This window comes from Pedococcus sp. (assembly GCF_036000045.1).
In the GTDB taxonomy this organism is placed as follows: domain Bacteria; phylum Actinomycetota; class Actinomycetes; order Actinomycetales; family Dermatophilaceae; genus Pedococcus.
In genome coordinates this window covers 1-56,645 of record NZ_DASYGF010000029.1, presented here as the reverse complement: position 1 = coordinate 56,645, position 56,645 = coordinate 1, and the positions used below count along the sequence as shown (strand labels likewise).

Below are 56,645 nucleotides of genomic sequence, written 5' to 3'. Positions count from 1 at the left end.
CTCCGGACGGCGACGAGCCGCCTCCAGGCCTCAGGAGTCGGGTCACGCAGTGCCTTCCTCACCTCGCCCACGTTCGGCGGGATCAGCTGGCTGGCGCACTCGACTCTCCAGTCAGGGCTCTGGGTCGACAGCCAGGAACGGTACGACACCCTCCTGACGACCCACCGGCTGACGCTGAGCGGGGCGTTCCGGCGGGCCGGGTGGCGCACGGTCGACGCCGTGCCCTCCGACCAGGACGACTGGCCGCAGGGTGAGGCGTTCTACGGCTTCGACCACCTCTACGGTGCCGGCAACCTCGGGTATGCCGGCCCCCGGTTCGGCTACTCGACGATGCCCGACCAGTACGTGCTGGCGGCCCTGCAGCGCCTGGAGCTCACCCCCGGTCCGCGCCGCCCGGTCATGGCGGAGCTCGATCTCACCTCAAGCCACTCGCCCTGGGCGCCGTTGCCCTCGCTGGTCCGCTGGGCGAGCGTCGGCGACGGCTCGGTCTTCGACCCCATGCCGGCCCTGGGTGACACGGCCGCGCACGTGTGGGCCGACCAGCAGCGGATCGCCGCGGCATACGGTCAGTCCGTCGAGTACTCGGTCGGCGCGGTGACGTCGTTCCTGCAGACGACGACGGACCCGAACCTGGTCGTGCTCATGCTCGGCGACCACCAGCCGTCCGATGCCGTCTCCGGAGCCCACGCAGGCCGCGACGTGCCGGTGACCATCCTGGCCAAGGACCCTCGCGTCCTGTCGCGAGTCGCCGGGTGGGGCTGGCAGCCGGGCCTGCTGCCGACCGCCGGCGCGCCGGTGTGGCGGATGGACGCCTTCCGGGACCAGTTCCTCAGCGCGTTCAGCCGCTGAGGCTCGACCCAGGCTCAGCCGGCGCGCCTGCGGCCTCGGCGGGTTCGTAGGTAGTCGCTGACGACGTACTCGCCCAACCGGTCCACGGTGGGTGTGAAGACCCGGCCGCCGGCCCGGCGGGCGACCGCGTCCACGAAGCGGGCGAGGCCGGGGTCGTCGCCGAGCATGAACACGTTGAGGGCCGCGCCGGCTCGGCGCAGCTCGTCGACCTGAGCCACCGTGGCGCGTAGGGTCGCCTGGGTCGTGGGCCACTGGAAGTGGGGTATGCCGTCCTCCCCGAGGTGGGCCGTCGGCTCGCCGTCGGTCACCACCAGCACGACCGGCTGGGCCTGGGGATGCCGGCGCAGATGCCGGGACGCCAGCATCAGGGCGTGCTGGAGGTTGGTGCCCTGCACCCATTCCGGCTCCGCCTCGGCCAGCTGCACCGGTGTGAGACGGCGTGCCGCGATGTTGAAGCCGATGATCTCGAGGGCGTCCTGCCGGAACCGTGTCTGCACCAGGTGTGAGAGGGCCAGAGCAGTCTGTTTCATCGGCCCCCAGCGACCCTCGTTGACCATGGAGAACGACATGTCGACGCACAGCGCGACGGCCGCTGTCGTGCGCCGCTCCGTCTCCACCACCTCGAAGTCGCCCACCTCGAGCCTGACGCCTGAGTCGCGAGTCTCCCTGCGGCGCAAGGCGTTCGACACCGTGCGCACGACATCGATCGGCTGTTCGTCACCGAACTCCCAGGCTCGGGTCAGGCCGGTGGGCTCGTCGGCGTGGCCGGTGCGATGGTCGTCGTGGTCGCCGCGGCCGTCTGCCGTCAGCCCGTCGAACACCCGCTTGAGAGCGGTCTCGCCGAGTCGCCGTACTGCCCTCGGCGTGAGGCGCAGGCCGTCGTCGCCCTGGCTCAGGTAGCCCTGCCGCTCGAGCTCGCGCTCCAGCTGGCGCAGTGCCTCGAAGTCGCGGGCCGCGTCGCCACCGAGGTGCTGCTCGAGGCGCTCCACGTCCACGTCGTCGAGGCTAGACCCGGCGTACGACTGGGCGAGCTGCTGGCCCAGGGCCTCGAGGTCCGCGAGGTCGGCCACCGCCTCGACGGCCGCGCTGTAGCCGAGCGGCACCCCGCCCTGTCCCATCCGGACCGGGCCGCCCCGGTCCAGGCCGGGGCGCAGCGCGCGCAGGTTGTCGGACAGCTGGGCCATCTCGGAGGCCAGGTCGGCGTCCGCCAGAGCGTCGCTCATCAGCTGGGCGAGCTGCTCGCGCTGCTCCGGGCTGAGCGAGGCCATCATCCGGGCCGCGGCGGCCTGCCTGCGGGCGAGTGCGTCGATGAGCTCGTCGACTGTCTCCGGGGACTCGGGGACCATTGGGCCGTGCTTGTCCATGAAGTCGCGGAACTGGTCGGTGGTGTCCTCGCCGCGAGCGTGAGCGGCGAGGAGGCGGTTGAGGTCGGCCAGCATGTCGCGAACCGCCGCCATGGTCTCGGGGTCCTGGCCGGACAGCGCCTGCGCCATCCCGGCGAACTGGGCGTCGAGCACCTCGCGCTGGAGCATCTGGGCGATCTGGTCGTAGATCGCCTGGGCGTCGGGGGAGTGCCAGTCGTGCGAGGCCAGGGCCCGGACCTGGCCGGCGACGTCGTCGGGCAGCGTCGCGAGGTCCATCTCGGCGAGGCGTGCGGCATCGGTGTCCTCACCGGCCAGGGTGTCGCGCTCGGCGGCCAGTGCCTGGTCGAGGGCGGCACGGACGTGGTCGAGCGTCCCGGACAGGTCACCGCGCCTGCGTGCGGCTTCGCGGGCCCGGCGTAGCCGGTCGGCCAGGTCGTCCAGTCCGCGGCGCTCACCGAGTCCACGGCGGAGCAGGTCGCGCAGGGCCTCCCTGGCCGAGCCGCCCGCGAGGACGTCGCGCCCGATCTCGTCCAGGGCTGCGCGCACGTCGAACGGCGGCGCGAGCGGGTCGGCCCCACCGTGCCAGGGGCCGTAGCGGAACCGGTCGCCGTGCGAAGGATGCCCACCAGGTATGCCGGCCACGCTCAGGCTCCGTAGACGGTGCGGCCCGCGACGGTGTCCTTGTCCAGCCGACGGGTGAGGTGCAGCCCCTCGAGGACGAACTCGACCGCGGCGGCGACGACACCCGGCGTGGCGTCGTCGCCGTGCCCGAGCCTGTCGAGGACCTTGGACAGCCCGGGAGTCGCGCCGATCTGGGAGAGGAGCTCGGTAGCGGGGATGAGCTCACCCGTCTCCACCACGTCGCCCTCGGCGAACAGGTCGGTGAACCCCGAGAGATCCAGGCCTGCCAGCCGCGCCCGGAACGTCTCGGCGGTCGCGAGCCGCAGGAGGTGGTCGAGTACCTCACGCTCGCGTCCCTCCTCACCCATCTCGAACTCCACCTTGCCCATCAGGGTCGGCACCACGGGCGGGACGTCGCAGATGCGGGCGACGGCCTGTGGCTCCGCGACGCGGGCGGCCCGCCGCAGGGCCGAGGCGGCAACGCTCTCGGCCGCAGCGATCGAGAAGCGGGCCGACACCCCCGACCGCTGGTCGACCGCGGAGGACTCGCGCAGGCCGCGGGTGAACCGGGCGATCACCTCGACCAGGTGCTCGGGGACGTCCGCGACGAGCCGGGCCTCCTGCGAGATCAGGGTGACCTCGTCCGCGACCTCCGCCTGGTAGTGGGTGCGGACCTCCGCACCGAACCGGTCCTTGAGCGGCGTGATGATGCGGCCGCGGTTGGTGTAGTCCTCGGGGTTGGCCGTCGCCACGACGAGCAGGTCGAGCGGCAGGCGCAGGGAGTACCCGCGGATCTGGATGTCGCGCTCCTCCAGCACGTTGAAGAGGGCGACCTGGATGCGCTCGGCCAGGTCGGGGAGCTCGTTGAGACCGAACACCCCCCGGTTCGCCCGCGGCACGAGGCCGTAGTGGACGGTCTCGGGATCGCCGAGGGTTCGCCCTTCGGCGACCTTGACCGGGTCGACGTCCCCGACAAGGTCACCGACGCTGGTATCCGGTGTGGCGAGCTTCTCGGCATACCGGTCCAGGCGGTGCCGCCACCGGACCGGGAGGTCGTCGCCCAGCTCGGCGCGCAGCCGCAGGCACCGTGTGCAGGTGGGCCGCACGGGGTCGTCGTTGATCTCGCAGCCGGCGACCGCGGGGGACCACTCGTCGAGCAGCTGGGCCAGCGTGCGCATCAGGCGGGACTTGCCTTGGCCCCGCTCACCGAGCAGCACGAGGTCGTGGCCGGCCAGCAGGGCCGCCTCGAGCTCGGGGAGCACCGTGTCGTCGAACCCGACGATCCCCGGGAAAGCGGGTTCTCCAGCCCGCAGCCGGGCCAGCAGGTTGTCGCGGAGCTCCTCCTTGACCGTGCGGTGGACGTAGCCACTCGCGGTCAGCTCGCCCAGCGTCGTCGGGAGATCAGTCGGCGTCATCACCCGAATGTACGTCGCCGGGTTGTCCTGTTGGCGGTGAGTCCCTAGGTTCACAGCAGCGCCCAGTGTTCGCAGCAACGCCCAGTGCCCGCCACCCCGGAGACGAGGAACGCCATGCCCCACAGGTCCGACGGCCTCGACCACGAGCCAGAGCCGGGACAGCTCGTATGACGCGGGTGAGGTGTCGTCAGCTGGCGCCACGGATCGGGGAGCCGGACTACAACCACGCGCAGATCCTCGAGTCCATCCGGGCGAGCGGCGGGGTCGACCTGCTCGTGCTGCCCGAGCTGGCGTCATCGGGGTACATGTTCCACGACGAGGCGGAGGCGCGCTCGGTCGCGATGACGCCCGCCGATGACCGCGTCGCGGAGTGGGTCGAGGCGGTGCCTCAGGACACCATCGTCGCCTGTGGGTACCCCGAGCTCGGCGATGACGGCGTGGTCTACAACAGCGCGATGCTGTTCGACGGCAGCGGAGTTCTCGCGAACTACCGCAAGGTGCACCTCTGGCATGAGGAGAACACCGTGTTCCGGGCCGGCGACGAGCGGGCCCCCGTGGTCGACACGCGGCTGGGGCGGCTCGGACTGATGGTCTGCTACGACCTGGAGTTCCCGGAGTACACGCGGAACGTGGCGATGCGTGGCGCCGATGCGCTGGTCGTGCCGACCAACTGGCCGCTGGTCGAGCGACCTGAGGGGGAGCGTCCGCCAGAGGTCGTCATCGCCCAGGCCGCCGCACGGACCAACAAGATGGCGGTGATCTGCTGTGACCGCAGCGGGGTCGAACGCGGTCAGGAGTGGAACGAGGGCACGACCGTCATCAGCCACGAGGGCTGGGTCGTCGCCGAGGTCGACGCCTCAGGGGCCGCTGAGTGCGACCTCGACCTCCAGGCCGGACGTGACAAGCGGATCGGCCCGCACAACCACCTCTTCGAGGACCGTCGGCCGGACGTCTACTGAGGCGACGCGCCGACCATCGGTGCCTCGCTCCCATAGCGCCTTGGGAGCGAGGCGCCGACCGGTCAGCGCGGCGAGTACCAGCTGGGCGCGTTGTGGGTCTTGGCGCGAGTGGCGAGCCGCTGGCTCGCCATGGTCATGGTGGCCGGCATGACGCTGGGGTTGATCTGACTCGGGTTGGCGACGGTGAAGGCAGTGACGTCGAGGAGCACGTGCGTGGTGGTGGAGGCGAAGATCGTGACGGTGTCGGTGGCGCTCGTCCCGGTGACGGCGAAGTTGGCGATGACCGCGTTCGCCGTGAAGTTGATGGACGAGACGGACGGTCGCGTCCCACCGGGCCACAGGGTCAGCCAGCCGCCGTTCACGGGGCCGACGATGGTGATGTTGCAGTATGCGGCCGTGGCAGCGAACTCCAGGCTGGACAGGTCGATGTCGATGCTGTGGCCGGCCAGCAGCCGCCCGGCCGAGTCGAGGTTGCCGGCCGCGTTGACGATCTTGGCGCGGCCACCGGAGTACCGCGTGTCGAGGACCCGCTGCGGGGTGATCGGCACGAGCTGGTTGGCGTTGACCTCGGAGTAGACCATGCCCACCAGGGGCCCGCTCGGGTCGCCGGTGGCGTAGTACAGGTCGCCCCCATAGTTGGCCAGGTCGCCACTGGTCAAGGCCGGCTGGGCGGTCGGGCGGGTCTGCTCGACGAGCCTCAGTGGCGCCAAGGTGGTGGTGTTCGCCAGCTCTAGGGTCGAGCCCGTGGTGCCTGCGCTCGTCAGGCTGGTCGAGGTCGTGCCCGCGTCGTTAGTGGCGCCCATCGTGACCGGCTCCCCCGTCGCGGCGCTGGCGCCGCCCGCAGTGGCGATCTCGGCCACGGCCAGCCCAGCCATGGTGGCGGCGACCGCAACACCGCCGGTGCGCAGCAGCGCCCGCCGGTCGGGGCGTGCCGTCGTGCTGTCCTCGGGTCGTGCTTCCTTGCCCATGGCTCGTTTCCTCTTCACGCATCTCGTGTTGGCATCGAGCCCGGATGGCCGACGCGAGCGGTTGCAGTGAAGATGTGCTGCACCCCGAATGATGCGTCACCCCCGGCATCCTGTCCGCCCGCGGTGGACGCTAGCGCACGAGAGCCGTCGCCGCTGGCGAATGCGGACCGAGGGGAACGGTCGCGTCGCGGACCTACCGCGGGAGGCCCATCGCGAGGAGAGCCAGGTCGTCCTCGAGCGCGCCGCCGCGAAAGTGGTGGACGGCGCTGGCGATCGCGTCGAGCACCGGTGCGGGCCTCGCCCCTCCCAGGGTGGACAGCAACGCCGAGAGCCGTTCGTCACCGAAGAACACCCCTTCGCGGCGCGCCTCGACCAGCCCGTCGGTATACATGCAGAGCAGCTCGCCCTGCCGGAGCTGGACGAGGGTCTCGGTGATGGTGGGCTCGTCGATGAGCCCGATCGCCGTGCCGGGAACTCCGACGGCTCGCACGCGACCGTCGCCGGAGCGGAGCAGCGGCTGGTGGTGGCCACCGAGGGCGAGGGTCAGGTCCAGCCCGTCCGGGTCCTCCTGGGCGACGGCGAACGCGACGGTGCAGTACCGCTCGTCCTGGCCCTCGCGCAGCAGGACGTCGTTGAGGCCGTGAAGCACCTGCGCCGGTCGCGGGTTCAGCATGGCGAGGGCGCGCACGGTGTAGCGCACCAGTCCGGTGAGGGCGGCGGCGGAGGCGCCCTTTCCGCTCACGTCGCCCAACACGACTCCCCATCGCTGCGCGTCGATCCGGAAGACGTCGTAGAAGTCGCCGCCCACCTCGAGGCCCGAGCCGGCCGGCTCGTAGACGCCTGCGACGAAGACGTCGCCCATCGGGGGGAGGAGGGCAGGGACCAGGCTGGACTGCAGCACCGTGGCGATGCGGGTCTGCTCGGTCAGCAGCGAGCGGAACTCCCGCTCTCGGACCGTGCGCTCGGTGACATCGCGGAGTAGGACCAGCTCCCCGGCGCGTCGGGCTCCCGACGGGACGCTGAGGTCCTGGCGTCGCACCTCGACGTGGCGGGTCAGGCCGTCGCGCCCGGTGAAGGTCACCTGGGCGTCCCCGGTCCCAGGACCGTTGTCGGGGCTCAGCTCCGTGACGGCGCCAGGAAGTATGGCGTCCAGTGGCCGCCCGACGAGCTCACGCCGGCGCTGGCCCAGGACGCGCAACGCGGCTGGGTTGGCATCGCTGACCGTGCCGAAGGCGTCGCAGAGGATGACGCCGTCGGCGACCGCCTCGACCACGGCACTCCAGGCCACCGACGACAGGTTGATGAGCCGCTCACGGTAGAGCCCCCAGACCAGCACCGCGCCCGTGAGGATGAACGCGAAGGGCGTCACGTCGACCGCGCCGAAGCGCCCCACGTTGAGGTTGTAGAGCACGTTGACCACCCACGGCACCAGGGCCGCAGTGACCATCACGGTGGCCGCCACTCGGTAGGTCGAGGGCAACGCCGCCATGGCGCGGACGAACAGGACCGTCGCGACCAGCAGCACGGCGTTGCCGTAGCCGAACACCACCCAGAACAGCGGACCCGACTCGATGACCGGCACCGCGCCAGGCTGCCCCCCGGGCCGGTAGAACCGAACCAGATCGTGCGTCGCGGGCACGGCCAGCACCGTCGCGACCAACACCGGTTCGATCCCCAGCGCAGCGACGCGCCGTCGCGTGACCCAGCTGTCCCTGCCGGTGTAACGGAGGACGAAGACGAGCCACGCGGGGGAGAGGAGCACGATTCCGGCGTACTTCAGGTCCCCCCACAGACCTCGGGCCGACCCCATGGTGGAGAGCTCCATGGCGTAGGCGGTCGCCCACCAGGCCACACTCGACAGCATGACCGCGAGGCTGGCGCCGGCCCGGGAGCCGGCGCGACGAGCGACGTAGATCCCCATCGCCGCAAGCGCGACGGCGGTGACGGCCGCCATCGCCGTCAGCTCGCGCAGCATCCCACCACCACAGCCCTGCCCCCTGAGTCCCGACCTGTCGTCCGTCAGTATGTCCAGTTTCCCCTGGATCGGCGCTGACTTGCTCAAATGCCGCCCTCGGAGACAGTCCGGGACGTTGGTCACTGGTGCGGGCCGCAGCATCCGGTCTGCACTGGATGGCATGAGCCCGACCCACGTCCCCCAGCCGCGCACTCGCGAGATCGAGCTCCACGAGGCGCTCGCCCTGCTCCGGTCGGTCCCCGTGGGCCGGTTGGCGGTCGTGGTCGACGGTGCGCCGGACGTCTTCCCGGTCAACCATGTCGTGGACCACGGAACCGTGGTGTTCCGGACGGCAGTCGGGACCAAGCTGTCGGCCACGCACGGGCAGCGGGTGGCCTTCGAGGTCGACGGCTACGATGCGTCGTCCGGGGAGGCCTGGAGCGTGGTCGTGCACGGTGTCGGCCGGGTGGTCTACGAGAGCGAAGAGGTCATCGAGGCCCTGATGCTGCCCATCTTCCCGTGGCAGGGCGGCTCGAAACCTCAGGTGGTCCGGGTCATACCCAGCACCATCACCGGCAGGCGGTTCAGCGTCGAGGGTGGAGCCCGGGACTGAAGGACGCAGTGGACGCAGGCCAGTCGCCGTCAGCCATCGGCCTCTGCCCGCGTGCCGGCGTCTGCCGCGCCCGGTAGGTGCAGCGTGAACGACGACCCCTCTCCGGGGGCGCCGGCGATCTCGAGCCGGCCCTGATGCGCCCGCACCACCTCGTCGACCAGGGCCAGCCCCAACCCGAACCGTCTACCGCCTCCCGCGGAGGTCGGCTCCCCTCGGGCGAACCGCTGCGTCAGGCGGGTGGCCTCGGTGGGGTCGAGGCCGTCTCCGTGGTCCTCGACGCTCACCCGGATCATGCCCGCCGCCCGGCCCTGGGCGAAAGGACCAGCACCATCGGCCTGCAGCCGGATGCAGACCGCACCGCCCGAGCTCGAGTGGGCAATCGCGTTGTCCACCAACGCTGTCAGTGCGCGTCGCAGGGCAGTCGGTGCGCCGCTCACGACCAGTCCGTCGGACCGCCCACCCTCGACGGCGACGTCCAGGTGCACCCCGGCCTGTTCGGCATACGGGCGCATACTGGCGCCGACCTCCTCGGCCAGCTCGGCCAGGTCGACGCGGCTGTGGGCCAGCTGGGTGTGCTCCAGCTGTGCCGCCAGGAGCAGGTCGGACACGACCTCACCCAGTGACTCGGTGTCCGCCACGAGCTGGTCGAGCTCGGCGCGCTGGCGCGGAGACGCGTCGGCGGCCAGATGGCGCCTCACCATCTGCGCGCGGGTGTGGACGACGGCCAGGGGCGTGCGCAGCTCGTGGCTGGCGTCTGCCACGAAACGTCGTTGGAGCTGCAGGGCGCTACCCAGCGGCCTCACGGCTCGGCGCCCGACCAGCAGGCCGATACCAGCGGCGAGGATCACGCCGACCAGGCCGGCGAGTGTGGTCGCATCGACGATGCGGTGCTCCTCGGCGATGTGGCGCGACTGGTCGTACACCGCGGCGAACCGAACGCCGTCCCCGCGGGCGTCGACCCACGCGGTCCAGTGCGACCCTGCGGTGTCCACCGACACCAGACCAGGCGGGTCCTCGGCCAGCTGCCGGGCGCCGACGACGGCCGCCGGGGTCCCCGGACTCGCGGTCCGCGACGCGCCTGTCACCCGCACCAGCCAGATCCCGACCGGCGGGTCGTTGACGTCGTCGGCCTTCGTGGCCGTCTGCCTGACGAGTCCTCTGATCTCGGTGGCCTGCTGATGGTCGAAGAGCACCACGACGCCGAGCGACACGATCACCACCACCATCGCCACGGCGAGCGCCGTCTGCGCGGAGACGGACCAGGCGGCCCGGCGCAGGAGCGTGCCCTCGGCGGGGGGCGTCATTCGGCCCCCAACCGGTAGCCGACACCGTGGACGGTCTCCACCACCCCGGCCCCCAGCTTGCGCCGCAGGTAGTGGACATAGGTGTCCACGGCTCCGGGCGTCTCGGCACCGTCGAAGATGCCGTCGAGCAGCTCGTCGCGGGTGAAGACGCGCTTGGGGCGGCGGGCCATGACCGCCAGCAGCTCGGCCTCGCGGGGCGACAGGATGACGTCGGGAGCACCGTCACCCGAGATCACCCGGTTCTCGGCGAGGACGAGACGCCGTGGGCCCACGGGGAGCTCCTCGGCCAGCGCCGAGACCGGTCGCAGGAGAGCGCGCAGCCGCGCCAGCAGCTCGTCGATGTCGAACGGCTTGGCGAGGTAGTCCTGGGCACCGGCGTCCAACCCCTCCACCCGGTCGGCCACGGTGTTGCGGGCGGTCAGCAGCAGGATCGGCGCCGCGACACCGCGCGAGCGCAGCCGAGAGACCAGGTCCACCCCCTCGATGGCCGGCAGGCCCCGGTCCACGACCATGACGTCGAACGTGCCGACCAGACCCTGGTGAAGGCCGTCCTGCCCGTCCCGGGCCACCGCCACGGAGTAGCCCTCCTCGGTGAGCAGCTGCTCGAGCATCCCGGCCAAGCGGAGGTCGTCCTCGACCAGGAGGAGCCGGGCACCTGTCGTCACGCATGCCATCGTGGCACGCCGGTCTCATAAGTCTCTGAGAACCGCCCGCCACCATGGGAGGGTGACCACTCATCCCCGCGGTCAACGCACCCGCAGAACCGCCGACGCCAACCTCCGCAAGGCGCGGTTGCTGGGCCAGCGGCACCAGGCCTGGCGTCGCAGCCGCGGAGACCTCCTCGAGGTCGCGGCGGTAGCCAGCCTCGTGCTGGTCGTTGCGGTCTACCTGCGTGACGGCGGCAGCCATGACCTCCTCGCCGGAGACTTTGCGACCGAGCTCGTGTCGGTCGGCCGGCTCACCGGGCTCATCTCCGTGGACCTCCTGCTCATCCAGATGCTGCTCGCGGCCAGGGTGCCCTGGCTCGACCGTGTCTACGGCGCCGACCGGGCGCTGAAGGCGCACCGGATACTCGGCCGGGTGACGGTGCCCTTGGTGCTTCTCCACATGGAGGCGCTCATCCTCGGGTATGCCGCGCGCGACCATCGGGGGGCGTGGTTCGGCGTGGTGGTCGAACCGTTCGTCATGCTGCGCAACGTGCCGGACATGCTGACGGCCTTCGCAGCCACGGCGCTCATGGTGGTCATCGCGGTGACGTCGGTGCGGGCAGCTGTGCATGCCATGGGATATGAGCGCTGGCACCTCGTGCACCTCACGGCATACGCAGCGGTGACCCTGTCGATCCCGCACCAGCTGTCCATCGGGTCCGACCTCACCCAGTCGGGCCTGGTCCATGCGTACTGGCTGGCGCTGTACGTCGGCGTCGCCGCCTCGATCGTGTGGTGGCGGGCCGTCGTGCCGGTCTACCGCTCGGTGCGCCATCAGCTCAGGGTCGAGGCCGTGGTCGAGGAGGGACCCGGCACGTGGTCGGTGTGGGTCCGGGGTCGCCGGCTGGAGGAGCTCGACGCGAGGTCGGGACAGTTCTTCAACTGGCGTTTCAACGCCCCCGGTCTGCGTACGTTCGCCCACCCCTGGTCGCTGTCGATCATGCCGAGCGACCGCCATCTGCGGCTCACGGTGCGCGACCTCGGCGACCATTCGCGGGCGCTGGCCGGGCTTCGCCCCGGCACTCGCGTCCTCATCGAGGGGCCCTATGGCGCTTTCACCACCGCCCAGCGCACGCGACGCCGGGTGCTCCTCATCGCGGCCGGCATCGGCGTGACCCCCATCCGCGCGCTGGCGGAGGAGCTCGCCGCGGACCCGACGGTCCGGCCCGGCGACCTCACCATCGCCTACCGGGCGGACGCCGCCGACCGGCTCGCCCTGCGGACCGAGCTCGAGCAGCTGACCCAGTCGCGCGGTCATGCCCTGCACCTGCTCACCGGGCCGCCGGTGGAGGGCTCCTGGCTGCCCGACGGGCTGCCCGGCCGGGACGACGCCGACCGGCTTCGCCAGCTCGTCCCCAACCCGCGCCAGCACGACGTCTACATCTGCGGTCCGAACGTGTGGATGGATCTGGTCCACTCCAGCCTCCGGGCCGCGGGCGTGCCGAGACGCAACATCCACGACGAGAGGTTCAGCTGGTGAGGGTCATCACTGCTCTGGGTACCGCAGCGGCAGCCGGGGTCGTCATCGTGACCAGCTGGCAGGCCGGCCAGCGGCCCGGGCCGACGGCCGTGGGTGGGGTCCGCGTCATCGCCGTGCCCCCGGGGCCGACGACGTCCGGGTCCTCCAGCGGTCCGCGGTCGGGGTCGACAGCGAAGACCGGCAAGGCCGGCAGCAAGGCGGCGCCGACGCGTCGGACCATCGTGGGCGGCGTGGCCCAGACCCGCTACGGCGATGTGCAGGTGAGCGTCACCCTCCTCGGCACCCGCATCGTGGACGTCAAGGCGCTGCACCTCACGGACAGCTCCCAGACCTCGGTGGACATCAGCGCCGGTGCCGAGCCCACGCTCCGCAGCGAGGCGCTCGCCGCGCAGTCGGCCAACATCGACCTCGTGAGCGGGGCGACGTACACGAGCGAGGGGTACCGGGCCAGCCTGCAGGCTGCCCTGGACGCCGCCCACCGCTGAGTGGCTGCCTGAACTCCGCGCCCGGCCGATCCGTATGACGGGTGTGGCCGTCACCAGCTCCGTTCGGCTCGGCATCGGGTCGGCGGTACGCACGTTCGCCGCCGCGTCGGGATCGAGGTGGTCGCGCCTGGCGGCCGGAGCCATCGTGCTGTGCTTCCTGTGGCGGCAGGTGGGCGCGACGGCGTTCTCCGACGGGCTGCGCTCGGTCACCTGGCCGGTGCTCCTGGCCGCCGCCGCGCTCACGGGCCTGACCACACTGTGCTCCGCGTGGCGCTGGCGCGTCGTGGCCCGCGCGCTCGGCGTCGACCTCGGGCTCCGCCAGGCGGTGGGCGCCTACTACCGCTCCTTGTTCCTCAACTCCGTGCTCGTCGGTGGGGTCCTCGGCGACGTTCACCGGGCAGTCAGGCACGGCCGGGGAGCCGGCGACATCGTGCGCGGGCTGCGCGCTGTGGCGTGGGAGCGGCTGTGCGGCCAGGTGGTTCAGGCCGCCGTGACCGTGGCCGTCCTGCTGGCTCTGCCGACCTCTGTCCGCCCGGCGCTGCCCTACGTCGTCGGGGGCCTCGCGGGGTTGTCGGTCCTTGTCGGGTGTGCTGCGCTGGTCATGCGAGACGCCGGTCGCCGCGGCCGGACCCGGGTGGCCCGTGCCGCCCGGGCCGTCACCGCTGACCTGCGCCATGGCCTGCTGGCCCTGGACGTGTGGCCGCAACTGATGCTCGCCTCGGTGCTGGTCGTCGCCGGGCATACGGCGGTGTTCGTCACGGCGGCGAGGCTCGCAGGCAGCGGCGCGCCGCTCGCCCAGCTGGTCGCGTTACTGCTGGTGGTCCAGATGGCGTTGGTGGTGCCCCTCGGCATCGGGGGATGGGGGTTGCGGGAAGGTGCGGCCGCCTGGGCCTTCGGCGCGGCGGGGCTGGGCGCAGCCACCGGCGTGACGGTCGCCGTCCTGTATGCCGTGCTCATGCTGGCTGCGGTCGCTCCAGGCGGGGGACTGCTGCTGGCCGACGCCGTCCGCCGTCCGCACAGGGTGGTCGCGTCATCACCTCGGCCGCCCGCTGGGGGACGGAGCTCGAGGTGGGGGAGGCAGGAGAGGCGCGGGACGCGCGAGGGACGGGGGACGCTCGGCATACCGACGCCATGATGTGACTGCTCCTGGACCGAGCTGTGGGGCGGAACCGCATCTCTGGCGGTCGGGTGGGGTGGATAGTGACCTCATGACTCACGCCGACCCCACCGAGACCGCCCCGGTGCACCGCACCCACCCCGCCTATGCCGCGGTCATGGCGAAGCGGGCCAGCAGCCTTCAGCTGAAGATCGCGGACCAGATCACCGGCTTCGCCGGCTCGATGAACTTCGTCTACATCCACGCGGCGCTGTTCGCCGTCTGGATGCTGGTCTTCGAGGCCAGCCCGTGGCCGACCCTGACGCTCATCGTGTCGCTAGAGGCCATCTTCCTGTCGACCTTCGTCATGATCGGCCAGAACCGGCAGGCTGCGTTCCAACAGGCCAAGGCCGACCATGACTTCACGGAGTCGGAGCTGGAGCTGAAGACGAACACCGAGCTGACGCGTCAGATCCATGCCCTGACGACCGAGCTCCACCGCCGGGTCATGACCGAGAGTGCCGACTGAGAGGCAGCTGTAGCGCCCGCAGGGAGGCCACGACCGACAGGGGAAGCCACGACCGCCAAGGGGGAGCCACGACCGACGTCGGGCAGCCTCAGGGGGCCGGGAGGACCTCGATGAGGGCGAGGTTGTAGCGGTCCGCCGTCGGGGCGGTGTCGTTGATGGTGACGGCGGTCCCGGCCTGCGGCGTTGGGCCGGTCTGTCGTTGGATCCAGTAGGTGTCGGCCGAAGGTGAGAGGTACTGGTCCACGAGGCTCTGGTTGGGGCCGATGGTGCGTGCCACGGGTGCGTCCCAGTCGGTGCCGACTCCCCAGACCCAGCTGCCCGCACGGGTGGTGGTCAAGGTTGCGGTGGGAGCTCCGGAGGCGGCGCTCCCCGCCGTCACGGCTCCAGGTGCGGTGTCCGCGCCGAGGAAGCCGACGACGGTCATCGAGGCCGCCCACGCGCCAGACGCCTGCGTGGCGGTGATGGTGACGTTGGTCAGTGGGGCGGGGGCGACGGCTTGCCAGATCTCTGCCGTCCCCGCTTGGGCGTTGGCCCGCTGGCGCAGGGTCCATGTGAGTCCGCCGCCGGCGACGCCGGAAAAGCCGGCTGTCCCCGCTCCCAGCGGGCCGTCCGAGCTGAGGAAGGCGAGGAGCAGCTCTCCTGATCCGGTCGTGGTCATCCCCCCGGCCGAGACCGTCGCCCTTGCAGCGCCTTGATGAGCCGTGACCAGCTTGTCGATCGTCACCGGCCGGGCCCCCGAGGGGACGGTGGCGGCGACGGGGGCGGACGCGGGCCCGACGTTGCCGGCAGCGTCATGAGCGGTGACGGTGTAGGTGTAGGTAGAACCGGGGGCCACACTCGTGTCCGTGTAGGAGGTCGTGTTGGTGGTGCCGACGGCGGCGCCGTCACGGATCACGGTGTACCCGGTCACGCCCACGTTGTCGGTCGCGGCCGTCCAGCTGAGGCCGACCTGGCCAGCGGCAGCGGTGGCCGTCAGCCCGGCCGGGGCGGTGGGCGGGGTCGTGTCGCTGGTGACGGTGGCGCTGGCTTCGTTGGAGGCAGGACTGAGGTTCGTCGCGGCGTCCTCCGCCTTGACCTGGTAGTAGTAGGCCCCCGCAGCGAGTCCGGTGTCGTGGTACGACGTCGCACTCCCGACGGTCTGGCCGACCTGGTTCGACGGACCAGGGGTGAAGCCCGAGCTGGTGGATCGGAAGATGTCGTAGTGGGCGATGCCGACGTTGTCGGTGCCGGGAGTCCAGGTGAGGTCGGCCCGGCCCACACCGCCGGCTGCAGCCAGGTTGGTCGGAGCGGTGGGGGGGACGGTGTCCTCGGACGGGGCCGGGAACCGGACCATGGAGCTGACCGAGGGAACGCCGTTGCCGTTGACGATGCTGAGCATGTAGTAGCCGGGGGGCGCGACGTTCCCGTCCGCCGGCAGCTGGACCGTGAGGCCCCCGCTGGCCTGCGTGAACGGCAGGGTCAGGGCTCGAGTGTTCTGGTCGAAGGAGTGGGTGACCGAGCCGGTGCGGATCAGCGAGACGGACGTGATGCTTGCCGCGTCGGGGGTCTGCACGAACGCGCTGGTCCCGTACTGCACCGTGCTGGGCACCTGGGTGATGACGGGTCGGGCACCCTTGAACAGATAGGGGGGCGAGTAGATCTGGTAGTTCCGCTCGTCGGGCACTCCGGCGTCGCCGCCGGAGCCGGAGACGAACACGCGGCCGTCGGGCAGGAGCAGCGCGACCGAGTGGTAGAGCCGCGGCACGGACATGGCAGCAACGGTGCGCCAGCTCCCCGTAGCGGGGTTCCACACCTCAGCCGGCAGGACGGCGTTGGCCTCGTTGTATCCGGACTTGTCGGTATCGCCGCCGGTGGCCAGGACGGTGCCGTCGGGCAGGTTGGTGAGGTTGACGAAGCTGCGCGGGTAGGCCATCGACGTGGTCGGTTGCCACGAGGGTGTGGGCTGGTTCATGTCCAGCGTGTAGGCGGTGGCAGCAGAGGTTCCTGTGAAGCCGCTGTCGGAGGCGGTCCCGACCTTGAGGAGCTTGCCGGGGGCGTAGTTGGTGATCGAGGCGCCGTCCAGAACGCGACCGTCGACGGTGCTCCACTGTTGGGTGGACATGGTGAGCGCGATCGTGGAGGTCGCCTGCTCCGAGGCGCCGGCCTGCAGGATGCGACCGTCCGGGAGCTGGTACATGAACGGGTAGTAGGGGATGTTGCGGGTGGCGGTGGTCAGGTCGGTCCAGGTGTTGCTCTGGGGGTCGTAGACCTCAGGGACCTGGACGAGGTCGCTGCTGCCGGTGTTCGCCCCGGAGGTCACGAGCACGCGCCCGTCGGCGAGGGTCGTCGCCGTTGGGTACCAGCGCGGGTGATGCATAGGTGCCAGGGTCTGCCAGGCGCCTGTCGCGGGGTTGAACGCCGTGACGTGGGTGGTCCCCAGCCCGCCGCTCGTGGACGTGCCACCGACCACGAGGATGCGCCCGTCGGCCAGCACCGCCTGTCCTGCGCAGAACAGGTCGGCTGCTGCGTTCGGCACCTGGGTCGTCGCACCGGTCGCCGGGTCGAGAACGTACTGCTGGCCGTTGGAGGTGAAGTCGCCTTGGAAGGTGAGGACCTTCCCCGTATACGTGAGTGCGGCGTGGATGGAGACCTCCGGCCAGGGCTGAACTGGCCCCCACGACCCGACCGACGCGGGATCGGCGGTGGTGTTGCTGACGCTGACGGTGGCGGTGGCGGTGGCCGTGTTGCCGGCGGCGTCGCGCGCCTTCGCAGAGATGGTGTGCGACCCGTCGGGAACTGTGGTGCTGTCCCAGCTGGTGGAGTACGGTGCCGTGCTGACCTCGGCCCCGACGTTCGTCCCGTCCACAGTGAACTGCACGCCGGCCACCCCGACATTGTCGGAGGCCGACGCGGAGAGCGCGACGCTGCCGCTCACCGTCGCATTGTTCGCGGGGGTGGACAGGCTGACCGTCGGTGGTGTCGTGTCGCTGCTGGCCGCCGTGGTGAAGGTGGCGTCGGGTGAGACAGCCAGGTTGTTCGAGGCGTCCGCAGACTTCACCTGGAAGTGGTACGTCGTGCCGGCTGTCAGGCCGGTGAGCGTCTGGGCGTGGGTGGTCGTCAACGCGGTGTCGAGGGTGGTCGCCGACCCGTAGGTCGTTGTCGTTCCGTACGCGACCTGGGTGGTGGCTGGCTCGTCGGTGGTCCAGGACACCGTCGCGGCCGTCTGGGTGGGGGTGCCGCTGGAGACGGCGGAGATCATCGGCGGTGTCGTGTCGGTGCTCGCCGCCGGTATCTCGATGACGGACAGGTTCCATCGGTCGGTCGTGGGACCGGTGTCGCTGATGGGCACTCCCACGCCCGAGCCGGTCGTCACGGCTGTCTGACGTTGGACCCAGATGGTGTCGCCGCTGGAGGCCAGGAACTCGTCCACCTTGGTCTGGTTGGACCCGACGGCCCGGGAGACGGCCCGATCCCAGTCGTTGCCCACGCCCCACACCCACGACCCCGACCGCGTCGTGGTCACCGTTGCCGTAGGCGCGCCGGAGGCCGCGCTGGCTCCCTTGGTGGCACCGTCGAACGACAGGTCAGCCCCCAGGAACGCGGCGACGGTGATCGCGGACTGGTAGGAGCCCGTATGGGTGGCCTTCACCGTGGCGTTGGTGACCGCGCCCGTGGCCACGGCCTGCCAGATCTCGGCCGTGCCCAGCTGGGCGTTCGTCCTCTGCCGCAAGCGCCACGTCAGTCCGGCCCCGGCGACCGAGGTGACCGTCTGTGTCGCGCTCGAGGGGCCGTCCGAGCTGACGAAGGCCACCAGGAGCTCGCCCGCCTGCGAGGTCGTCAGTGCCGGTGATGTCACGCTGGTCGTGCTGCTCGCGGAGTGCGCGCTGACCACCTTGTCGAGCGTCAGGCCGCTGGCAGCCTGGGCGGGAGCCGGCTGCCCCAGGGCAGCTCCCACGCTCGCCACCGCGGTGGCCACGCTCAGCAGAGCTGCCCATCGTCTCCGGCCGACCGACCGGCTGGATGCCCGAGACGTCTTCCCGTCAAGAGGCGGGGTGGAGGACGAAGGCTGCGTGCTCATGCTCATTGCTCTGGTGCTCCCGTCCAAGAGGGCTCGGGCCGTACTCGCTCCGTGACCAGATGGTCAGCGCGCGGGGCCGGTGCTGACGCTCCCCATAGCCTGTCCGCGAGGGAAGCTGTCAACATCCACAAAAGGACGTAGTCGTCCACTGCAACCTACGTGCTCCTGACGCCCATACGGGCGCTCCTGCGGCTTCCGTGCCGCGAGCATTGCTGCGGCGGGTTCTGAGAACCGCGACATCGTGCGACCCGGTCGGGCCACCATGGGTCTCATGCAACCGCTTCTCCGAAGGCACCCGTATGCGGTGACGGTGGGCGCGCTGTGGGTCCTCCCACTGGTCCTTATGCTCGTGCTGCATGCGACATTGCCGGACCACAACGCGAACGGGCAGTGCACGGGGATCGGCTTCGGGTGTGTCCCTGCTCCGCGTGACGGTGTGGTGTTCCTCTGGCTGATTGCCAGTCCGTTCTTGTTCGTCGCCGGCGCACTGGTGTGTGGCGTGATCGCCTGGCGTCGCAGGCTGCGTAGGCCGGGCCTCTCATCCTGACCGGTCGACCTGTGTCACCTCCGAGCCCCGGACCCGACAGCCCCTGACCCGCTCGGTGCGGCGGGCGGCCCGGAAGGTGGTGGCCCGGAAGGTGTTGGCTCGGTAGCTCGTGGTTCGTCCGGTCCCATGTCCAACCGGAACGGGGGATAGCTGTCCGTCATCAACGCGGCGTAGGCGCAGACCCGTAGAACCCATCGCTGCAGACCGAGGGTGAGGTTGTAGAGCGAGGTCGGGTACCTGCCTGTCAGCATGAGGGTGACCGCGGCCACGAGGACGAGGATCCCGACCAGACCGCCACTCCACGTGAAGCGCCCTGAGCCGTCGCCCCTGCCCGTCCACGCGCCTCCGCCGACGAGGATGCCGACGACGACGTAGTGGGGGAGGGCGAGCAACCACCACTTGACCAGGACCAGAGCGCGGGACTCGTGCTCGGGGTAGTCGATCACCAGGTGCGCCGGGTAGTCAGGGACGTCCGCGAGAGTGAACGGTGGGTACCGGTCGGTGCCCAGCACGCCGTATCCGTAGTAGGTCACCCGCCACGTCCACCGCAGCACGCCCACGTTGAAGTCGAACACGCTGTGTGGGTACCGGCCGGTCACGAGGATCGCGACGAAGGCGACCACGGTCAGCACGATGAAGGCGACCCAGAGAAGTGCCAGGACAACGAGATGGGGAACCAGGAGAAGCCATTTGACGAGCCAGAGCCAGCGACCGGATGAGGGCAGCGGGTCGGTGCGGACGTGCACGGGGTAGGGGACCGGCCTGGATGGCGCGGTCAGGCTCTGGCCCATGGGCGGTCATCCCTCCTCTGGGACACCTCAGTGTCGTTTCGTCGATGGCACGACGACCGCAAGGCATCGCGCGCGGTGGAGGACTCGGCTGCTGACCGACCCGAGCAACAGTCCCGTGAAGCCTCCCCGGCCCCGGCTCCCGACCACCAGCAGCTGGCCGTCGGCCGATACCTGTTCGAGGACGACGGCTGCCTGGCCGCGCACCGATGTGGGTGTGACCCGGACTTCGGGGTACTTGTCCTGCCAGCCGGCCAGCATCTCGGCAAGGATGAGCTTCTGGTTCTGCGCCACCTGGGTCCACTCCTCTTCGGACCCGGAGCCGGGCAGGAAGGGCCCGGCTTCGTCGCGCCACCACGTGTGCACCGCCACCAGGTCGGTATGGCGCGTGCTTGCGGCAGCGAAGGCGTAGGCGATGGCCTGGACCGAGTGCTCGGCAGCGTCCACCCCGACCACGACGGGGCCCCTGGACGACCAACGGCCGGACTGAGGAGTCACCATGACCGGGCACCGAGAGTGTGCGGCGACCTGGTGCGAGGTCGCCCCCAGGACGGTGGACGCCGCGCGGCCGTAGCTGGCTGGGCCGAGGACGATCAGTGAGGCGGTGTGGCTCGCGGTGACGAGGGCCGCAGCCGGACCCTCGATCTGGGTGTCGTAGGTGATCGACAGAGCCGGGTTGGCGCGTTTCGCCCTTTCATAGCACCCCAGCGCTATCTGTTCGTGGGCCCCGATGCGCTCGGGGTTCCAGGGCAGCGTCCCCATTCGTGTGGCATGCAGGATGTGCAAGGGCCGCCCGGATCGCTCTGCTTCCGCTACGGCGGCGTCCAGCGCCTGGTTGGCAGCGACCCCTCCGTCCACCCCCACGACCACTGCGTTCTGTGGCTGCCTCGCGGACATCGTCATCGCTTGGTCGACGGGACGACGACGACCGGACAGTGGGCGTGGTGCGCGGTGTGGTTGCTCACCGAGCCCAGCAGGAGGCCGGCGAACCCACCCCTGCCGCGGGTGCCGAGGACGACCAGGCGCGCCGTGGTGGAGAGCTCCTCGAGGGCGAAGGCCGCCTGCCCACGGATCACCGTGGGGGTGACCTGCACATCGGGGTACTTCTCCTGCCATCCAGCCAACATCTCCGCCAGCTCCAGCTCCTGGGACTGCTCCACCTGGAGCCATTCCTCACCGAGGGCGCCACTGGAGTAGAAGGGGTCCGGCTCCTCCCACCACCAGGTGTGCAGGGCAACGAGGGGGGCCTTCTGGAGGGATGCCTGGGAGAAGGCCCACTCCAGCGCGGGGCGTGAATGTTCTTCGATGTCCAGGCCGACCACGATCGGTCCATCGGTGTCCCATTCTCCCGAGTGGGGGACCACCATGACCGCACAGTGGGCGTGGGCCATGACCTTGGCCGTCGCCGACCCCCGCAGCACATCGGTGGCCCGACCCAGGCCGGCCGACCCCATGACCACCAGCGAGGCGGTCTCGCTCGCGTGGACGAGCGTCGCCGCAGGCTCGGCCACGTGGACGGCATACGTCACCGGTGTGTCGGGTGCCGTTGCTGCGGCGCGGTCACGACAGGTCGTCATGAAGTCGTCCTTGCCGGCGAGGTACTCCTTGCTCCACGGCACGATCCCCACACCGGTCGCGTACACCAGGTGGACGGGACGGCCGGTTCGCTGGGCGAGTCTCACTCCCTCGTCGATGGCACGCTGGCTCGACGCCCTGCGGTCAACCCCCACCACGACCGCCATGTTCGGTTGCTTCTGGCTGTTACCCATTGCTGGCTCCTGTCCTCCATCCCACCGTCGCGCGGACGTGGGGGCCCGCATAGGGGCGAAAGTCCCCGGAGGACCGCCGGGCGCAAGGCAGACTGACTGGCAGGAGTGGGAGCTGAGATGGCCGTGGTCGGGGTGTACGTCCTGGTGGCGGTGTCGGTGTTCGCGGTCAACCTCGTGCCGGCATTCGGGCCTCCGACGTGGGCGGTACTGGTGCTCTGGTACCTCGGGGAGGACCTGTCCGAGGCAGCCTTGGTTGCTGTCGGGGCGGTGGCGGCGGCCAGCGGTCGTCTCATGCTCGGCTGGGCAACCGGTCGTCTCCGTGGCCATCTGCCACGGCGCTATCGGGAGAACCTGCTCGCTGCCGGAAAGCGACTGCTCGCCCACCGCCGCAGCTCCTGGGCGGCCCTGGTGGCCTTCGCGTTGTCACCGCTGCCGTCGGCGCAGCTCTTCGAGGCTGCCGGACTGCTCCGCCTTCAGCTCGCTCCGCTGACGGCGGCGTTCTTCGTGGGGCGGACGGTGAGCTACTCGATCTACCTGGGCACCGCCAGGATCGTGCGTCACACCGACGCCGGGCAGGCCCTGACCTCCTCGTTGACCTCGCCCTGGGCTGTCCTGCTCCAGGTGGTCATGCTCGGTGGGCTGGTGATGCTGGCGCGCGTGAGCTGGTCGCCACAGCCTCACGACGACGAGAGGGGCGCAGGGCCGCCGGCTCGCACGTCCCACTGAGCGACGTGTCGGGACCTAGGGCCCTGGGGCGTGGCGCGCCAGTGGTCGAGCCTGGTGAAACCAGAGCACAGGAGGCCACCATGTCCATCACCCATGAGCCGACCCAGGAGCCCCAGCCGATCATCGTGGGAGTCGACGGTCATGAACCGTCGCGGGTGGCACTCGACTGGGCCATCGACGAGGCGTCCAGGCGTGGACTGCCGCTCGAGCTGGTGAACGCCCGGCCGATCTACCCGCGCGACCCGACCGCCGCCTATGCCGGACCGGAGGTCAACGACGCTCACAGCCTCGAGCTGCTGCGGGCCGCTGCCGACCGAGCGCAGGCCCTCGCCCCCGGGGTAGCGGTCGCCACGCGCGCAGAGCGCGGGGCTGCGGCCGACGTCCTTGTCGACTCGTCGCCGCGCGCCGCGCTCGTCGTGGTCGGTGCGCGGGGCCACGGCGCCGTCCGGAGCGCCTTCCTCGGGTCCACCTCGATCCAGGTGGCGGCCCACGCTCGCTGTCCGGTCGCGGTGGTGCGCGCCTTGCCGCAAGCCCGTCCGGAGCGCCCCGGCGTCGTGGTCGGTGTGGATGGCTCGGACGTCTCCAAAGAGGCCGTGGGCGTGGCGTTCGCCGAGGCAGACGAACGTCAGCTGCCGCTCACGGTGGTCCACAGCTGGTTCATGCCCTACGAGGGCCGTTCGGTGGTCGCCTTCGACTCGGAGGAGCTCCGCAGGCAGATCGCCGAGGAAGAGCACGTGGTCGCCGCCGAGTCGATCGCAGGGTGGTCGGAGAAGTACCCCGACGTCCGAGTCCGGCAGCACGTGCTTCACGACCACCCGGTGGCAGCGCTCGTCGACCATTCTCTGGGCGCAGAGCTGCTCGTGGTCGGATGCCGCGGACGGGGTGGCTTCGGCGGGATGATGCTCGGCTCCGTCAGCCAAGGTGTCCTGCATCATGCCCAGTGCCCGGTCATCGTGGTGCATGCGTCCACCGACGAGCTAGCAGCTGACGACGACTGAGTCGCGCCCACTTCGTCTCGCGCCGCACAGTCCGAGGCTGCGGGCCTCCTCCCACAGCTCTTCGCGCACGCTCGGGTGGGCGGCGCGGTCGATGAGGTCTTCAGCTTGGCCCGCTGTGGAGCGGCCGAACAGTCGTGCCATCCCTTGCTCCGTCACGACGGCGCTCGGTTGGAACGACGTCACGGGCTCGCCGAGGAGTGGAACGATCGTCGAGACGTCGGCCCGTGGGTGCCAGCTCCGCAACGCGATGAGCGCCTGCCCACCGGGGGAGTGCAGGGCACCGACGATGAAGTCGGTCTGGCCGCCGTATCCCGAGAAGATCCGGCCGTCGATGCGTGACGCGTTGACCTGCCCGTAGAGGTCGACCTCGAGTGCCGTGTTGATGCTGCACATCAAGGGGTTCGCCGCGATGCGAGCGGGGTCGTTCGTCTTCTCGGTCCGCAGCATGCGGACCCGCGGGTTGCCGTCGACATAGTCGTACAGCTCCTGGGTACCGAAGCAGAACGACGCCGTGATCGGCATACGGTCGCTGAGCGCACCGCCGCGCAGCAGGGTGAGCAGACCGTCGGAGAACATCTCGCTCCATACCGAGAGGTCCTGGCGGTCGCGCAGGTGACCGGCGACGGCATCCGGGACGGCGCCGATCCCCATCTGGACGGTCGCGCCGTCGGGGACCAGGGCCGCCACGTGCTCGGCGACGGCCACGCTCGCCTCGTCTGGGCGGGCCGGAGCTCCAGCCGTCGGCAGGGGAGCGTCCACCTCGATGATGACGTCGGCGGCGGCGGCGTCGAGCTGGGCGTCGCCCAGGGTGTAGGGCATGTGGCGGTTGACGACGACGACGACCAGGCCACCACGTGCGCGGCAGGCCTCGATGGCCGCCGGTAGGACGTTGACCTCGATCCCGAGGCTGAGGACCCCCTGACGCGGAGGCGCGCAGTGGACGATGACCGCATCGGGGGGCTGTGTCCGGGAGAACAGCAGCGGCGCCATCGACAGACGACAGGGGACGTACTCGAGCGCAGAGTGTCCGCGCATCCCCGGTCCGACGAACGGCGTCTCGGCGACGACCCCCGGACGGTCGGGAACGCCGTTCCCGGCGTTGAGCATCCATAGCCGGTATGCCGGAACGGCCCGGTCGAGTGTCTCGAGGACCTCCCATGGCGTCGCGGCGTTGCCACTGACGACGACGCGGGGGCATGGCGGGAGCGCCGCCAGACGGCGCTCGAGCTGGGACATCGTCACGACCATGACGACAGCCTCGGTGGAGTGCGCAGTGCCGTCCCAGGGTCCAAGGTCCCCCTGCCGCCGTCGCCCAGTGAGGCCTTCATCCTTGCGGCTCCATCACTCGACACGTGCAGTGGCCGGCACCACGGCGACAGGACATGAGGAGCGCGTCATCGCGCCTCGGCTCACCGACCCGAGCAGGAGCCCGGCGAACCCACCGTGCCCCCGCGACCCGACGACCAGGAGAGCCGCGTCTCCCGAGGCCGACACCAGAGCCTCGACCGGGTGGTCGTTCACCAGCCGCATCTCGACGTCGACCTCCGGGTAGCGCTCACCATGGCCGGCGAGCGACTCGGCGACGTCGGCGTGCATGCGCTCTGCGGCGAGCTGCCACTGTGGTGAGCCGGGGGTGGTCACCACCATCCCCTCCACCACCTCGATCCACCAGGAGTGGACGGCAACGAGGCGGGTCGCCCGGCGGGCCGCCTCGTCGAAGGCGAAGTCGACGGCACGCAGCGACGACGCCGATCCGTCCACCCCGACGACCACGGGCCGCTGGGGCTCCGGGCCCATGGTCTCGTGGCCGTGCACGACGACCACGGGGCACGAGGCATGGGCGGCGACTGCCTGTGGGACGGAGCCCAGCGGCAGGTGGAACGGCGTCGTTCCGTGCGCGCCCAGGACGAGCAGGCGCGCCTGGGCCGAAACGGCGACGAGGTCGTGGGCTGCCGAGCCCGTGGTGGGCTGGCCGGTCACCTCGACCGAGGGGAACGCCCTTCGCGAGCGGTCCACGGCTGCCGCGACGATCTCGTCGGCCGATGGCCCGTCGTCGGTGCTGATGAGCGTGGCCGCCACGAGCCAGTCGATGTCGTTGGCGTGGATAACGTGCAGCCGGCAGCGCCGCCGGTCAGCCTCCTCGGCGGCCCAGTCGACGGCTCGGTCAGCCTGCTTCGAACCGTCGACCCCGACGACGATGGACCCGCGCGGCGCAAGGCGCATCACGACCTCCTCACTGGTCGGTCCTTACTGCTACTTCAGGATGGGGAAGCGCCGGACCAGCCGGGTCCGATCCCACCAGCGGCCGAGACCGAACGTCGTGCCCGCACCCGACAGGAGGAGCATGAAGAGCACGAGCACGTACACGATGTGCTCGTCCACGAAGGGGTTGTTGGCCGGCCAGAGGGCGGCGCTCCACATCATCATCAGCAGCAGCGCGCCGGCATACGTCGCGAGGCGCATGGTGACACCGAGCATCAGGGCTAGGCCGATGCCTGCGAGGCCGAGCATGAACAGCCAGTCGGCCCAGGCCGCGCCTGCGAAGCTCTTGTAGAAGTCGGCGAACGGGCCCTGGGTGCCGAACTTCAGGAAGCCCTGGGTGGGCGACCCTCCGTGGATCCAGGCGGCGGGGCCGAAACGGTCGACCACACCGGTCTTAGGGTCGCGCCCGGTGGCGAACCCCAAGGCGAAGAGCTTGTCCAGGAAAGCCCAGACGAAGATCCAGCCGACGACAACTCGAGTTGCCGCAGCGACATAGTGGAAGGCTGTGGCCTCCCGAGTCTCGAGGCGTTCAGCGGTGTGAGCCGCGGCGACGTCGTTGGTGTTCCGGACGATGGTGCTCATCGTCTTCTCCTATCTCGTGAGCCATTGATCTGGTACCTCGAGCCTCCTGCGAGGAGGAACGCCCGATCAGGACCATCGGTCCGTGATCAGTCCCACACCTGACTCATGCCTGACCTGTCCAACGTGAGCGGGACCTTCGACCCTTCTTCCTCCTGGGTTGGCGCAGGCAGGCTCCGGTTATGAGCTCCCACGCCATGAGTACCAACACACCCGGAGACACCGGGGCAACGCGCGAGCTGCCCCGGGACGAGGCGCTCGCCCTGCTTCAGGAGGCACCGGTAGGCCGCCTTGCCGTGTTCGTGGGTGGCAGACCTGACATCTTCCCCGTCAACCATGTGGTGGACCGCGGAAGCATCCTGTTCCGGACGGCTCATGGCAGGAAGCTGTGGGGCTCGGCCGGACTGCCGGTGGCCTTCGAGGCCGACGGGTATGACGTGGCGACCGGAGAGGCGTGGAGCGTGGTCGTGCACGGCCAGGGCGTGGTGGTCGCGAATCCCGACGAGGTGCTCAGCGCACTCGAGCTGCCGATCCTGCCCTGGCAGAGCGGCGAGAAGCCCCGGCTGGTGCGCATCTCACCCGAAGAGGTCACCGGCAGGCGCTTCCGCGTCGTCGGAGGCGTGCGGAGCGAGCCGCCCGCGTGAGTGGCCGCGGACAGGAGTGTGACCCCTGGATGATGACTGCTGTTGGAGGATGAGATGTTCGTGCGGGACCTGATGACCTCACCGGCGACGAGCCTGCCCACGGGTACGCGGCTGGATGTGGCGATCACCATCATGGCGACACAGCACATCACCGCGGTCCCGATCGTGGACGCGCGCCACCACGTGGTGGGGGTCGTGACCGAAGGCGACGTGATCAAGGACAACATGCGCTCCCAGGGCTCACTGGTACTCCCTCCCGAGGTGCCGCACGTCAGGGCAGAGGACCGGCGGGTGGATGAGGTGATGACTCCCGACCCCGTCACCGTCCAGGAGAACGCGGACGTCGACCACGTCATCCGGGTGTTCGCCACCACGGCGTGGAAGAGCCTGCCCGTCGTTCGCCGCCGACGGCTCATCGGCGTCATCAGCCGCAGCGACGTCGTCAGGGCGCTGGCCACCCCCGACGCTGAGATCGTGCGCCAGGTCAAGGGTGACTTCGCCCGCATCGGGCACGAGGAGTGGGACGTCCTCGTCGGTGCCGGGGTCGTCACCGTGCGGGGCCCTCAGCAGGCCAACGACACTCGGCTCGCCACCGCGATCGCGCAAACCATCCCGGGGGTGCGCGGGGTCGTCATCAACCCACCACCTGAAGCAGGCGACGAGAGGGGGCTGGAGCTCAGGCGTCTGCACCGGCGGCCCCCCGCCCACACGATGCCATGACAGCGGGCGTGGTGGTCGGGTTCGACGGGTCACCGCCGAGCGTTCAGGCCGTGGAATGGGCGGCACTCGAGGCCTGGCAGCGCGGGACCACCCTGCACGTGGTCGTGGCGGCGGACTACCCCGGGATGCCCGCCACACCGACCCGCGACTGGACCCCGCACCTGCTGCTGTCCAGCGCGCAGAGCCATCTCGAAGAGGGGCTGCGTCTGGCGAGGAAGAGGCTGCCGGAAGGCCGGCTGAGCGGCGACGTGGTCACAGGCCGGGCCGCGGGCATGCTCATCGACGCGGCGCGAACCGCGGACCTCCTCGTCACGGGCTGCAGGTCCCTGGATCCCGCCCGCTCGGCCGTTATGGGCTCGACGAGCACTCTGGCAGCCTCGATGGCCCCGTGCCCCGTCGCCGTTGCTCGGGGAGCCACCGATCCAGCCTGCAGCTTCACCTCGCCCGTGACTGTCGGGGCCACCACGTCGCCGCACTCCGCCGGCGCACTCACGTATGCCGCGGCCGCCGCTACCCGTCGTGGGGTGCCCTTGAACATCGTGGCGGCCTGGGCCGTGCCACCCACCGAGACGTGGGAGTACGCGTCCACGCACGGCGACGCCATGGCGGCATTCGCGCGGAGGTTGCGCGAGGAGGCCGACCAGGCCCGGGAACAGGCCCGCACCCAGGTGCGCCGAGAGCACCCCGACCTCCGGGTGCACTGCGATGTGGTCGAGATGCAGCCGTGGGCCGCACTGGAGGACGGGTCGCGGCGTGCGGGCCTGCTCGTGGTGGGGTCACGCGGCACCGGGGGCTTCGAGGGGCTGAGGCTGGGCAGCGTCGCCCGTGCGGCCCTCGAGCACTCGCGCTGCCCGGTCGTCGTGGTGCCGTCGCTGTGAAGACGTCACGGGCGGTGAAGACGTCAGAGGTGGCGCGGACGTCACAGACACGAGCAGCGAGACGGCTCCGCACCAGGACCGGGGTGACGACGACGTTGCGTCCCATGCAACCTGATGACGCCGAGGCTGTCGGTCGGCTCCTCACCAGCCTGTCACCGATCTCCGCCTATCGGCGTTTTCTCGGCAGCTCCCGCGGCGCCTGCGCGGCATACCTCTCGCGCTTGAGGTCCCCGTCACAGACGCTCGCCGCGACCGTCGCGCTCGAGCATGGAGCCCTGGTGGGTATTGCTTCGCTGCATCCTGAGAGCGAGCGCGGTGCTGCCGAGGTTGCGCTGGCTGTCGCCGATGACGACCAGGGCGAAGGCATCGGGACGCTGTTGTTGGAAGACCTGGTGGACGACGCCCAGGGGCTGGGTCTGGAGAGGATGACGGCAACGGTTCTCACGGACAACGCAGCGATGATGACCGTCTTTCGCGACCTCGGACTGACCATGGCCGCAGGGCATGCCGACGCCGGAGTCATCGACATCTCCTTGGACCTGAGCGTGTCAGATGCCTACGCCGAGCGAGTCGCAGAACGAAACCTGACCTCGTCCGCCGCTTCCTACCGACGGGCCCTGCACCCTGAAGCAGTTGTGGTCATGCACGACGCCAGAGGTCGCAAGGCTGCCCGTCGAATGCGGCGCCACCTGTCGAACGGGGGGTATGCAGGCCCCGTCACGGTCCGGGAGTCACACCTTCCCGTTCCGCCCCACACCGACCTTGCTGTGCTGTGCGGTCTGCCCCGGAGCGTCGGCAGGATGGTCAGCGCGTGCGCTGAGGCGGACGTGGCCGCAGTGCTGTGGCCGATGGCTCCCTTCGTGACGCAGCGAGACCAGGAGAGCATGAGGAAAGCATGCGCGAGGGCCGGGCTCCTCCTGCTCGGACCAGCGTCCCGGGTCCGCACGCTCGCGAACCCGGCCGGGTTGCCGGCGGCCGGTGCAAGGGACCGAGCAGACCGGGACGGTGGAGGCATCGTCGTGGTCGGAGCCCGACCCGAGCACCTCTTGACGGTCCTTGAGCGTCATGACGTCGAGGTCGGCGCGGTCCTCGACCTGTCCTGGGAGGACCTGCCCGACTGGTCCGGAGCAGTTGTCGCGGCGCTGCTCGAGGCCGGCACACGTGCGGTCGTGGTATGCCGCCCACCCATGGATGCTGTGCATTGGCCCCCCAGTCTGCTGAAGGTGGTCCGGCAAGCAGGCACCCTGGTGGTGTCGCTAGGGCCCTGGGCCGAAGCTGGACAGAGACCCGAAGCTGGACAGGGACGGGGGCCCGACCTCACCGTCGCCTTCACCAGGGCATCGGACGTCGTGGCCATGCTGTCCTCGAGCCAGAGGCTGTCGTTGCGCCCGGGCGACGCCACGGCATGCTCGCCGCCCAGCGTGCTGGTGGTGGGCGATGCTGCGGCGGCGCGCAGCGTCCGCGACACGTGCGCGGCCAAAGGGATGCTCGCCGCTCGCCTCACCGGGCAGGCGGAGCGGCGCCTGCGGCTCACCACCCCCTCGATGGTGGTCGAGGACAATGCGCTCTGCTGGGACAACGTGCCCGTCAGGGGGCTCAGCTCGGTCCTGGGCACGGTCCTGGACTGCCCCGATGTGGACGTCGTCGTCGTGGCCCTGGACGAGCCTCGCACCCACCTGGACCACCATCGTCACCTCGACCTGGAACGCGAGGCGGCCCGGGCCTGCTGCGGGGCTCGGGTCGTGGCCTGCGTGCCAGGAGTGGACGTTCCGCACGGGCTACCGACCTTCTCCAGCGCAACGGCGTGCGCAGATGCGCTGGCGCTCCTCCCAGGCGGTCGGGGCAGCCTGTCAGGGACCAGCGACTAGAGGCTGTCCCAGTCGTGTCGGGCCAGGACCCCGAAGAGCACCAGGGCTGGGACGGCATAGGCCCAGTCGCCCCAGCCGAAGAGCAGCAGGAGCGCATGGAAGGCCAACACCCCGACCCACCCCCATCTCGCGAAGGTGCCACCCAGGAGAAGCGTGATGCCCAGGCAGGCTTCGCCCGCTGCGAGCAGTACGGCCCAGAGCGCGGGGTTGGTCATGACGATCTCAGCCCAGCCGGTCCGGACGAACCCGAAGAGACCGTGGTCTGCGAAATGCCGGTATACGCCTGCATTGCCGATCGCAAGCCCCGTGTTCACCCCTGCCGCGGCGAGATAGAAGCCCCCGACTGCGCTGCTGAAGCCGGGACGGTTCCGTCGCCCCCGGCTCTGCGACGACTCCGAGCCGGTGGTCGCGGCTCGGGGTCCCGCCACTCCGATAACCTTGGCGTTGCTGGACATCGCCTCTCCTCTACGGCCACCCTTGCATCCATCGTCACCCTCGCATTCCCGAGCCCAGGACCGCAGGGTCGATGGTCCCGCGCTGTCATCAGGCGGAACAGCTCGGAGCGTGACCCCACGAGCTCGCCGCGGACGCCCTCGTGATGCAGTCGTGGGACGTAGGGCCCCCGGCGACCGCCTCGTGGCCGCGCACTATCAGGGCGTGACGTACCGCCCAGTCGCTCCGCTGGTCCTGATGCTGGCCCTGGCCACGGCCTGCTCGGCGCCCTCGTCGCCGCGACCGAGCTCACCGGCCTCCAACCCGTCGCGGACCACGGCAGCGCACACGGCGACAACGACACCACCCGCGTCGGGTCCGACGGTGCCACCGCCGATGGCTACGCGGACCACGCCAACGAGTACCGCGACGAGCGTGAGACCCGTGACGCCCGCTCCATACCCGAGCTCGAGCGTGACGCCCGTACGACCCAGGACCAGCACGCCGACCCCTCCCACGAGCCCCGTGCCCGCGCTGATCATCGGTCGCGTGGTCTCGCGCCTACCGACGTCCCGCATGGTGGTCGCGCTGACTTTCGACGCCGGCTCGGGCGCGCAGGCGGTGGATTCGGTTGTCGCGACGCTGAGCCGAGAGTCCGTGCCGGCCACCTTCTTCCTCACCGGAGAGTTCGCCGAAGCGCATCCAGCGGCGTCGGAGGCACTCGGCCGCCGCGGCATCGTCGGAGACCACACGGTCACTCACCCACACCTCCCACAGCTGAGCGATGCTGCCGTTCGTCAGGAGGTCACGTCCGCGAGGATGTCGATCCTGGCGGCAACGGGACAAGACCCGAGACCGTTGTTCCGATTCCCTTACGGCGACTATGACCGTCGAACCCTGGCCGACGTCAACGCACTGGGCTATGTGGCGGTGGGATGGACAGTTGACACCTTGGGCTGGAAGGGTCGGGCCGCGGGGATCTCGGTCGGGCAGATCGCCGCGAGGGTCGCGGCGGCGCGCGCTCCCGGCGAGATCGTGCTCATGCATCTCGGTGCAGCTCCGGACGGTTCCACGCTCGATGCCGACGCCTTGCCGAGGCTGATCGCCGAGGCTCGCGCTGCCGGGTATGCCTTCGTGACCCTGAGCCAGCTGCGCTCGAGCTGAGACCAGGGTTGCTCCGCAGCTGCTTCCGACGCAGAGGACGCACAGCTCGGCCACGACGCCTGTCGAGAAGGTGAGAATCGTCAGGTGGCCGAAGGTGGGAGAGCTCCCGACTTCCGCGTTGCAGGGCTCGCGGGAGTCTGCCGTCTGGCGATGACCAGGGCCACGAACACAAGGACGATCCCGGTAGCCAGAACCACCAGAGGCGCAGCGGGAGTGTCGGGAAAGTAGCGCCCCATCAACCCGGGGAGTACCAGGAACGTAGCAACCGAGCCCATTGCCAACAGCACGAGGCCTCGAAGACGTACGCCGGCCACGACCAGTGCAGCTGCGCTGGCCAGGGCTAGGGCGCTGCCCCAGTCGTGGTCCATGGTGAGCTGTGCACCCGCGGTCAGGATGGCACCCCCGAGCAGGTCGCTGGCGTACCGCGGTCGCAGGTGGCCTCCCCAGCCGAGCACGAGCCACACTCCGCCGAGCCCCCAGATGGCTACCCCGGAGGGCGCGCCGTCCCCACCTCCGAGGAACGTCGCAACCCCGGCCCCCAGCGCCACGGCGAGGGCGACGACCACAGCACTCTGCTGCAGGACCCACCGATGCCGGCGCCATAGCTCCAGTCCCATCATGGCTGCCCCCGAAGCCGCTACGAAGGCGGCCCTGTCGTCCCTCCAGCCGAGCATCTGGTCTGCCAGAACCGTGAGGAAGAGCGCCGTGTCGGCAACGGCGAGCAGCCACAGGACCGACCGAAGCCGCCCCGCTGCAGCTCGCGCCGGCGTGACGTGCACGGCTTGTCCCGTGGCCAGCAGCATCAGCCCAGCGGCGGCCGTCACGGCGAGGCGGCCCGGTCCGCCGATCTTGTCGAAGTACTGCCCAGCGATCACCCCTGCCGCGATGAGCATGAGGAGACCGCCGACGTACCCGAGCGCCTCAGTGACGAGGCTCGGTGTCGGAGCACCGGTCTCGGTCTGCGCGGCCGCATCGCGCTCCTCGGCGAGGATGCGGCGGGCCTGTTCGGCGGTGATGAGCTCGCGCCGGACCCAGGCCTGCAGATGGTGCTCCAGCTCCCGGTTGGTCAGCCCTCTGGAGCTGTCCACTCCCGCGGGCTCAGCGGAACCGGCGGAACCGGTCAGAGGCGGTCGGGATCGCGGCGCCGGGTCCGAGTCCGAGTCGGGGTCCGGGGCCGACGCCATGCTGGGATCGCGAGGCTCGGTCACCGTGCGAGACAGCCGCCGTCCATGGGGTAGTAGGTCCCCGTCGCAAACGAGACGCCGAGCCCATAGAGGTTCATATCCGGTCACACCTTCAGTCGTCGGGCCCTACCGTTGCCGCAACACGGCCCGTTGCCGCGCCAGGGTGTCCTCATCGATCTCTCCTCGGGCATAACGCAGCTCGAGCTCTTCCTCAGCCCTGGTGCGCGGCGGCTCACTCTGTGCCTCGGCCCGCGGCTTCGATCCCTTGTCTGAGGGGTAGAGGGCGTTGATGCCCAGCACCAGGACCACCACCAGACCGATCACCATGATCGGCACAAGGACGATCATGAGCCCGTCCGGGCCCATGTATCCCCAGTCCCACATGACACTCACCTCGGCGTCGGCTCTTCGGCCGGATCCTGTTCTCGTGTTCAGCTGCTCTCAGGCTCAGTGTCGTGTTCCGAGCTGCGCCCTACCTGGGCCGTAGGTCCCTCCGTCTATGCCGCAGTACCTCGTGGGCGCGGCCCACGTCGACGCTGTGGCGCGGGGGTTGGGGCGGCCCCTGCGTCAACGCCGCTGTGCCGTGTGGTTCCGGTAGTAGTCGCGCCAGATGAGGCGGTGGATGGGGATCCACCGGGGGAGCGACCGGATGCCAGGCAGGTAGGGGACGAGCACGAGACCCAGGCTCAGGACCATCATCAGCGCCCACACCAGTGCATCAGCGTTGGGTGAGGACTTGAAGGGCTGGATCTGGTACCAGAACGTGTAGAGCCACAGCCAGGACTGGCCGGGGAAGCTTCCCGTCTCGTTCATCATTCCCCACTGGTCACCACTCAGGTGCTGGGCGTCCGCGTGGTCGGACAGGTAGCTCCCGTCGGCCAGGAACAACGTCGACCGGGTGTAGTCGGTGGTGAAGAACCCCGACTCGCCCTGGATGACGGACTGCAAGGCTCCTGAGCGGCCCATCGCAAGAAGGCTGGCCGTCAGCACGGGCACCGGCCCGTACTGGCCAGGCGCCACCTTCGCGGGGTTGCCGTCAGAGACCTTGGCGAGCGCATCGGCATACGCCCCAGCCCATGTGGCCTGCTGTGTCGCAGAGGCGCGCTTCCACTGCGTGAGGGCGCTCGCCAGTGTCGGGGTGGCGGGAAGCGTCGACAGTGGCGTGATGACGAAGTCGTTGGCGGAGTCCACGGGGATGCGCACCCCGGCGGCCTTCTGGAGGTTGAGCGGTCCAAGGTGCTGACCGGCGTCAGGCGTGGCGTTGTATGGCGCCCCATAGCCCGCGCTCGCACTGGTGCCGGCGAGCTCGGTCGCGGCGGTGGCGACGAAGTCGTTGGGCGACTGCTGCGCCCACCCGGCGATCGTCAGGCTCTGCTCGTCGGGTGAGCTGAAGACGGCCGCAAGGCCGACAACGAGGGCGCCGACGACCGCCAGCGCGATGACGAGCTCCTTGAGCAGGTCGTACTCCCGCTTGCCGCCCGACCACGGACGCCTCGCGAGGTCCGTCGAGGTGGCGAGCGGCCGCGTCGGCGCCGGAACAGGTCCCCGAGTCTGTGTGGTGCCGCTCATGACGTGCGCTCCTGTGGGGTGAGTTCATCCATCACGGCATCGTCCGCAGTGGCGTCGATCGGCGGAACGACTCCGTGGCGGCGGATGAGGACCACGTGCCAGACGACGATGAAGCCGAGTACCAGGGGGAGCAGCGCGACGTGGAACAGGAGCATCTGTCCGAGGTTGGTGACGTTGAACCACGCGCCGATGCCCACGGCGTTGAGGCCGTCCTTGGCCTGGGATGAGATCCATTGGGAGTCGAAGTTCGTCTGCACCAGATAGCCGGTGAACGCGGCGCCGATGGAGGCCAGGAAGCACACCACACCGGTGACCCACGTCATGGTGCGCCCACCACGCCACGCCGCCATCCAGTACTTGCCCCACAGGTGCACGACCATGAAGACGAAGAAGAGCTCGACACTCCAGAGGTGGAGGCTGTTGACGAAGTGCCCGACCGACGAGGCGTGGTACCACTGGGGGCCTTGCAGGGTGAGCAGCAGGCCACTGCCGATGATGAAGACCAGGGCGGCCAGGGTGGCGACGCCGAAGACATAGATCCAGGAGGCGACATAGTCCGGCTGCTCGTCGGGCAGGAGCTGGTCGGGGGGCATCGCACGCAGGAGCCGTTCGCGCAGGTTGCCGGTCCAGGTGTCATGGCCGCTGGTCTGAGCGGGTGCGCGCGTGGTCACCGTCGGCCTCGCGGTTTCGGGAACGGCACGACGATCGCGAGCACGAACAGGACGATGATGATCGCAATCGTGACCAGGTTGGCAACCGAGATCTGCACGGGACCCCAGGTGAGGAAGTGGGCTGGCCCGTCGAGCCCGGCAGCCAGGACTCTGGTGGCATTCATGGACGGCTCTCCTTCTCCAGTCAACGGTGAACAGGCCTCACGCTAGGCATGCGCACCAAGGGCGAACAGGGCCCAAGGTCCCTGCTTGAGCGCTGGTCGTTCGGTCAGTGACGTGGCTGGGGCCGGTTCGTGGGACGGCGCCCCCTGATGGCGCTGAACCTCGCCGCGCGCCGGCTGACCCGGTGCAGGTGACCGCGCCGACGGGCGCGAGAGGGCGGTGGTGCGCTGATCGGCTCATCCTTGAAGAACACCTTCTTACCCAGCTCCACGAGGATGAGGTAGGCCAGCACCATCCCTGCCAGCGCGCCATAGAACGCGCCGGGCGGTCGGGCGAAGCCGAGCAGGTGGGCCAGCGGTGTCAGCGGCAGGACGGCCGCTGCGGCGACGACGGCGAGGCTGGCCAGCGTCAATGCCGTGCTGGGCCTGCTGCGCAGGAACGGGATCCGGCGGGTGCGGATGGCGAAGATGACGAGCGTCTGCGTGGCCAGCGACTCGGCGAACCAGCCCGACCGGAACAGGTCGGCGCCCGCGTGCAGGGGCCCGAGCATGATGCCGAACGTCATGAAGTCGAACAGCGAGCTGAGCGGGCCGAAGAACAGCATGAAACGCCGGATGAAGGCGATGTCCCAGTGGGAGGGACGGCGCAGCTGCTCCTCGTCGACGTTGTCGGTGGGAATGGTCAGCTGCCCTGCGTCGTAGAGCACGTTGTTGAGCAGGATCTGGGAGGGCAGCATGGGAAGGAACGGCAGGATGCCGGAGGCAGCAGCCGCGCTGAACATGTTGCCGAAGTTGCTCGACGTGCCCATGAGCACGTACTTGATGGTGTTGGCGAAGATTCGTCTCCCCTCCGCGACACCGTCAGCAAGGACATCGAGGCTCTTCTCAAGAAGCAGGATGTCAGCACCGTCCTTGGCGACATCGGTCGCGGTGTCCACAGAGATCCCGATATCCGCCTGGTGCAGGGCGAGGGCATCGTTGACCCCGTCGCCCAGGAACCCCACGGCATGACCGCGGTGCCTCAGCGCCCTGACGATGCGGGCCTTCTGCTCGGGTGAGATCCGTGCGAAGAGGTTGCAGCCGGCGACCGCCGTGGTCAGCTCATCGTCGCTGAGCGCGTCGATCGCCGCGCCGCTGATCGGCCGGCCGGCGTCCAGCCCCATGTCCTCGCAGAGCCGGAGCGCCACCTCGAGGCTGTCACCGGTGGCAACTTTGACGGACACCCCGAGCGCGGCGAGGCGCTTCAGCGACCCGGCGGCGTCTGCCTTGGGCGGGTCCTGAAAGACCAGGAAGCCGACCAGGTTCAGGTGCTGCTCCTCAGCCGGAGTCGGGACCGTGATGAGCCCCGCAGGGCGAGTGGCGACGGCGATGACCCGGCTGCCTTGGGCGTACAGCGACGACAGGGTCTGCAGGGCGGCGGCCCCGACCTCGACGCAGGCAGCGAGCACGGACTCGGGTGCCCCCTTGACGACGAGCAGGCCAGACCCGTCAGCGGTCCTGGCAACGACCGAGGTCATGCGCCTCACGTGGTCGAACGGCAGCTCGCCGAGCCGGACGTAGCCAGACGAGGCGTCGCCGGGCAGTGCCTGCCACAGTGCCGTGTCCAAGGGATTTCCCCCGACGACGGTGCCTCCGGACTGCTCGACGTCGCTGGCAACCAGGCCCAGCACCGCGGCCTGCGGACAGGGCTCTCCGGCCGCGCCGACCGCCTCGAGGAAGGTGAGAGACCCCACGGTCAGGGTCCCGGTCTTGTCGGTGAGCAGAACGTCCATGTCACCGAGGTCCTCGATGCACACGAGACGCTTGACCAGGACCTTTCGCCTCGCGAGCTGCCGCGACCCCGCCGCGAGGCTGGTGCTGACGATCGCCGGCAGCAGCTGGGGGGTGATGCCCACGGCGATCGCCAAGGAGAACAGGACGGCGTCGATCACCGGGCGGCGCAAGACGATGTTGGTCACCAGGATCATGACCGTCAGGACGATGGCGACCTTCAGGAGCAGACCTGAGAACTGGCGCAACCCAGCCTGGAAGTCAGTCTCTGGCTGGCGCTCTCCCAGCCCCGCCGCGATCCGGCCGAACTCCGTCGTCGTGCCCGTGGCCACCACGACACCGGTGGCAGCCCCCGCGTGCACGACGGTGCCCATCCAGGCCATCGAGGTCATGTCGGCCAAGCCGGCTTGCTCGCCCGCGGGCGCGACGTCCTTGTCCACGGGGAGGGACTCACCGGTCAGGACCGCCTCGTCGCACTCGAGACTGGTCGCCTCCAGCAGGCGTATGTCAGCGGGCACCACACCACCGAGGCTGAGGTGGACCAGGTCGCCGGGAACGAGCTCGACCACGTCGACCTTGCGGAGCCTGCCATCCCGGGTCACGACGACGGTGTGGCGAATCGTCGAGTGCAGGGCCTGGCTCGCCCGTTCGGCGCGATACTCGTTACCGAACCCGAGTCCGACGCTCGCCACGAGGATCAGCCCGATGATGACCGCGTTGGTCCGGTCGCCGACCGCGAACGACACCCCGGCCGTCGCGAAGAGCAACACCAACAGTGGACTTCGAAGCTGCCGCGCGAGCACTGGCCACATGCGCGCCCCATGATCGCGCAGCGCGTTGGGACCGACCGCCACCAGACGTTCAGCAGCCTCTGTTTCGGTCAGCCCCAGGAACGCGTCGGAGGTCTGCGCGGTGACGACCGCAGCGGCATCGGAACGGGCGGCGGTCTGTGCGTCCACGCCCGCCCCTTTCGTCGACGCCTGGTGGGCCAGTCTTCGCGGTCGTCACAGGTGCGAGACAGGGCACAAGGTCCCGATCTGTGCCCGGGTAATGCGATAGGGGGTCCAGTCAGGACGCAGCGACGACAACGACCCGGCATCCGGAATGGGCCTGGCAGTAGGCCGCAACATCGTGTTTCGCGCCGGGGCCCGGCATGTCCGGTCCGATGACCAGGGCCATCGCCAGCCGGCTGCGCTCCACCAGCAGCACGCGGGGGTCGCCTATCGGCGCCTCGAAGGTGGCCTGCACCCTCGGACGGCCGTGCAGGGCCTGCAGGGCCGTACGGAAGGTCGCCGCCTCCGCATCCGCCCGTTCGTGGTCGTCGAGACCCTCCGGGAGCACCTGGACGAACCGCACGCGGCCTGCCAGCTCGCGGGCGAGGCGCACCGCGGTCTGCGCGACGAGTGCGGCCGAACCGTCGTTGACGATGCCGGCCACGACCTCGGGTTGCGAGAGTGGCCCGACTGGGCGAGGTCGGGGCGAGGGCGTCGTGGTGGTCGTCACCCCTCGAGCCTGCGCCGAGCCGCGATGGCACGCTTGGGCCGAACGTCCCTGTATGTTCCCGGCCTCGACGGAGGCCCCCACCCGGACCCGTCCGCCCCTGCAGAAGCCGAGGCGCGGCTTGGGTCCGGGGCCTATCCTCAGGGGCGTGCAGGCCAACGATCAAGGTCAGGGACGGTGGGCGAACAGCGCCTCACTCGACGTCGACGACCTCTTGGAGGAGCTGCAGGCGCGCGCACGTGCCGCGCGACGCTCGCATGAACAGCTCGAGGCGTTGTTGGACGCGGTGACGGCCGTCACTACGAACCTTGACCTGTCCGTGGTGCTGGGGCGCATCGTCCGTTCGGCGTGCTCGCTGGTCAACGCCCGGTATGGCGCTCTCGGTGTGCTGAGTCCGGACGGAGAGCATCTTGTCGAGTTCGTGACCCATGGGATCAGCCCGGAGGAGCGGGCACGGATCGGCGACCTGCCGCGCGGACACGGCATCCTCGGCTTGCTGATCCGCGACCCACAGCCACGTCGCCTGGCGGACATCGCAGCGCACCCGGACTCCTACGGCTTCCCCCCCAACCACCCGCCGATGCACAGCTTCCTGGGCGCGCCGATCCGGATCCGCGACGAGGTCTTCGGCAACCTCTACCTTGCCGAGCGCCGCGGCGGTACGGAGTTCACGGAGTCGGACGAGGCCATGTTGGTCGCGTTAGCCTCCGCGGCGGGGTTCGCCATCGACAACGCCCGCCTGTACGAGCGCAGCCAGCAGCAGCGGCTGTGGGAACAGGCGAGCAGCGACCTGACCAGGAGTCTGCTCGAGAGCTCAGCCGAGGACGAGGCATTCGCCCCGATGGTGGAGCGGGTGTGCATCCTGGTGGGAGCGCAGGCCTGCGCCATCGCCCTGGTGGACGAAGACGGCGGCTCCTCGGTCCGGGCGATGTACCGCAGCGGCGACGGGCGCGAAGAGCCGGCGAGCGCCCCGGTCACCGTGCTGGACCTCCATGCAGCGCACTGGGCCGAGGTTCTCGGCTCAGGCCAGGAGCTGTTGTTGGTTCCAGGTTCCCAGCCCGGTGCAGCCCTGGCGGTCGCCACAGACCTGGCAGAGCCAGCAGGGAAGGTTCCCGGGCCGACGGCCGTGCTTCCCATCACTGCCGGCACGGGCGCCCTCGGGCACCTGTTGGTTCAGTGGGAACCGGGCGATGAGGACGTCGCGTCGCCGGTGATGGTTGCGCTGTCTGCGTTCGTTCAGCAGATCGCCTTGGGGCTGATCGCATCTCGCGCCCATCACGACAAGGCACGCCTGGCGATGCTCGAGGACCGGGACCGGATCGCGCGAGATATGCACGACCTGGTCATCCAGAGGTTGTTCGCCACGGGCCTGTCCTTGCAGGCGGCGGCCCGGCTCGTCGTCCACCCGATGGTGCAGAGCCGGCTCGACGAGGCCGTCGAAAGCCTGGACGGGACCATCAGGGACATCCGCTCGACCATCTTCGATCTCCAGGCGAAGACGGCGACGGCAGACGTCGAGTCCCAGCTGCGCGACCTGCTGCAGACGTACGTCCCTGGCCTGGGCCACACCCCAGTGCTGACCGTTCAGGGTGACTTGGACCGCCTGGATGCCGCCCTGGCGAGCGACCTGCTGGCGGTGGTGCGCGAGGGGGTCTCGAACGTGTCCCGGCATGCAAGCGCAGCCAGCACGGAGGTTCACGTCAGCGTGCGCGGTGCGCTGGAGGTGGTCATCCGCGACAATGGGAAGGGCATCAGCGCCGTGGGTCGACGCAGCGGCCTGGCCAACCTCGAGAGCAGGGCCACGGCGCGGTCGGGGTCGTTCGCCATCGAGTCGGTCGAACCGTCTGGGACACGCCTCACCTGGACGGTTCCCCTCAGCCCGTGACCAGTAGGGACCTTCGGCCCTGCCCCGTAGACCCCACCACGTCTAGTGTGCGGCCACATGATGTCGCCCTGCGGGGCCTAGGAGACGGTGAGTCGACGACGGTGATCAGAGTGTTTCTCTTGGACGACCACGAGATCGTCCGCCGGGGGCTGCGTGAGCTCCTCGAGGCCAACCCGGGCTTCGAGGTGGTCGGGGAGTCCGGCCTGGCGCAGGAAGCCGCCCGTCGCATTCCCGCACTGCGCCCGGACGTGGCGGTCTTCGACGTGCGGCTCCCTGACGGATCGGGCATCGAGGCGTGCCGACAGGTGCGGTCTGTCGACCCATCCATCAAGGCGCTCATCCTCACCTCGTATGACGACCAGCAGGCCCTCGCGACGGCTGTCCTTGCGGGCGCATCCGGCTTCCTGCTCAAGGACATCAAGGGCAACGGTCTGGTGACGGCGATCCGGCGGGTTGCGGCGGGGGAGAACCTGCTGGACACGGACCAGGCGCGCAGGCTGCGTGCCACCTGGAGCCAGGGCGACGAGACCGACCCACGGCTGCGCGCCCTCAGCCCCCAGGAACGTCGAATCCTCGACCATGTGGCGGCCGGCATGACCAACCGCCAGATCGGTGAGGCGATGTCGATCGCCGAGAAGACGGTCAAGAACTACGTGACCTCGGTGCTTGCCAAGCTGGGCATGGAGCGGCGCACCCAGGCGGCGGTGTATGCCGCGACTCACCAGCCGCAGCAACCTCACCGACCGACCATCTAGCCGGGGCCACTCAGGAGACCACCACGCGCTCGCCGAGGCGCGGAACGACGACCGTCGCGTCGATGCTGGCCCGGATCGTGTCGGCAAGGGCGTCGCTCGAGCCAGGCTCACCATGGACGACGAAGACGGTCGTCGGAGGCTGCGGCATCTCGGCCAGCCAGCCGACCAGCTCGGAGCTGTCGGCGTGGACGGAGAACGTGCTGTCGGAGACGACTTCGGCACGCACGCGCACGTACTGTCCGTGAATCTTGACCTGCCTGGCCCCCTCCTGGAGGGCCCGCCCACGGGTTCCCACCGCCTGGTACCCGGTGAGTACCACGGTGTTGTCCGGGTGGGGCAACATGCTGGCGAGGTGGTGGACGACGCGACCGCCGGTCGCCATACCCGAGGCGGAGACGATGATGCAGGGACGGCCGGGGTTGTTGAGCCGCTTGGACTCGTCAGCGGAGCGCGCCTCGCGGACCCCGTGGAGCGCGTTCAGGTCTCGTAGACCTTCCGGGCGTAGCTCGCCGGCCAGGTCTGAGCGCTGGTAGACGTCGAGGGCTGCCAGGGCCATCGGGCTGTCAACGTAGATGGGAACCTCGGGGATCGAGCCGGCCGCCTGAAGGCGTGCCAGGGCGAGGAGAACCAGCTCGGTGCGGTCGACGGCGAAGGCCGGGATGACCACGGACCCGCCGCGGCCTACCGTGCGGCGGATCGCCGCCGCGAGTACCTCGTGGTCCCGCTCGCCCGCCGCGGCGTGGACGCGGTCGCCATACGTCGACTCGATCACCACCGTCCGCGACTCGGGTGGCGCGGAGCGCGAGAGCAGGAGCGGATGCTCGGGGCGGCCGAGGTCTCCGGAGAACAGCACGCGGGCGTCAGCGAAGCTCAGCAAGGCCGAGGCCGACCCGAGGACATGCCCGGCCCGAGACAGGGTCAGCTGAGCACCCGAGCGCAGTGTCGTCGCCTGCCCGTAGTCGCACGGACGGAGCTGGCGCACGGCCCGTTGGGCGTCGGCCACGGTGTACAGCGGCTGCGGCGGGTCGTGGCGTGAGTAGCCGGCACGCTCGGCGAACTGTGCTTCCTCCTCCTGCAGGTGGGCGCTGTCCTGCAGGACGATGTCAGCGAGCGCGCAGGTTCCCGCAGTGGCCCAGACCGGCCCGGTGAAGCCTTGGCGGACCAGGGCCGGCAGATAGCCGCAGTGGTCGAGGTGGGCATGGGTGAGAACGACTTCAGCGATCGTGCTCGGCTCCTCACCCAGGGGCTCCCAGTTCATCCGTCGCCACTGGCGTTCCCCCTGGTACAGGCCACAGTCCACGAGCAGGCGTGAGCTGCCTTGCTCGAGCAGGAACTTGCTACCGGTCACGGTCCCGGCTGCGCCCAGGAACGTCAGTGTCAGGGTCATGAGAGGCTCCTTCGTCGGCTGCGAACGTGGGCTTCAGCGGGTGTCGTCAGTAGTGGCGCGGCCGCCGAGGACCTCGGCGCGACCGGCCTCCAGGCGAGCGATGACCACCCGGGGCGGTGAGCAGGAGACGTAGTCGACGCCCGCACGCGCGAAGAAGTGGATGGAGCCGGGGTCGCCGGCGTGCTCGCCGCACACGCCGAGCCCGATGTCCGCCTTGGTATGCCGCCCTCGTTCGATGGCCAGCTGCACGAGCTCCCCGACACCTTCTTCGTCAATGCTCTCGAACGGGTCGCGCTCCAACAGCCCTGAGGACCGATACGCCGACAGGAAGCTCGTCTGCGCGTCGTCCCTGGACATTCCCCACGTCGTCTGGGTCAGGTCGTTGGTGCCGAACGAGAAGAAGTCAGCGAGCCGGGCCAGCTCTCCGGCCCTCAGCGCGGCTCGCGGCAGCTCGACCATCACCCCTATCGGCATCGGAACCGTGGCGCCCGAAGCGCCGGGCACCTCGAGATGCTGCCTGATCCGGGTGCGCGCTGCGGCCAGCTCGGCGGGGTCGGCCACCAGCGGCACCATGATCTCGGGCCGTGGGTCGAACCCGTCTGCTCTGAGGCCGTGCGTGGCCGCGACCAGGGCTCGGACGTGGACGTCGACCAGTTCGGGGAGAACGGTCAGGAGCCGGACCCCGCGTAGCCCCAGCATCGGGTTCACCTGATGCCAGCGCCGGGCTGTCTCCAGGCGCGCCCTGAGGCCCGGATCGACCCGTCCTGCCGAGGCCTCGAGGGCTGCCTGGACGGCGAGGTCCTCACAGTCGGGCAAGAACTCGTGCAAAGGCGGATCCAGCAGTCGTACGACCACCGGCAGGCCGTCCATGGCGCGCAGGATCTGGGTGAGCTCGTCGACCGCGATGCGCTCGATCTCCAGGAGTGCACCGGGTCGGTCGTCGCCCACGATGACTCGCTCGACGAGGTGGCGGCGCGAACCCAGAAGCATGTGCTCCGTGCGGCACAGCCCGATGCCCTGGGCGCCGAGCCGGCGCGCCTGTGCTGCTTGCGGACCGGTCTCGGCATTCGCCAGGACCTTCAACCGGGCGCGGCTGTCCGCCTGGGCCAGGATCTGCCGCACTGAGCCGACGAGCCGGGCAACAACGGCATCCGGGGCCTCGTCTGAGGGATCGGCGAGTGCGGCGGCCACGCTGCTTGGACGGATGGGCAGCGGCCCGGCATACAGCTTGCCCGTGGTGCCGTCCACGGACAGCACGTCCCCCTGGTGGATCACCACCCCAGAGGGTAGGTGGGCCTGTCGGGCCGCCTCGTCGACCGCCATGCCCTCGACCCCGGTCACACAGGTGCGGCCGAACCCCCGGGCGACCACGGCCGCGTGGGAGGCGAGCCCGCCTCGGGCGGTCACCACCGCACACGAGGCGAGTATGCCGGGCAGGTCCTCGGCGCTGGTCTCAGCGCGAACCAGGACGACTGCCCTGCCCTCGGCGGCCGCGGAGACGGCGCTGTCGGAGTCGAAGACCGCTTCGCCGACGGACGCGCCCGGACTCGCCGGTAACCCCGCCGCAACCCAGGGGAGCCCATCCTGATCGTCGAACTGGTCATGGAGCAGGGACTCGAGCTGGTGTCCGTCGACCCGGGCGAGGGCCTCGTCCATGGTGATGACCTCATGGCGAGCCAGGTCGGCGGCGATCACGAATGCCGCCGCCGGACTGCGCTTGCCTACCCGGGTCTGCAGGATCCACAACGCGCCGTCTTCGATGGTGAACTCCACGTCGCACAGGTCGCGGTAATGACGTTCCAGTCCTGCCAGGTGGCTCATCAGCTGGTCGAAGGCGGTCGGCTCCAGAGCCTCGAGCGCCGCGAGAGGGACGGTCTGTCTGCTTCCGTTGACGACATCCTCGCCTTGGGCGTTCTGCAGGTAGTCGCCGTACGGGACGGGGCTGCCGGTGGCGGGGTCTCGAGTGAAGCACACACCGCTGCCAGAGCGTGGTCCGGTGTTGCCGTACACCATCTGGACGACGTTGACGGCCGTGCCCAGGTCTTCAGGGATCCCTTCGTGCGCCCGGTAGAGCCGCGCCCGCGGGCTGTTCCATGACTCGAACACCGCTTCGACGGATCGACGCAGCTGGTCGTGGGGATCCTGCGGAAGGTCGTGGCCGGTCTGCTCCTTGAGGACCTGACGTTGGTGGGTCACCAGGTCCATCAGCCTCCCGACGCTCAGTGCCGTGGGATCGGCGACCCCCGCACCCGCACAGGCGTCCGCCACGGCGGCGTCGAGGTGGGCAGCCTCGGCTCCGAGCATCGTCCGGCCGTACATCTGGACGAGGCGGCGGTAGCAGTCCCAGGCGAACCGTTCGCCACCACGCGCGGCCAGGGCCTGGACCGAGGAGTCGGTGAGGCCGACGTTGAGGATGGTGTCCATCATGCCTGGCATGGAGAACCGGGCCCCCGAACGGACAGACACCAGCAACGGGTCGTCTCCCGCACCGAAGGTCTGTCCTGTGGCGGTCTCGAGGTCTGCCATGGCAGAGGTGACGAGGGCAGCGAGCTCGGCCGGCACCTGACCCTTCGCCAGATACTCCCGACAGGCCTGCGTGGTGATCGTGAACCCGTGGGGCACGGGCAGGCCCATGCGGGTCATCTCGGCAAGGTTCGCGCCCTTGCCGCCCAGGAGGTCGGCCATGGTTCGGTCACCATCGTCGAACCGGACGAGCAACGGTGACGCGGTCATATCTCGAAGGTCCTGCCAGAGGAGGGGGTGGACAGGGCCCCAGGGGCCTCGTCCCCCCGCAGAGCCCGACCGGTGATGGCCGCGGAGCGGATCCTGACCCACGTCATCTCCGACGAGTCGGGGGGGACCCATGAGTCGCGGGCGATCGGTTCCAACCGAAGAATGTCCTTGGGTTCGACGATCTCCGCTGTGCCGTAGACCAGGACGCTCCACCCGTCCATCGCCCGCTCGTCGTAGCTGTCCGCTTCGAACGAGACCCGGTCGCTGTTCACCGCGGCCTCGATCTTGGAGCCGCCCCGGGTCCGGAAGTAGATGTTCAGCCCGTCGACGGTGTGGTTCACCGGAAGCACATCGATCTCGCCGTCATTCAGGAACGCGAACCTGCCGACGGGGCACTCGGCGAGCCTCAGCAAGCACTCGTCGAAGGTGAGGACGCGCAGCCCGGTGTGGTCCGTGGGGATGGTGCCGCGGTCGTGTTCGGTGGTCATGTCCGTTCCCTTTCGCCTCTGGCTGCGAGTCGTGCTCGGCGCCTGCACCTGGCCGCCTGCACCTGCCCCGCCCCTCGAGTGTCCGTTCTCATCACCGGCGGTGGCAGGGGCGAAGGTCCCATCCAGGGGCGCCTCACGGTGTCGTGCGAAATGCAGGACCAATGGCCCCACCGCGCGGTCCACTCGCCCCGGACAGTGGAGCCGGACAGTGGAGCCGGACAGCGGAAGTGGTTCCGGCGTGGGCGTTCGTGGGCGGTAGAGCCCAGAAGGCGTGGTGACTGCAATGGCGGACTTGAGCGCGCTCAGCACTGTGGTCGTCGGCTGCGACGACTCGTGGCAGAGCCACGCTGCAGTCGAAACCGCCACCCACGAGGCTGCGCGCCGGCACTGCCCGCTCGTCGTCTTGACGGTGACGTACACCGAAGCACTGCGCGGCGGACTCGCCGCGATGCGCGAGCTGGAGCAGGACGCGGCTGCGGCGGCCTTGGCGACGACGCAGCGCGCGGCCGAAAGGGCTGCCGCCACGGACAGCACCGTCCCCGTCCATGTCGTCGTCGCCGACTCAGCTGACGACCCCAAGATCGCCCAGGTCGCAGAACGTGCTGAGCTGCTTGTGGTCGGCGGCCACGGGGCGCGGGGCCAGTCCGCGTTCTCGCTGGGCACGGTCAGTGCAGAGCTCGTGCGCCGGTTCCACGCGCCGGTCCTGGTACCTCGCGGCGAGCATCGCACCAGCCCAGGCCCGTGGGACGGCCGGCCACCTCAGGTCCTCGTGGGAGTCAGCCTGTCTGATGAGGCGACCCGGCCCCTGCGCGCAGCGGCACGGCAGGCCCAGCTCCGCGGCTGGCCCCTCAGAGTCGTCCACACCGTGCCGACGAGTCATCCGGGCCAGCAGCTTCACCACGAGCAGGGAGCGGTCTGGGAGGCGGTCCACGCGGTCCCGGAATGCGCGTCGGTGCCCTGTCACGTCGAGGTCGTGCAGGAAGCCACCATTGCGGCCCTGGCCAACCGTTGCGGTCCACGCGACCTCTTGGTCGTCAGCACGCGCGGCGGGGGGACGCTCGCCGGCTTGATCGAGGGGTCCGTCGCCCGTGGCGTGCTCGATGCCTCCCTGTGTGACGTGATGGTCGTGCCGGCCCTGCGGGGCACGGGCACAGCTGGGGCCGATGACCCTGTGGTCTCCCTGCAGGCAGCACCGCGAGCAGCGAGGAGCACACCGTGACCACGTCCCCTTCGGCCAGGCCCGGCGAGGTCGTCGTTGGCTTCGACGGGTCGCCCAACGCGGCAGATGCCGTCGAGTGGGCAGCACAAGAAGCCGTTCGTCAAGGCACCGGGCTTCTGGTCATCTCGTCCGGCTACTACCCGGGGATGCCCTCGTGGGTCGGCGTGGCCGGAACGCCCTTGCCACGTTCGATCGAGCTCGCGACCGAGGAGCTTGCCAACGAGGGCCGCACGATTGCCCTGAAGTTCCTGCCTGACGATGCCGTGCAGACGCACGTGGTGACGTCGGGAGCTGCGCCTGCCCTGATCGACGCCTCATCGACAGCGAGCATGGTCGTCGTCGGTCACCGGGGACACGGCGCGCTCGCCTCCGCGGTCCTGGGGTCGGTCTCCACCGCGGTCGTCCAGTGCGCGCACTGTCCCGTGGTCGTGGTTCAAGGCTCCGGCCACGCTTCCGCGTTGCCGTTGCCGGTGACCGTGGGCGTTGACGGCACACCCGAGTCCGAGGCGGCCTTGCTGTTCGCCGCGCAGCGGGCAGCCCGCGACGAGGTTCCGCTGCGCATCGTGTGTGCCTGGTTGACACTCACGCAGACCGGTTGGGAGGTCGCCAACTGGAGTGGCGACGCGATCGAGGAATGGGCCCAGGCGCTGTCGGGATCGGCACGTCACGCCGCGGATGACGCGCTGGCCAAGGTGCGGGAGCGTTGGCCGGCCCTCGACGTCCAGGTGCGGGTGGTGGAGGCGTCGCCGCCCCTGGCGCTGGAGGACGCCTCGCGCGAGTCGCGGCTCGTCGTGGTCGGCTCCCATGGCACGAGCGCGCTGGGGAGGCTGGTTCTCGGCTCGGTGAGTCGCACCGTCCTGCACCACGCCGCGTGCCCGGTTGCGGTGGTCCGACCCCACGGACGCACCCCGCGCATGAGTCCCATGCTCTCGCCGCGTGAGCGGGACCGAAGCCCACGACTCGGGGACAGCGCTCCCAGGTGAGCGACGTTGACCTGGGTCTGCCCGGAAGTGCCATGTGAGGAGTCATCATGCTTGTTCGGGAGCTCATGACCAGCCCGGCGACGAGCCTGCGGGCTGGGTCGAAGCTGGACAGTGCGGTGCAGGTCCTGGCCGCGCAACACATCACCGCAGTGCCGATCGTCGACGCCTACGGTCACGTGGTCGGGATCGTGAGCGACGCAGATGTACTGCGGGAAGGACTCCCGGAAGACCCCCGGGCGCGCCTGCGGCCGGTTCACGAGTCGACGACGCCGTGGCACCGGATCGTGGACGAGGTCATGACCGTGGACCCGGTGACGGTGGGCGACCACACCGATGCGGCACGCGCGGCGGAGCTCATGGCCGACATGGGATGGAAGAGCCTGCCTGTCGTGCGTGACGGACAGCTCGTCGGCGTCATCAGCCGCAGCGACATCATGCGCGAGCTGGCAACACCGGATGCGCAGACCCAGGAGCGCATCGCCTACGAGTTCGCGCAGATCGGCCGGGAGGACTGGACAGTGGAGGTCGTCGACGGCGTCGTGACCCTTCGCGACGTTGCCCCCGGCCGAGAGACGCGACTGGCGCGGGCGATCGCCGAGACGCTGCCCGGCGTGCGCCGAGTCCGAGAAGCGGAGCCAGGTTCGGCCGAGGCTGCGGACCACCCTCGGGAGCCGGACGCCTCCTGAGGGCCCTACCCGGGGCGGTTACGCGCTGGGGACGTGGGCTGGCCGGTCTTGGTCAAAAGCTGCACGCACGCACGGGCGATCTCGAGCTCCTCGTTCGTGGGAATGACGTATGCCGCCACGGCGCTGGCGGGTGTGGTGATGCGACGCTCCGGTGCGGCGGGCCCGACGTTGGCCGTGGTGTCGAGCTCCACGCCGAGGATCGCAAGGTCGCCGAGTACCGCCTCACGCAGAGCAGGGCTGTGCTCCCCGATCCCGCCGGTGAAGGCGATGGCGTCAACCCTGCCGAGGGCCACGGCATACGCCCCGATGTACTTGCGCAGGCGATAGGCCATCACGTCGAACGCCAGAGCTGCGTCCACATCGCCGCCGGCGCGTCGCGCCTCGAGCTCCTTCATGTCAGGCGTTCCGCAGAGTCCCAGCAGACCGCTGGCGTGGTTGAGGGCGTTCTCGTACTGCTCGCTGTCCAGGGCGGCGACCCGCGAGAGGTATGGCCCGAGAGACGGGTCGACATCCCCGGGGCGGGTGCCCATCACCAACCCCTCCACGGGCGACAGTCCCATCGACGTGTCGATGCTGCGGCCACCGCGAACGGCGCAGATGCTTGCCCCGTTACCGAGGTGGCAGAGGATCACGTTGGTCTGCCCAAGCGGCTTGCCCAGCAGCTCGGCGGCGCGGCGCGCGACGAAGGAGTAGGAGATTCCGTGGAAGCCATAGCGACGAACCCCGTAACGCTCGCGCCAGTCACGTGGCACGGCATAGGTGTGCGCGCTCGCCGGGAGACTCCCGTGAAAGGCGGTGTCGAAGACTGCGACGTGCGGTACGTCGGGAAAGGACCGTCGGGTCGCGGCGATCCCGGACAGGCTGCCGGGCAGGTGCAGCGGGGCCAGCGGGACCAGGGCCTCGATGTCCGAGATGACCGTGTCGTCCACCAGCACCGGGCCGCGGAAGTCGGCCCCACCGTGAACGACCCGATGCCCGACCGCGGCCAGGGACGTGGCGCCCTCTCGGCGCACATCGTCACCGAGCTCATCCAGCGCACGGTGCGCTGCCGTCTCGTGGTCGGCGGGACCTCCGCGCCCGATGTGCTCCTGATGTCCCTCGCGCACGACGCGTCCGCTGTCGGGGTCGAGCACCGCCCAGCGCAGCGACGAGGAGCCCGCATTCATCACGAGCACCCGCTGGGTCACCGGTCCAGCCCTTGCCACGTCCAGTTCGCAATGTCGGGGAGGTCGGCCAGGTTCTCGCGAATGTAGCGCTCGTGGTCGGCGAGCCGGCGGTCGCACAGCTGAGCCAGCTCCTCCCAGCCGGTCACCCGACGGTGGGCGCGGCGGAGAGCCTCCTTGGCCAGATGGAAGCGGCTCATCCGGTTCAGCACGACCATGTCGAAAGGCGTCGTGGTCGTGCCCTGCTCGTTGAACCCGCGCACATGGAAGCGACCCGGGTTGCTGCGCCCGTGGATGAGCTGGTGAACCGCGCGCGGGTAACCGTGGAACGCGAACACCACATGCCGGTCGCCGGTGAACAGGTCGTCGAACCGGCTGTCGGCAAAGCCGTGCGGGTGGTCGTTCTCCGGGAGGAGTGCCATCAGGTCGACGACGTTGACGAACCGCACCTTGAGCTCGGGTACGTACTGGTGGAGCAGCTCGACGGCAGCAAGGGCCTCCTGGGTCGGGACGTCTCCAGCGCAGGCCAGTACCACGTCCGGTGTCTCGTCCGGGCCGCAGGTGCTGGCCCAGTCCCAGATTCCCGCGCCGTCCGCACAGTGCCGATGTGCCTGTTCGAGGGTGAGGTACTGCAGGTGCTTCTGCTTGTCGACGACGATGAGGTTGACGTGGTCGACGCTGCGCAGGCAGTGGTCGGTGATCGACAGGGTGGTGTTGGCATCCGGCGGCAGCCAGACGCGCACCACGCCGGGGGCCAGCGGAAGCAGCGAGTCGATGAGCCCGGGTCCCTGGTGTGAGAAGCCGTTGTGGTCATTGCGCCAGCACGTCGAGGTCAGCAGGACGTTGAGGGACGAGACCGCTACCCGCCAACTGAGGTCATGGGCGTGCTGGAGCCACTTCACGTGTTGGACCGCCATCGACGCGGACACCATGGCGAACGCTTCATAGGTGGCGAACACGCCGTGGCGGCCCGACAGCACATAGCCCTCGAGCCAGCCCTGGCAGAGGTGCTCGCTGAGCACCTCCATGACCCGACCGTCCGGGCCCAGGCTCTCGTCTGTCGGCAGCAGCGGCCCCATGAAGCATCGGTCGGTCACCTCGAAGACCGACTGCAGGCGGTTGCTCGCCGTCTCGTCCGGTGAGAACAGCCGGAACGTCCCGCCCCCGTCGGGCCGGGCTGTCGCGGCATACAGGTCTCGCATGAGCATGCCGGCGGGCAGGGTGTTCTCCACCGACGCCTGACCCGGGGTGGGCACCGCCACCTCGTAGGTGCCCAGGTCGAGCGGCGGCAGCTCCTGACGCAACCGACCCCCATTGGCGTACGGGGTGGCCGACATTCGCCTGTCCCCCTGAGGAGCGAGAGCGCGAAGGTCGCTGGACAGACGACCGTCGCTGTCGAACAGGTCGCCTGGGTGGTAGCCGCGCATCCACTCCTCGAGCATGGCCAGGTGCGCGGGGTTCTCGGCCAGACCGGACAGCGGTACCTGGTGGCTGCGGTTGGTTCCTTCCACCTGGAGGCCGTCGACGACCGCAGGGCCAGTCCAGCCCTTGGGTGTGCGCAGGATGACCGCGGGCCACTGGTGGCGGACGGTCTCGCTTGCCATATCGGCGCGACGGGCGCCGTCCTGGATGTCACGGATGCGTCGGTGCGCAGTGGCGAGTGCCGCGTACAGGGCGGGGAAGACGACCCTGGGGTCGTCGCCGGAGACCGTCAGGGGGTCCCATCCCTGACTGCGCAGGTAGCTTTCGACGTCCGCGTCGCTGGTGCGCCCGAGCACCGTGGGGCCGGCGATCTTGTAGCCGTTCAGGTGGAGCACCGGCAGGACCGCACCGTCGCGGCGTGGGTTGAGGAAGGTCGGCAGCCGCCACGACGCCGCCAGCGGTCCGGTTTCCGCCTCGCCGTCGCCCACGACGCAGGCCACGGTGAGGTCGGGGTGGTCGAAGGCGGCGCCGGCAGCGTGGACCAGGGCGTATCCGAGCTCACCGCCTTCGTGGATGCTGCCCGGAGTCTGGACGCTGACGTGGCTGGGCACGCCACCGGGCGCTGAGAACTGCCGGAACAGTGCGAGTATGCCGTCGGCGTCGTTCCCGATGTGCGGGTAGACCTCGCTGTAGGTCCCGTCCAGCCAGGCCGCGGCGACGAGCGCGGGGCCACCGTGCCCGGGACCTGTGACATAGAGCCAGTCGCTGTCGGTGTCCCTGATGTGCCTGTTCAGGAGGCAGTACAGCATCGACAGCCCGGGGCTCGTCCCCCAGTGCCCGAGCAGGCGGGGCTTGATGTCCGCCAGGGTCAGCGGCTCCTCCAGGAGGGCGTTGGCTCGTAGGTAGATCTGGCCCACCGTGAGGTAGTTGGCCGCTGCCCACCATCGCAGGTCGAGCTCGAGCTCATGAGTGCCGTACCGGACCTGCGTGGTCTGAGGCATGCGTGTCATCGGGCCAGCGGGGCGTCGAGCGGAGGCATCAGCCTTAGCGTGGGGACGACGACGGTGGGGCACTTCGCCCGGTGCAGGACCCGGCTGCTGACCGAGCCGAGCAGGAGGCCTGCGAACCCACCGCGTCCCCGGCTTCCGACCACGAGCAGCTGGGCGTTCGCCGAGACCTCCTCGAGCACGACGGCTGCCTGACCGCGCACGGACGTCGGGCTGACTTTGACGTCTGGGTACTTCTCCCGCCAGCCGGCGAGCATCTCTGCCACCAGGAGCTTCTGGGTTTGCACGATCTCGTCCCACTCGTCTTCCGACTCGTTGCCGGCCAGGAACGGCCCCGGCTCTTCCCACCACCACGTATGCACGGGTACGAGCTCGGCCCCTCGACTGGAGGCTTCGGCGAAGGCGAGCTCGAGGGCGGGCACCGAGTGCTCGACGGCGTCGACGCCGACGACGACAGGGCCGGTGGCCGACCATTCACCGGTCTCTGGAACCACCATGACGGCGCACCGCGCGTGGGCCGCCACCTGATGTGCCGTCGCCCCCAACAGCACTGAGGTGCTCAGATCGTGTCCGCCGGATCCGATGACGACGAGGGAGGCCGTGTGGCTCGCCTTGACCAGTGCAGGGACCGGGTCGTCGACCTGGCTGGAGTAGGTGATGGCAAGCATCGGGGCCGCGTGGACGGCACGCTCGTAGCTGCGTTTCGCGATGTCCTCATGAGTCTGGAGTCGGGCGACGGTCCAGGGCATCAGCCCTATTCTCGTGGCGTGCAGGATATGCAGGGGCAGGCGTGATCGTTGGGCTTGTTCGACCGCAACGTCAAGAGTGCGGTCGGCCGCAGGGCTGCCGTCGATGCCCACCACCACAGCGTGGCGTCGTGGCGACGAAGACGTGCTCATGATGGTCTCCTCGTGGTCGGGCCTTCACCATCTGCCCCAGGGGAGGCGGTCACCTAGGGGCGAAGGTCCCCTCGCCTACCTGACGGGCTGCACGCCGGTGGGGGCTAGATGAACAGCAGCTGGGCGCCTTCGGTCTTCTCGATGAAGTCGCTTGCGCTGATGATCCCCTCGACCTGGTCGTAGAGGTCGTCCTCCGTGAGGTGGTTCAGGTCGGCGGACATCCGGCAGGCCCAGAGGTGGCCACCGGACGCGACGATCTGCTCCAGGAAGTCGGGGACGTCGGGGACGTCGAGCTCGGCGATGGCCTTACGGAGCCGCGAGGTGGCCAGATGCGTGATGCCTGGCAGGCCTCCGAGGCCCTGCGGCATGTGAGTGGCTGTGTTGCCCAGGGGAGTGAACTTGAGGTCGCTCATCGTCTTGGTGGTGATCATGTCGAAGCCCCAGAAGGTGAAGAACAGGTGCGTCTCGACCCCCTCGCCCAGGGCCGCATTCGCGAGGATCAGTCCGGGGTAGGCCATGTCGAGGCTGCCCTTGGAGCAGATGATGGCGAGCTTGCGGCCGGTGGCGCTGGCGGTGTCGAACTGGGGGATAGGCGCTGCTGCGGTGTCGATGGTTGTCATGACGGCTCCTTGCGAGGTGCACTTTCGGTTGGCGTGAGGTGTGGTGGTCGACGCTGTGCGGGCTCAGACGCAGCCGCGCGGCTTCGGGAGGCCGGCGATGTAGGCCATCTTCTTCGCGGGCTTGCCTGGGAAGAGGACGAACAGGTCGCGGATGGGGATGCCGCAGCGCAGGCTGGTGCGGCGCAGCGTCGCGGTCTCGCCTTGGTCGGCGAAATCCTGACGCAGGAAGCGCAGAACCGGCCAGTGCTGGTCGGTCAGGGCGATGCCGATCTGCTGTGCGAGGGTTCGCGCGAGGTCTTCGTCCCACTCGGCGTACTCGGTGAGGAAGCCCTCGGGGTCGACGCTGACCTGACGGTTGTCGAGAGTCATGATGGGCATGACGAACTCCTTTCTCTGGGGCCGTTACTGGGGCCCCGCCACTGGGGTAGGTACAGAGGCCTTTCCGGCCATCGACATGCTGGTCGGCAGGGGCAGCGGTCGCCCGGGCAGCAAGACGTTCCAGTAGAGCCAGGGAAACGCCAGCTTGCCCAGGTGGTTGGTCCGGGTCTCTTTGAGCAGCTGGAAGGGGCCGATCCCTGGCAGGGGATAGGTCCCTGGGAGTGGCTCGGTGCTGTAGTTGAAGTCAATGAGCAGTGCGTTGCCGTTGCCTGACTCGATGAAGCAGTTCGCGTGTCCGTCGAACGACGCGGTCATGGGCTCGCCGTGGGCGACCGACATGAAGTTGTCCACGAACGTGTGCGCGGCGAAGTGCGCGACGGAGCCCGCCTTGGACGTGGGCAGGTCGGCCGCGTCGCCCACCGCGAAGATGTTTGCGGCAACCTTTGAGACGAAGGTGTGGGGGTCGACCCGGACGTGGTTCAGCTCGTCCCCGAGGCCGGAACGCGCGACGAAGTCCGCTCCCATGTTGAGGGGCACGGTGACCAGCAGGTCGAAGGGAACAACTCGCTGGTCGAACGACACGAGCGTCTTTGCATCCGGGTCGACGGACTCCACGAGGAAGTCAGGCTCGGTGGCGATGGACCGGTCAGCCAGCATGTGCGCAAGGTGCTGCGACGCGACTGGCTTGGTGAAAGCCCCCGGCAGCGGGGTCACGTAGGTGAGGTCGACGCTGTCCCGGCGGTTGTTCTTCCGAAGCCAGTCGTCGGCGAGAAACGCGAACTCCAGCGGTGCGACGGGGCACTTGATGGGCATGTCGGTGACGTGGACGACCAGACGGCCATGCGTGAAGTCCGTGAGCGCACGAGCAAGCGCCAGCGCGCCATCAGGGGTGTAGAAGTCGAAGATGCTCTTGCGCCACTGCGAGCCGATCATCCCTGGCGTCTGGTCGGGGCGCGGGGAGGTACCGGAGGCGATGACCAGGTAGTCGTACTGCAGGGTGCGCCCGTCCGTCAGTCGCACCAGCTGGGACGCCGGTTCGATGACGTCGACGTCGCCTAGTCGGAAGTCCACGCCGGGTGCGAGCTGGGCGCGTCGGGATCTGGTGAGCTGGCGCTGCCTCGATGGTTCGAAGGGGATCCGGAGCAGCCCCGGCTGGTAGAGGTGCGCGTCGTCGCGGTCCACCGCGACCACGGCCCACTCCTCACGCGGTAGGCGTCGCCGCAGCATGTTGGCGATGATGGTCCCGGCCGTTCCCGTGCCGAGGATGAGCAGGTTCTTCATGGTGTGTCCTGTCGTTGTCCCCTCGACAGTAGGAGCGGTCGCTGGGGCGCCGGCAGTGCCGAAAGTCCTTGCGTGAGGGCGGTGTGCTCACTACGCCGGGACGGGGCTGGACATGGCGGGGCCCTGGACGATGTGACATCTCCAGGGCCTCGTCTGCGTGGATAGACGACTTCCGCGCCATCCGGTTGGTTGCGCTGATCCTCCGGCCCTCGTCTGAGGCGTTCCTTGCGGGTCTCCCCGTGGTCTGGATCTCGTCTACCTTCCGAACCGCCTCCGTTGCCGGTGGCGTACCTCAACTGTCGGGCGTCAGGCCGTGTCGCGACAGGGACCAACGTCCTGGCTTCGCAGTGGTGAGGGTCAGCCGCGGACGACCATGACCGGGCACGGCGCTTCGTGGATGACCCGGTGGCTGACGGAACCGAGGAGCAGGCCCGCGAAGCCGCCATGGCCGCGGGTCCCCACGACAATGAGGCCCGCGTGGGTCCCCAAGGGGCCGAGGACGTGTCCTGGGCTGCCGTAGAGCACCTCAGTCTCGACGGGCACATGTGCGTACGTTGCCCGCACTCGCCGGGCTGCCCGCCGCACGGTCGCTTCCGCCTGGGCGCGCACCGTCTTCGTGTGCTCGTTGCCGGCCAGGCTGCTCTCGGCATAGGCCTGAGCATCGGGTGAGAGCGAGCTATGGGCCACGTGCACCACATGCAGGGTGGCACCGGACATCGCTGCCAGCTCGGCGGCGACGTCGAGCGCCTTCTCGGCGGCCAGCGAGCCGTCAACTCCCACCACCACGGGATGGTCGGGGCCGGGGTGCGCTGGGTGGCCTGCGCGCACGACCACTGCTGGACACGCTGCGTGCGATGTGACCGCGTAGGAGACCGAGCCCAGCAGCCCGGCCTGGATCGGCCCACGTCCCCGGCTGCCGGTGACGACGAGGTCGGCGTCCTTGGACGCGCGGACGAGCTCGCCTGCGGGCGAACCGACCGCGGGCACGCCAACGACCCGGGAATCTTCGGGCATCAGCTGCTGGGCACGAGCGACCCCGGCGGCCAACACTTCGCGACCTGCCTGGCCGAGGCTTTCCGGGAGCCGCCCGAAGTCGTATGCCGGCTCG

The 56,645-nt window shown here is 69.8% G+C and carries 51 protein-coding genes (1 of these 51 running past the window's edge); 19 read left to right on the top strand and 32 right to left on the bottom strand.

What is annotated here, in order from left to right; translation table 11 throughout:
• Positions 1-849, top strand: the 3' portion of a protein-coding gene (locus VGN50_RS05790; RefSeq protein ID WP_327443745.1) for a CDP-alcohol phosphatidyltransferase. The gene continues 816 nt to the left of window position 1, outside the view; 849 of the gene's 1,665 nt are visible here — the last part of the coding sequence; the start codon falls outside the window, past its left edge; it ends in the stop codon at positions 847-849.
• A 14-nt stretch (positions 850-863) separates the two neighbouring features.
• Here the strand turns inward: VGN50_RS05790 and VGN50_RS05785 are convergent, their stop codons facing one another.
• Positions 864-2,855, bottom strand: a complete 1,992-nt coding sequence (locus VGN50_RS05785) for a vWA domain-containing protein (RefSeq protein WP_327443744.1) — start codon at positions 2,853-2,855, stop codon at positions 864-866.
• Between the two features lie 2 nt (positions 2,856-2,857).
• The gene (locus VGN50_RS05780; RefSeq protein WP_327443743.1) at positions 2,858-4,249 is read right to left on the bottom strand and encodes a sigma 54-interacting transcriptional regulator; all 1,392 of its coding nucleotides are present in this window, start codon (positions 4,247-4,249) and stop codon (positions 2,858-2,860) included.
• Between the two features lie 167 nt (positions 4,250-4,416).
• Between VGN50_RS05780 and VGN50_RS05775 the strand changes: the two genes are divergently transcribed.
• Positions 4,417-5,208 carry a nitrilase-related carbon-nitrogen hydrolase gene (locus VGN50_RS05775; RefSeq protein ID WP_327443742.1) on the top strand — a complete coding sequence of 264 codons (792 nt, stop codon included), beginning with the start codon at positions 4,417-4,419 and terminating at the stop codon, positions 5,206-5,208.
• Positions 5,209-5,270: 62 nt separating this feature from the next.
• Here VGN50_RS05775 and VGN50_RS05770 read toward each other — a convergent pair whose 3' ends face one another.
• Positions 5,271-6,176: a hypothetical protein gene (locus VGN50_RS05770; RefSeq protein ID WP_327443741.1), complete on the bottom strand. Its 906-nt coding sequence runs from the start codon at positions 6,174-6,176 to the stop codon at positions 5,271-5,273.
• Positions 6,177-6,369: 193 nt separating this feature from the next.
• Complete coding sequence (locus VGN50_RS05765; RefSeq protein WP_327443739.1) at positions 6,370-8,151, bottom strand: histidine kinase N-terminal 7TM domain-containing protein; 1,782 nt, start codon at positions 8,149-8,151, stop codon at positions 6,370-6,372.
• A gap of 160 nt (positions 8,152-8,311) precedes the next feature.
• Between VGN50_RS05765 and VGN50_RS05760 the strand changes: the two genes are divergently transcribed.
• Complete coding sequence (locus VGN50_RS05760; protein ID WP_327443737.1) at positions 8,312-8,743, top strand: pyridoxamine 5'-phosphate oxidase family protein; 432 nt, start codon at positions 8,312-8,314, stop codon at positions 8,741-8,743.
• Between the two features lie 29 nt (positions 8,744-8,772).
• Here the strand turns inward: VGN50_RS05760 and VGN50_RS05755 are convergent, their stop codons facing one another.
• Complete coding sequence (locus VGN50_RS05755) at positions 8,773-10,047, bottom strand: HAMP domain-containing sensor histidine kinase (protein WP_327443736.1); 1,275 nt, start codon at positions 10,045-10,047, stop codon at positions 8,773-8,775.
• A complete protein-coding gene (locus VGN50_RS05750; RefSeq protein ID WP_414694568.1) occupies positions 10,044-10,658 on the bottom strand; it encodes a response regulator transcription factor in 615 nt (204 codons plus the stop codon). Before VGN50_RS05750 ends, VGN50_RS05755 begins: the two co-directional genes overlap by 4 nt.
• Positions 10,659-10,773: 115 nt before the next feature.
• Here VGN50_RS05750 and VGN50_RS05745 point away from each other — a divergent pair, with 115 nt between their 5' ends.
• The 4 genes from VGN50_RS05745 (at position 10,774) to VGN50_RS05730 (ending at position 14,344) form a co-directional block, all read left to right on the top strand.
• A complete protein-coding gene (locus tag VGN50_RS05745) occupies positions 10,774-12,234 on the top strand; it encodes a ferredoxin reductase family protein (protein ID WP_327443734.1) in 1,461 nt (486 codons plus the stop codon).
• Positions 12,231-12,719 carry an FMN-binding protein gene (locus tag VGN50_RS05740; RefSeq protein WP_327443733.1) on the top strand — a complete coding sequence of 163 codons (489 nt, stop codon included), beginning with the start codon at positions 12,231-12,233 and terminating at the stop codon, positions 12,717-12,719. The genes VGN50_RS05745 and VGN50_RS05740 overlap by 4 nt, the downstream gene beginning before the upstream one ends.
• 43 nt (positions 12,720-12,762) lie before the next feature.
• The gene (locus VGN50_RS05735; protein WP_327443732.1) at positions 12,763-13,854 is read left to right on the top strand and encodes a lysylphosphatidylglycerol synthase transmembrane domain-containing protein; all 1,092 of its coding nucleotides are present in this window, start codon (positions 12,763-12,765) and stop codon (positions 13,852-13,854) included.
• 73 nt (positions 13,855-13,927) lie between these two features.
• Positions 13,928-14,344 (top strand): DUF1003 domain-containing protein, encoded by a 417-nt coding sequence (locus VGN50_RS05730; RefSeq protein WP_327443731.1) that lies wholly within the window; start codon positions 13,928-13,930, stop codon positions 14,342-14,344.
• Positions 14,345-14,432: 88 nt separating this feature from the next.
• Here the strand turns inward: VGN50_RS05730 and VGN50_RS05725 are convergent, their stop codons facing one another.
• From VGN50_RS05725 to VGN50_RS05710, 4 genes are all read right to left on the bottom strand, one after another.
• Positions 14,433-18,278, bottom strand: a complete 3,846-nt coding sequence (locus VGN50_RS05725; protein WP_327443730.1) for a galactose oxidase-like domain-containing protein — start codon at positions 18,276-18,278, stop codon at positions 14,433-14,435.
• Positions 18,279-18,962: 684 nt separating this feature from the next.
• Complete coding sequence (locus tag VGN50_RS05720) at positions 18,963-19,739, bottom strand: DUF4389 domain-containing protein (RefSeq protein ID WP_327443729.1); 777 nt, start codon at positions 19,737-19,739, stop codon at positions 18,963-18,965.
• 27 nt (positions 19,740-19,766) lie between these two features.
• Positions 19,767-20,633, bottom strand: coding sequence for a universal stress protein (locus VGN50_RS05715; protein ID WP_327443728.1), 867 nt, complete (start codon positions 20,631-20,633; stop codon positions 19,767-19,769).
• Positions 20,634-20,635: 2 nt separating this feature from the next.
• Positions 20,636-21,505 (bottom strand): universal stress protein, encoded by an 870-nt coding sequence (locus tag VGN50_RS05710; RefSeq protein ID WP_327443727.1) that lies wholly within the window; start codon positions 21,503-21,505, stop codon positions 20,636-20,638.
• A 105-nt stretch (positions 21,506-21,610) separates the two neighbouring features.
• On the opposite strand from VGN50_RS05710, the gene VGN50_RS05705 reads away from it, so the two are divergent.
• Positions 21,611-22,231, top strand: a complete 621-nt coding sequence (locus tag VGN50_RS05705) for a hypothetical protein (RefSeq protein ID WP_327443725.1) — start codon at positions 21,611-21,613, stop codon at positions 22,229-22,231.
• Positions 22,232-22,311: 80 nt separating this feature from the next.
• Positions 22,312-23,229 (top strand): universal stress protein, encoded by a 918-nt coding sequence (locus VGN50_RS05700; protein WP_327443724.1) that lies wholly within the window; start codon positions 22,312-22,314, stop codon positions 23,227-23,229.
• On the opposite strand, the gene VGN50_RS05695 is transcribed toward VGN50_RS05700, so the two are convergent.
• From VGN50_RS05695 to VGN50_RS05685, 3 genes are all read right to left on the bottom strand, one after another.
• A complete protein-coding gene (locus VGN50_RS05695) occupies positions 23,209-24,477 on the bottom strand; it encodes an acetyl-CoA hydrolase/transferase family protein (RefSeq protein ID WP_327443723.1) in 1,269 nt (422 codons plus the stop codon). The two genes, VGN50_RS05700 and VGN50_RS05695, sit on opposite strands and share 21 nt — an antisense overlap.
• Before the next feature lie 93 nt (positions 24,478-24,570).
• The gene (locus VGN50_RS05690; RefSeq protein ID WP_327443722.1) at positions 24,571-25,452 is read right to left on the bottom strand and encodes a universal stress protein; all 882 of its coding nucleotides are present in this window, start codon (positions 25,450-25,452) and stop codon (positions 24,571-24,573) included.
• 30 nt (positions 25,453-25,482) lie between these two features.
• Positions 25,483-26,073, bottom strand: coding sequence for a hypothetical protein (locus VGN50_RS05685; protein ID WP_327443721.1), 591 nt, complete (start codon positions 26,071-26,073; stop codon positions 25,483-25,485).
• Positions 26,074-26,267: 194 nt separating this feature from the next.
• On the opposite strand from VGN50_RS05685, the gene VGN50_RS05680 reads away from it, so the two are divergent.
• The 4 genes from VGN50_RS05680 (at position 26,268) to VGN50_RS05665 (ending at position 30,180) form a co-directional block, all read left to right on the top strand.
• Positions 26,268-26,714, top strand: coding sequence for a pyridoxamine 5'-phosphate oxidase family protein (locus VGN50_RS05680; RefSeq protein ID WP_327443720.1), 447 nt, complete (start codon positions 26,268-26,270; stop codon positions 26,712-26,714).
• Between the two features lie 54 nt (positions 26,715-26,768).
• Positions 26,769-27,434, top strand: a complete 666-nt coding sequence (locus tag VGN50_RS05675) for an HPP family protein (protein WP_327443719.1) — start codon at positions 26,769-26,771, stop codon at positions 27,432-27,434.
• Positions 27,431-28,312, top strand: a complete 882-nt coding sequence (locus VGN50_RS05670) for a universal stress protein (protein WP_327443718.1) — start codon at positions 27,431-27,433, stop codon at positions 28,310-28,312. Before VGN50_RS05675 ends, VGN50_RS05670 begins: the two co-directional genes overlap by 4 nt.
• Positions 28,313-28,416: 104 nt before the next feature.
• Positions 28,417-30,180: a GNAT family N-acetyltransferase gene (locus VGN50_RS05665; protein ID WP_327443717.1), complete on the top strand. Its 1,764-nt coding sequence runs from the start codon at positions 28,417-28,419 to the stop codon at positions 30,178-30,180.
• Here the strand turns inward: VGN50_RS05665 and VGN50_RS05660 are convergent.
• Together VGN50_RS05660 and VGN50_RS05655 are read right to left on the bottom strand one after the other, a co-directional pair.
• The gene (locus VGN50_RS05660; RefSeq protein WP_327443716.1) at positions 30,177-30,635 is read right to left on the bottom strand and encodes a hypothetical protein; all 459 of its coding nucleotides are present in this window, start codon (positions 30,633-30,635) and stop codon (positions 30,177-30,179) included. The genes VGN50_RS05665 and VGN50_RS05660 overlap by 4 nt on opposite strands.
• A 195-nt stretch (positions 30,636-30,830) precedes the next feature.
• Complete coding sequence (locus VGN50_RS05655; RefSeq protein WP_327443715.1) at positions 30,831-31,154, bottom strand: hypothetical protein; 324 nt, start codon at positions 31,152-31,154, stop codon at positions 30,831-30,833.
• Here VGN50_RS05655 and VGN50_RS05650 point away from each other — a divergent pair.
• Positions 31,138-31,776, top strand: coding sequence for a polysaccharide deacetylase family protein (locus VGN50_RS05650; protein WP_327443714.1), 639 nt, complete (start codon positions 31,138-31,140; stop codon positions 31,774-31,776). The genes VGN50_RS05655 and VGN50_RS05650 overlap by 17 nt on opposite strands.
• A gap of 80 nt (positions 31,777-31,856) precedes the next feature.
• Here the strand turns inward: VGN50_RS05650 and VGN50_RS05645 are convergent, their stop codons facing one another.
• From VGN50_RS05645 to VGN50_RS05615, 7 genes are all read right to left on the bottom strand, one after another.
• Positions 31,857-32,864 (bottom strand): hypothetical protein, encoded by a 1,008-nt coding sequence (locus VGN50_RS05645; protein WP_327443713.1) that lies wholly within the window; start codon positions 32,862-32,864, stop codon positions 31,857-31,859.
• A 222-nt stretch (positions 32,865-33,086) separates the two neighbouring features.
• Positions 33,087-33,344 (bottom strand): hypothetical protein, encoded by a 258-nt coding sequence (locus VGN50_RS05640; RefSeq protein WP_327443712.1) that lies wholly within the window; start codon positions 33,342-33,344, stop codon positions 33,087-33,089.
• Positions 33,345-33,527: 183 nt separating this feature from the next.
• The gene (locus VGN50_RS05635; protein ID WP_327443711.1) at positions 33,528-34,529 is read right to left on the bottom strand and encodes a hypothetical protein; all 1,002 of its coding nucleotides are present in this window, start codon (positions 34,527-34,529) and stop codon (positions 33,528-33,530) included.
• A complete protein-coding gene (locus VGN50_RS05630) occupies positions 34,526-35,200 on the bottom strand; it encodes a cytochrome b N-terminal domain-containing protein (protein WP_327443710.1) in 675 nt (224 codons plus the stop codon). Before VGN50_RS05630 ends, VGN50_RS05635 begins: the two co-directional genes overlap by 4 nt.
• Positions 35,197-35,364 carry a hypothetical protein gene (locus tag VGN50_RS05625; RefSeq protein ID WP_327443709.1) on the bottom strand — a complete coding sequence of 56 codons (168 nt, stop codon included), beginning with the start codon at positions 35,362-35,364 and terminating at the stop codon, positions 35,197-35,199. The genes VGN50_RS05630 and VGN50_RS05625 overlap by 4 nt, the downstream gene beginning before the upstream one ends.
• A gap of 104 nt (positions 35,365-35,468) precedes the next feature.
• On the bottom strand, positions 35,469-38,090 hold the full coding sequence (gene mgtA / locus VGN50_RS05620; RefSeq protein ID WP_327443708.1) for a magnesium-translocating P-type ATPase: 2,622 nt from the start codon (positions 38,088-38,090) through the stop codon (positions 35,469-35,471).
• A 109-nt stretch (positions 38,091-38,199) separates the two neighbouring features.
• A complete protein-coding gene (locus VGN50_RS05615; RefSeq protein ID WP_327443707.1) occupies positions 38,200-38,634 on the bottom strand; it encodes a hypothetical protein in 435 nt (144 codons plus the stop codon).
• A gap of 145 nt (positions 38,635-38,779) precedes the next feature.
• On the opposite strand from VGN50_RS05615, the gene VGN50_RS05610 reads away from it, so the two are divergent.
• Positions 38,780-40,516 (top strand): GAF domain-containing protein, encoded by a 1,737-nt coding sequence (locus tag VGN50_RS05610; RefSeq protein WP_327443706.1) that lies wholly within the window; start codon positions 38,780-38,782, stop codon positions 40,514-40,516.
• Between the two features lie 119 nt (positions 40,517-40,635).
• Positions 40,636-41,271, top strand: a complete 636-nt coding sequence (locus tag VGN50_RS05605; RefSeq protein WP_327443705.1) for a response regulator transcription factor — start codon at positions 40,636-40,638, stop codon at positions 41,269-41,271.
• A gap of 10 nt (positions 41,272-41,281) precedes the next feature.
• On the opposite strand, the gene VGN50_RS05600 is transcribed toward VGN50_RS05605, so the two are convergent.
• The 3 genes from VGN50_RS05600 to VGN50_RS05590 are packed head-to-tail and all read right to left on the bottom strand — an operon-like array spanning position 41,282 to position 45,879.
• A complete protein-coding gene (locus VGN50_RS05600; protein ID WP_327443704.1) occupies positions 41,282-42,658 on the bottom strand; it encodes an MBL fold metallo-hydrolase in 1,377 nt (458 codons plus the stop codon).
• 33 nt (positions 42,659-42,691) lie between these two features.
• Entirely contained in the window at positions 42,692-45,391 is a 2,700-nt protein-coding gene (ppdK, locus tag VGN50_RS05595; RefSeq protein ID WP_327443703.1) for a pyruvate, phosphate dikinase, read from the bottom strand.
• The gene (locus tag VGN50_RS05590) at positions 45,388-45,879 is read right to left on the bottom strand and encodes a pyridoxamine 5'-phosphate oxidase family protein (RefSeq protein WP_327443702.1); all 492 of its coding nucleotides are present in this window, start codon (positions 45,877-45,879) and stop codon (positions 45,388-45,390) included. The genes ppdK and VGN50_RS05590 overlap by 4 nt, the downstream gene beginning before the upstream one ends.
• A gap of 292 nt (positions 45,880-46,171) precedes the next feature.
• Here VGN50_RS05590 and VGN50_RS05585 point away from each other — a divergent pair, with 292 nt between their 5' ends.
• The 3 genes from VGN50_RS05585 to VGN50_RS05575 are packed head-to-tail and all read left to right on the top strand — an operon-like array spanning position 46,172 to position 48,767.
• Positions 46,172-47,098 carry a universal stress protein gene (locus VGN50_RS05585; protein ID WP_327443701.1) on the top strand — a complete coding sequence of 309 codons (927 nt, stop codon included), beginning with the start codon at positions 46,172-46,174 and terminating at the stop codon, positions 47,096-47,098.
• The gene (locus tag VGN50_RS05580) at positions 47,095-48,081 is read left to right on the top strand and encodes a universal stress protein (protein WP_327443700.1); all 987 of its coding nucleotides are present in this window, start codon (positions 47,095-47,097) and stop codon (positions 48,079-48,081) included. The genes VGN50_RS05585 and VGN50_RS05580 overlap by 4 nt, the downstream gene beginning before the upstream one ends.
• A gap of 47 nt (positions 48,082-48,128) precedes the next feature.
• Positions 48,129-48,767, top strand: coding sequence for an HPP family protein (locus VGN50_RS05575; RefSeq protein WP_327443699.1), 639 nt, complete (start codon positions 48,129-48,131; stop codon positions 48,765-48,767).
• Between the two features lie 5 nt (positions 48,768-48,772).
• Here VGN50_RS05575 and VGN50_RS05570 read toward each other — a convergent pair whose 3' ends face one another.
• The 7 genes from VGN50_RS05570 to VGN50_RS05540 all read right to left on the bottom strand — a co-directional run.
• Positions 48,773-49,954 (bottom strand): acetate kinase, encoded by a 1,182-nt coding sequence (locus tag VGN50_RS05570; RefSeq protein ID WP_327443698.1) that lies wholly within the window; start codon positions 49,952-49,954, stop codon positions 48,773-48,775.
• Complete coding sequence (locus VGN50_RS05565) at positions 49,951-52,353, bottom strand: phosphoketolase family protein (RefSeq protein WP_327443697.1); 2,403 nt, start codon at positions 52,351-52,353, stop codon at positions 49,951-49,953. The genes VGN50_RS05570 and VGN50_RS05565 overlap by 4 nt, the downstream gene beginning before the upstream one ends.
• Positions 52,354-52,358: 5 nt before the next feature.
• A complete protein-coding gene (locus tag VGN50_RS05560) occupies positions 52,359-53,258 on the bottom strand; it encodes a universal stress protein (RefSeq protein WP_327443696.1) in 900 nt (299 codons plus the stop codon).
• A 104-nt stretch (positions 53,259-53,362) separates the two neighbouring features.
• Entirely contained in the window at positions 53,363-53,878 is a 516-nt protein-coding gene (locus tag VGN50_RS05555; protein WP_327443695.1) for a DsrE/DsrF/DrsH-like family protein, read from the bottom strand.
• Between the two features lie 63 nt (positions 53,879-53,941).
• Entirely contained in the window at positions 53,942-54,256 is a 315-nt protein-coding gene (locus VGN50_RS05550) for a TusE/DsrC/DsvC family sulfur relay protein (protein WP_327443693.1), read from the bottom strand.
• Positions 54,257-54,280: 24 nt separating this feature from the next.
• Complete coding sequence (sqr, locus tag VGN50_RS05545) at positions 54,281-55,537, bottom strand: type III sulfide quinone reductase, selenoprotein subtype (RefSeq protein ID WP_327443692.1); 1,257 nt, start codon at positions 55,535-55,537, stop codon at positions 54,281-54,283.
• Between the two features lie 357 nt (positions 55,538-55,894).
• On the bottom strand, positions 55,895-56,645 hold a 751-nt coding region (locus VGN50_RS05540), incomplete at its 5' end, for a universal stress protein (protein ID WP_327443691.1).

What these genes read in the sequence shown, in the direction of transcription:
- VGN50_RS05655 (WP_327443715.1), bottom strand. Translation starts at nt 31,154, where the DNA reads ATGATCAGCGCGGGCACGGGGCTCGTGGGAGGGGTCGGCGTGCTGGTC.
- VGN50_RS05685 (WP_327443721.1), bottom strand. Translation starts at nt 26,073, where the DNA reads ATGAGCACCATCGTCCGGAACACCAACGACGTCGCCGCGGCTCACACC.
- VGN50_RS05555 (WP_327443695.1), bottom strand. Translation starts at nt 53,878, where the DNA reads ATGACAACCATCGACACCGCAGCAGCGCCTATCCCCCAGTTCGACACC.
- VGN50_RS05675 (WP_327443719.1), top strand. Translation starts at nt 26,769, where the DNA reads ATGTTCGTGCGGGACCTGATGACCTCACCGGCGACGAGCCTGCCCACG.
- VGN50_RS05700 (WP_327443724.1), top strand. Translation starts at nt 22,312, where the DNA reads ATGTCCATCACCCATGAGCCGACCCAGGAGCCCCAGCCGATCATCGTG.
- VGN50_RS05590 (WP_327443702.1), bottom strand. Translation starts at nt 45,879, where the DNA reads ATGACCACCGAACACGACCGCGGCACCATCCCCACGGACCACACCGGG.
- VGN50_RS05760 (WP_327443737.1), top strand. Translation starts at nt 8,312, where the DNA reads ATGAGCCCGACCCACGTCCCCCAGCCGCGCACTCGCGAGATCGAGCTC.
- VGN50_RS05660 (WP_327443716.1), bottom strand. Translation starts at nt 30,635, where the DNA reads ATGTCCAGCAACGCCAAGGTTATCGGAGTGGCGGGACCCCGAGCCGCG.
- VGN50_RS05690 (WP_327443722.1), bottom strand. Translation starts at nt 25,452, where the DNA reads ATGCGCCTTGCGCCGCGCGGGTCCATCGTCGTCGGGGTCGACGGTTCG.
- VGN50_RS05565 (WP_327443697.1), bottom strand. Translation starts at nt 52,353, where the DNA reads ATGCCTCAGACCACGCAGGTCCGGTACGGCACTCATGAGCTCGAGCTC.
- VGN50_RS05770 (WP_327443741.1), bottom strand. Translation starts at nt 6,176, where the DNA reads ATGGGCAAGGAAGCACGACCCGAGGACAGCACGACGGCACGCCCCGAC.
- VGN50_RS05625 (WP_327443709.1), bottom strand. Translation starts at nt 35,364, where the DNA reads ATGAATGCCACCAGAGTCCTGGCTGCCGGGCTCGACGGGCCAGCCCAC.
- VGN50_RS05755 (WP_327443736.1), bottom strand. Translation starts at nt 10,047, where the DNA reads ATGACGCCCCCCGCCGAGGGCACGCTCCTGCGCCGGGCCGCCTGGTCC.
- VGN50_RS05665 (WP_327443717.1), top strand. Translation starts at nt 28,417, where the DNA reads ATGCAACCTGATGACGCCGAGGCTGTCGGTCGGCTCCTCACCAGCCTG.
- VGN50_RS05640 (WP_327443712.1), bottom strand. Translation starts at nt 33,344, where the DNA reads ATGTGGGACTGGGGATACATGGGCCCGGACGGGCTCATGATCGTCCTT.
- VGN50_RS05560 (WP_327443696.1), bottom strand. Translation starts at nt 53,258, where the DNA reads ATGAGCACGTCTTCGTCGCCACGACGCCACGCTGTGGTGGTGGGCATC.
- VGN50_RS05550 (WP_327443693.1), bottom strand. Translation starts at nt 54,256, where the DNA reads ATGCCCATCATGACTCTCGACAACCGTCAGGTCAGCGTCGACCCCGAG.
- ppdK (WP_327443703.1), bottom strand. Translation starts at nt 45,391, where the DNA reads ATGACCGCGTCACCGTTGCTCGTCCGGTTCGACGATGGTGACCGAACC.
- VGN50_RS05635 (WP_327443711.1), bottom strand. Translation starts at nt 34,529, where the DNA reads ATGAGCGGCACCACACAGACTCGGGGACCTGTTCCGGCGCCGACGCGG.
- VGN50_RS05750 (WP_414694568.1), bottom strand. Translation starts at nt 10,658, where the DNA reads ATGCTCGAGCAGCTGCTCACCGAGGAGGGCTACTCCGTGGCGGTGGCC.
- VGN50_RS05695 (WP_327443723.1), bottom strand. Translation starts at nt 24,477, where the DNA reads ATGGTCGTGACGATGTCCCAGCTCGAGCGCCGTCTGGCGGCGCTCCCG.
- VGN50_RS05765 (WP_327443739.1), bottom strand. Translation starts at nt 8,151, where the DNA reads ATGCTGCGCGAGCTGACGGCGATGGCGGCCGTCACCGCCGTCGCGCTT.
- VGN50_RS05775 (WP_327443742.1), top strand. Translation starts at nt 4,417, where the DNA reads ATGACGCGGGTGAGGTGTCGTCAGCTGGCGCCACGGATCGGGGAGCCG.
- VGN50_RS05720 (WP_327443729.1), bottom strand. Translation starts at nt 19,739, where the DNA reads ATGGGCCAGAGCCTGACCGCGCCATCCAGGCCGGTCCCCTACCCCGTG.
- VGN50_RS05715 (WP_327443728.1), bottom strand. Translation starts at nt 20,633, where the DNA reads ATGTCCGCGAGGCAGCCACAGAACGCAGTGGTCGTGGGGGTGGACGGA.
- VGN50_RS05680 (WP_327443720.1), top strand. Translation starts at nt 26,268, where the DNA reads ATGAGTACCAACACACCCGGAGACACCGGGGCAACGCGCGAGCTGCCC.
- VGN50_RS05600 (WP_327443704.1), bottom strand. Translation starts at nt 42,658, where the DNA reads ATGACCCTGACACTGACGTTCCTGGGCGCAGCCGGGACCGTGACCGGT.
- sqr (WP_327443692.1), bottom strand. Translation starts at nt 55,537, where the DNA reads ATGAAGAACCTGCTCATCCTCGGCACGGGAACGGCCGGGACCATCATC.
- VGN50_RS05670 (WP_327443718.1), top strand. Translation starts at nt 27,431, where the DNA reads ATGACAGCGGGCGTGGTGGTCGGGTTCGACGGGTCACCGCCGAGCGTT.
- VGN50_RS05575 (WP_327443699.1), top strand. Translation starts at nt 48,129, where the DNA reads ATGCTTGTTCGGGAGCTCATGACCAGCCCGGCGACGAGCCTGCGGGCT.
- VGN50_RS05710 (WP_327443727.1), bottom strand. Translation starts at nt 21,505, where the DNA reads ATGGGTAACAGCCAGAAGCAACCGAACATGGCGGTCGTGGTGGGGGTT.
- VGN50_RS05730 (WP_327443731.1), top strand. Translation starts at nt 13,928, where the DNA reads ATGACTCACGCCGACCCCACCGAGACCGCCCCGGTGCACCGCACCCAC.
- VGN50_RS05780 (WP_327443743.1), bottom strand. Translation starts at nt 4,249, where the DNA reads ATGACGCCGACTGATCTCCCGACGACGCTGGGCGAGCTGACCGCGAGT.